General features: G+C 43.5%; 44 protein-coding genes and 1 tRNA gene (2 of these 45 only partly in view). 27 read left to right on the plus strand and 18 right to left on the minus strand.

What is annotated here, in order from left to right; genetic code table 11:
* Positions 1 to 103 carry the beginning of a nitronate monooxygenase gene (locus ABMY45_RS03290; RefSeq protein ID WP_349288400.1) on the minus strand. 944 nt of this gene lie to the left of the window's left edge, so only the first 103 of its 1,047 coding nucleotides appear in the window; its start codon is at positions 101 to 103; its stop codon lies beyond the left edge, outside the window.
* Positions 104 to 194: 91 nt separating this feature from the next.
* Here ABMY45_RS03290 and ABMY45_RS03295 point away from each other — a divergent pair, with 91 nt between their 5' ends.
* Positions 195 to 374 (plus strand): hypothetical protein, encoded by a 180-nt coding sequence (locus ABMY45_RS03295; RefSeq protein ID WP_010370747.1) that lies wholly within the window; start codon positions 195 to 197, stop codon positions 372 to 374.
* Between the two features lie 11 nt (positions 375 to 385).
* Here ABMY45_RS03295 and pgsB read toward each other — a convergent pair whose 3' ends face one another.
* From pgsB to ABMY45_RS03330, 7 genes are read right to left on the minus strand one after another with little or no spacing between them, the layout of a single operon-like run.
* The gene (pgsB, locus tag ABMY45_RS03300) at positions 386 to 4,453 is read right to left on the minus strand and encodes a poly-gamma-glutamate synthase PgsB (RefSeq protein WP_349288385.1); all 4,068 of its coding nucleotides are present in this window, start codon (positions 4,451 to 4,453) and stop codon (positions 386 to 388) included.
* Positions 4,443 to 8,666 (minus strand): hypothetical protein, encoded by a 4,224-nt coding sequence (locus tag ABMY45_RS03305; protein WP_349288386.1) that lies wholly within the window; start codon positions 8,664 to 8,666, stop codon positions 4,443 to 4,445. Before ABMY45_RS03305 ends, pgsB begins: the two co-directional genes overlap by 11 nt.
* Entirely contained in the window at positions 8,645 to 9,397 is a 753-nt protein-coding gene (locus tag ABMY45_RS03310) for a hypothetical protein (RefSeq protein WP_349288387.1), read from the minus strand. Before ABMY45_RS03310 ends, ABMY45_RS03305 begins: the two co-directional genes overlap by 22 nt.
* Positions 9,384 to 11,636 (minus strand): hypothetical protein, encoded by a 2,253-nt coding sequence (locus ABMY45_RS03315; RefSeq protein ID WP_349288388.1) that lies wholly within the window; start codon positions 11,634 to 11,636, stop codon positions 9,384 to 9,386. The genes ABMY45_RS03310 and ABMY45_RS03315 overlap by 14 nt, the downstream gene beginning before the upstream one ends.
* Positions 11,623 to 14,727, minus strand: coding sequence for a poly-gamma-glutamate biosynthesis protein PgsC/CapC (locus tag ABMY45_RS03320; protein WP_227387315.1), 3,105 nt, complete (start codon positions 14,725 to 14,727; stop codon positions 11,623 to 11,625). Before ABMY45_RS03320 ends, ABMY45_RS03315 begins: the two co-directional genes overlap by 14 nt.
* On the minus strand, positions 14,728 to 16,701 hold the full coding sequence (locus ABMY45_RS03325) for a hypothetical protein (RefSeq protein WP_206472616.1): 1,974 nt from the start codon (positions 16,699 to 16,701) through the stop codon (positions 14,728 to 14,730).
* 14 nt (positions 16,702 to 16,715) lie between these two features.
* Positions 16,716 to 18,920: a CapA family protein gene (locus tag ABMY45_RS03330; RefSeq protein ID WP_349288389.1), complete on the minus strand. Its 2,205-nt coding sequence runs from the start codon at positions 18,918 to 18,920 to the stop codon at positions 16,716 to 16,718.
* A gap of 290 nt (positions 18,921 to 19,210) precedes the next feature.
* Here ABMY45_RS03330 and tyrR point away from each other — a divergent pair, with 290 nt between their 5' ends.
* Positions 19,211 to 20,767, plus strand: coding sequence for a transcriptional regulator TyrR (gene tyrR, locus ABMY45_RS03335; protein WP_010607852.1), 1,557 nt, complete (start codon positions 19,211 to 19,213; stop codon positions 20,765 to 20,767).
* A 29-nt stretch (positions 20,768 to 20,796) separates the two neighbouring features.
* On the opposite strand, the gene ABMY45_RS03340 is transcribed toward tyrR, so the two are convergent.
* A complete protein-coding gene (locus ABMY45_RS03340) occupies positions 20,797 to 21,363 on the minus strand; it encodes a hypothetical protein (RefSeq protein ID WP_039841562.1) in 567 nt (188 codons plus the stop codon).
* Positions 21,364 to 21,562: 199 nt separating this feature from the next.
* Between ABMY45_RS03340 and ABMY45_RS03345 the strand changes: the two genes are divergently transcribed.
* Positions 21,563 to 22,096 (plus strand): acyl-CoA thioesterase, encoded by a 534-nt coding sequence (locus ABMY45_RS03345; protein ID WP_174170749.1) that lies wholly within the window; start codon positions 21,563 to 21,565, stop codon positions 22,094 to 22,096.
* Between the two features lie 74 nt (positions 22,097 to 22,170).
* On the opposite strand, the gene ABMY45_RS03350 is transcribed toward ABMY45_RS03345, so the two are convergent.
* A complete protein-coding gene (locus ABMY45_RS03350) occupies positions 22,171 to 22,821 on the minus strand; it encodes an OmpW family outer membrane protein (protein ID WP_010607855.1) in 651 nt (216 codons plus the stop codon).
* 259 nt (positions 22,822 to 23,080) lie between these two features.
* Between ABMY45_RS03350 and dapE the strand changes: the two genes are divergently transcribed.
* The 4 genes from dapE (at position 23,081) to ABMY45_RS03370 (ending at position 26,121) form a co-directional block, all read left to right on the plus strand.
* A complete protein-coding gene (gene dapE / locus ABMY45_RS03355; RefSeq protein ID WP_349288390.1) occupies positions 23,081 to 24,262 on the plus strand; it encodes a succinyl-diaminopimelate desuccinylase in 1,182 nt (393 codons plus the stop codon).
* A gap of 156 nt (positions 24,263 to 24,418) precedes the next feature.
* Positions 24,419 to 24,865 (plus strand): Hsp20 family protein, encoded by a 447-nt coding sequence (locus ABMY45_RS03360; protein WP_010607857.1) that lies wholly within the window; start codon positions 24,419 to 24,421, stop codon positions 24,863 to 24,865.
* 263 nt (positions 24,866 to 25,128) lie between these two features.
* Complete coding sequence (locus tag ABMY45_RS03365; protein ID WP_349288391.1) at positions 25,129 to 25,425, plus strand: acyltransferase; 297 nt, start codon at positions 25,129 to 25,131, stop codon at positions 25,423 to 25,425.
* A 27-nt stretch (positions 25,426 to 25,452) separates the two neighbouring features.
* Positions 25,453 to 26,121, plus strand: a complete 669-nt coding sequence (locus ABMY45_RS03370; protein ID WP_349288392.1) for a hypothetical protein — start codon at positions 25,453 to 25,455, stop codon at positions 26,119 to 26,121.
* Between the two features lie 56 nt (positions 26,122 to 26,177).
* Here ABMY45_RS03370 and ABMY45_RS03375 read toward each other — a convergent pair whose 3' ends face one another.
* Genes ABMY45_RS03375 through ABMY45_RS03385 form a run of 3 tightly spaced genes read right to left on the minus strand, consistent with a single transcriptional unit; the run spans position 26,178 to position 28,884 of the window.
* Complete coding sequence (locus ABMY45_RS03375) at positions 26,178 to 26,699, minus strand: hypothetical protein (protein WP_349288393.1); 522 nt, start codon at positions 26,697 to 26,699, stop codon at positions 26,178 to 26,180.
* Positions 26,696 to 27,874: a peptidylprolyl isomerase gene (locus tag ABMY45_RS03380; RefSeq protein WP_227387310.1), complete on the minus strand. Its 1,179-nt coding sequence runs from the start codon at positions 27,872 to 27,874 to the stop codon at positions 26,696 to 26,698. The genes ABMY45_RS03375 and ABMY45_RS03380 overlap by 4 nt, the downstream gene beginning before the upstream one ends.
* Positions 27,874 to 28,884 (minus strand): phospholipase, encoded by a 1,011-nt coding sequence (locus tag ABMY45_RS03385; protein ID WP_102056357.1) that lies wholly within the window; start codon positions 28,882 to 28,884, stop codon positions 27,874 to 27,876. The genes ABMY45_RS03380 and ABMY45_RS03385 overlap by 1 nt, the downstream gene beginning before the upstream one ends.
* Before the next feature lie 212 nt (positions 28,885 to 29,096).
* On the opposite strand from ABMY45_RS03385, the gene ABMY45_RS03390 reads away from it, so the two are divergent.
* Both ABMY45_RS03390 and ABMY45_RS03395 read left to right on the plus strand, forming a co-directional pair.
* Positions 29,097 to 29,912: a MipA/OmpV family protein gene (locus ABMY45_RS03390; protein ID WP_174170746.1), complete on the plus strand. Its 816-nt coding sequence runs from the start codon at positions 29,097 to 29,099 to the stop codon at positions 29,910 to 29,912.
* Positions 29,902 to 30,300, plus strand: coding sequence for a DUF3019 domain-containing protein (locus ABMY45_RS03395; RefSeq protein WP_010607864.1), 399 nt, complete (start codon positions 29,902 to 29,904; stop codon positions 30,298 to 30,300). Before ABMY45_RS03390 ends, ABMY45_RS03395 begins: the two co-directional genes overlap by 11 nt.
* 21 nt (positions 30,301 to 30,321) lie before the next feature.
* On the opposite strand, the gene ABMY45_RS03400 is transcribed toward ABMY45_RS03395, so the two are convergent.
* The 5 genes from ABMY45_RS03400 to ABMY45_RS03420 all read right to left on the minus strand — a co-directional run bounded on the left by ABMY45_RS03400 (position 30,322) and on the right by ABMY45_RS03420 (position 35,365).
* Positions 30,322 to 31,881, minus strand: a complete 1,560-nt coding sequence (locus ABMY45_RS03400) for a cryptochrome/photolyase family protein (RefSeq protein WP_349288394.1) — start codon at positions 31,879 to 31,881, stop codon at positions 30,322 to 30,324.
* Positions 31,881 to 33,185 carry a DASH family cryptochrome gene (locus ABMY45_RS03405; protein ID WP_349288395.1) on the minus strand — a complete coding sequence of 435 codons (1,305 nt, stop codon included), beginning with the start codon at positions 33,183 to 33,185 and terminating at the stop codon, positions 31,881 to 31,883. Before ABMY45_RS03405 ends, ABMY45_RS03400 begins: the two co-directional genes overlap by 1 nt.
* A 59-nt stretch (positions 33,186 to 33,244) precedes the next feature.
* Entirely contained in the window at positions 33,245 to 33,757 is a 513-nt protein-coding gene (locus tag ABMY45_RS03410; RefSeq protein ID WP_010607867.1) for a hypothetical protein, read from the minus strand.
* 148 nt (positions 33,758 to 33,905) lie between these two features.
* On the minus strand, positions 33,906 to 34,376 hold the full coding sequence (locus ABMY45_RS03415; RefSeq protein ID WP_017217789.1) for a hypothetical protein: 471 nt from the start codon (positions 34,374 to 34,376) through the stop codon (positions 33,906 to 33,908).
* 209 nt (positions 34,377 to 34,585) lie between these two features.
* Complete coding sequence (locus tag ABMY45_RS03420) at positions 34,586 to 35,365, minus strand: delta-class carbonic anhydrase (protein ID WP_227387308.1); 780 nt, start codon at positions 35,363 to 35,365, stop codon at positions 34,586 to 34,588.
* Between the two features lie 610 nt (positions 35,366 to 35,975).
* Here ABMY45_RS03420 and ABMY45_RS03425 point away from each other — a divergent pair.
* From ABMY45_RS03425 to ABMY45_RS03510, 18 genes are all read left to right on the plus strand, one after another.
* Positions 35,976 to 36,052, plus strand: a tRNA-Met gene (locus ABMY45_RS03425).
* Positions 36,053 to 36,322: 270 nt separating this feature from the next.
* The gene (rimP, locus tag ABMY45_RS03430) at positions 36,323 to 36,778 is read left to right on the plus strand and encodes a ribosome maturation factor RimP (protein WP_138582542.1); all 456 of its coding nucleotides are present in this window, start codon (positions 36,323 to 36,325) and stop codon (positions 36,776 to 36,778) included.
* A 39-nt stretch (positions 36,779 to 36,817) separates the two neighbouring features.
* Positions 36,818 to 38,317 carry a transcription termination factor NusA gene (gene nusA, locus ABMY45_RS03435; protein WP_010607870.1) on the plus strand — a complete coding sequence of 500 codons (1,500 nt, stop codon included), beginning with the start codon at positions 36,818 to 36,820 and terminating at the stop codon, positions 38,315 to 38,317.
* A gap of 25 nt (positions 38,318 to 38,342) precedes the next feature.
* On the plus strand, positions 38,343 to 41,030 hold the full coding sequence (infB, locus tag ABMY45_RS03440) for a translation initiation factor IF-2 (RefSeq protein ID WP_010607871.1): 2,688 nt from the start codon (positions 38,343 to 38,345) through the stop codon (positions 41,028 to 41,030).
* Between the two features lie 82 nt (positions 41,031 to 41,112).
* The gene (gene rbfA, locus ABMY45_RS03445; protein ID WP_010370823.1) at positions 41,113 to 41,517 is read left to right on the plus strand and encodes a 30S ribosome-binding factor RbfA; all 405 of its coding nucleotides are present in this window, start codon (positions 41,113 to 41,115) and stop codon (positions 41,515 to 41,517) included.
* A complete protein-coding gene (gene truB, locus ABMY45_RS03450) occupies positions 41,517 to 42,464 on the plus strand; it encodes a tRNA pseudouridine(55) synthase TruB (RefSeq protein WP_045989551.1) in 948 nt (315 codons plus the stop codon). The genes rbfA and truB overlap by 1 nt, the downstream gene beginning before the upstream one ends.
* A 105-nt stretch (positions 42,465 to 42,569) precedes the next feature.
* Positions 42,570 to 42,839, plus strand: coding sequence for a 30S ribosomal protein S15 (rpsO, locus tag ABMY45_RS03455; RefSeq protein ID WP_010370825.1), 270 nt, complete (start codon positions 42,570 to 42,572; stop codon positions 42,837 to 42,839).
* Positions 42,840 to 43,063: 224 nt separating this feature from the next.
* Positions 43,064 to 45,190 (plus strand): polyribonucleotide nucleotidyltransferase, encoded by a 2,127-nt coding sequence (gene pnp, locus ABMY45_RS03460; protein WP_010370826.1) that lies wholly within the window; start codon positions 43,064 to 43,066, stop codon positions 45,188 to 45,190.
* A 409-nt stretch (positions 45,191 to 45,599) separates the two neighbouring features.
* On the plus strand, positions 45,600 to 46,487 hold the full coding sequence (nlpI, locus tag ABMY45_RS03465) for a lipoprotein NlpI (RefSeq protein ID WP_206473405.1): 888 nt from the start codon (positions 45,600 to 45,602) through the stop codon (positions 46,485 to 46,487).
* Positions 46,465 to 47,592 carry a hypothetical protein gene (locus ABMY45_RS03470; protein ID WP_206473406.1) on the plus strand — a complete coding sequence of 376 codons (1,128 nt, stop codon included), beginning with the start codon at positions 46,465 to 46,467 and terminating at the stop codon, positions 47,590 to 47,592. The genes nlpI and ABMY45_RS03470 overlap by 23 nt, the downstream gene beginning before the upstream one ends.
* 203 nt (positions 47,593 to 47,795) lie before the next feature.
* Entirely contained in the window at positions 47,796 to 50,588 is a 2,793-nt protein-coding gene (locus tag ABMY45_RS03475; protein ID WP_130164624.1) for a monovalent cation/H+ antiporter subunit A, read from the plus strand.
* Positions 50,588 to 50,929 carry a Na+/H+ antiporter subunit C gene (locus ABMY45_RS03480; protein WP_010370832.1) on the plus strand — a complete coding sequence of 114 codons (342 nt, stop codon included), beginning with the start codon at positions 50,588 to 50,590 and terminating at the stop codon, positions 50,927 to 50,929. Before ABMY45_RS03475 ends, ABMY45_RS03480 begins: the two co-directional genes overlap by 1 nt.
* Entirely contained in the window at positions 50,926 to 52,440 is a 1,515-nt protein-coding gene (locus ABMY45_RS03485) for a monovalent cation/H+ antiporter subunit D (protein ID WP_010370834.1), read from the plus strand. The genes ABMY45_RS03480 and ABMY45_RS03485 overlap by 4 nt, the downstream gene beginning before the upstream one ends.
* Positions 52,441 to 52,977 carry a Na+/H+ antiporter subunit E gene (locus ABMY45_RS03490; protein WP_102056363.1) on the plus strand — a complete coding sequence of 179 codons (537 nt, stop codon included), beginning with the start codon at positions 52,441 to 52,443 and terminating at the stop codon, positions 52,975 to 52,977.
* Entirely contained in the window at positions 52,971 to 53,240 is a 270-nt protein-coding gene (locus ABMY45_RS03495) for a K+/H+ antiporter subunit F (protein WP_010370838.1), read from the plus strand. The genes ABMY45_RS03490 and ABMY45_RS03495 overlap by 7 nt, the downstream gene beginning before the upstream one ends.
* 9 nt (positions 53,241 to 53,249) lie before the next feature.
* Positions 53,250 to 53,576, plus strand: a complete 327-nt coding sequence (locus tag ABMY45_RS03500) for a Na+/H+ antiporter subunit G (protein WP_010370840.1) — start codon at positions 53,250 to 53,252, stop codon at positions 53,574 to 53,576.
* Between the two features lie 217 nt (positions 53,577 to 53,793).
* Positions 53,794 to 55,908 carry a methyl-accepting chemotaxis protein gene (locus ABMY45_RS03505; protein WP_010607878.1) on the plus strand — a complete coding sequence of 705 codons (2,115 nt, stop codon included), beginning with the start codon at positions 53,794 to 53,796 and terminating at the stop codon, positions 55,906 to 55,908.
* A gap of 103 nt (positions 55,909 to 56,011) precedes the next feature.
* A protein-coding gene (locus ABMY45_RS03510; protein WP_010607879.1) for a DNA topoisomerase III crosses the window boundary here: on the plus strand, positions 56,012 to 57,671 show its 5' portion. The gene runs 263 nt beyond the window's last position; 1,660 of the gene's 1,923 nt are visible here — the first part of the coding sequence; its start codon is at positions 56,012 to 56,014; the stop codon falls past the right edge of the window.

Genomic DNA, 57,671 nt, shown 5'->3' on the forward strand with positions numbered 1-57,671 from the left:
CTGCCGCAACAAGCTCAGGGACAGAAATCCAGCTCATGCCGGGTAATATAATGGGTTTTTCGATGCCAAATAATTCGGTGATAGCAGTTTTCATCATTGTTATTCTACTGGTCAGATGTGTTTATGAGCATAGCTGGAATTTTGCGTGAAGTGAATACTGGTTGTAAGATACCTGTTTAGAAAGAGGAGCTAAGATGAACGTAGTTATATTATTAGTGAGTTTAGTCATCGCATTGGTTGTCTTGATACCGCTGTTGGAAAAGTATCAGCAGCGCTTAGGGCTAGATAAAATGCAAAAGTATGCCAAATATGTACTGCCTTTATTAATGGTGACGCTGATCATTAAACTTATCTACGTTTTGGTAGTCGGGTAACAAGCGCCGAGCTATTTTTTGCGGCGCTTACCATTTTGTAACTTCAACCATCCTGGTTTTTGCGAACGATTTAATTCACTTAAAATAAGGGTTGCCTTTTCTATTGTGATCCTAAAGTCGGCGATATCTTTGTATACCTGAACTGCTATTTTCTTTCTTTTTACCGCCGCGCCGGCATCTAAAAATGACTCGACCAATTTATTCAAAAAGCGTGTTAGCGGCGAGCGAGCTCGGGTATTATCTTTACTTCCTAAGCGTTGTATTTGTTGCTCTAGTTTGCGCTTTATTTGCGTTAATTCGGCTTGGCTAAATTCGCTTTGGGCATTGGGCAACGCTTCGAACAAGTCGAGCTTGTCAGCTAAGTATTGGCATTCAATCGCGCTGAGTTCCTCTTGTTGTAAAATTCTACTTAAGCCATTTCTAAACTCAGTTTGTGTCACGCTGCGGTGGCTCAGACGCTCGCAATGCTGATTAAACAACTGCCACTTTTGCCACATGTAAACATAGCCCAGTCCCGCGCCTTTGATATTTTGCATGCCGACGATAATTTGGTGTTCATTTGGCAGTGCTTGTTTTGCGATGATTTGGTTTAAAGCATCAGGCTTGATGTCGCTATCATGCACTAACGTACATTTGAGAGAGGCAAGTTGCTCTGCAAGCGCTGCGGTTTGCGAAAGCCTAGTGCTCAGGTCTTCAACTTCCAAAAGCGACTGGGCAATTGTCCACGCTTCAAAACGCTTTAGAGTAGGGTGATGTGTGTCGTCCTCATTATTAAGTTGCGACTGCAGCGAGTCGAGGCTTGAAAACGCAGACTCAGGTAGCTTGTCTGTCGTAGTATTTAATGATGCGATCAGCGCATCTCGCGATAATGTGAGCCTAAGGCGCCTGAGTAAATCGCGCAGTGCGTTGTGGTCGTTATTGCTGAAAATACTGTGTAAGAGATTTTCCAGTGCAACCATAAAGTACTTAAAGAAGCCATCGATATTGGTGCCGATCACCACAATGGCATCAAAATGCAGATCATTGGCCAGAATGTTCGCAAATACTTGCGAGCGCGCTACACGGTCGTTACGATTATTAATTAATGCAACAATTTGCGCCTGCTTTCCCTGTTCGACGATGTTTAAGCGTTTCCAATTTTCTATCGTTGCTAGGCGTTCGTTGGCAGACATGCTGTTGATAAAGCTTTGACTGATTGCACCAATCTTTGCAGTCGTAAACTGCTGAAGCACGCCAACATCGGGAATAACCCTAGAAGCCGTTTCTTTGAACACATAGTCTTTATTGATGCCAATATATTGCGCCATTTTGCAGACTAAGGCGATGTTATCCGGATGCTCAACATAGGGATATTTTGCGAGAATGTCAGGCGTTATTTGATACCCATCACCCCAATGAATCTGAATGAGTGACGTGTTTTTTTGCTCCGCTGCCAAGTTGAGTACTGAAGCCATATTCTGCTCGGCGGTGAACACTTGGGTGTTGTAACCCAAAAAGGCAGACATCTCTTTTGCTACATCCAAGCCTGTTGGGCCTAAAATATCTTCATGATCTGGGTAGGCATTAGTAATGGTGGCGAAGTTATCTTTCATCCAGCGCACTAGAATTTTTACATATCTCGGAGTCAGGCCCATACATTCCCACAGGAAAACGTCCGCTTTTACCTGCTTTGCAAAATGTAGCACATCAGCTTGCTCCCAAATACTCGCTTTGTCGAAAGGCCGAAATAGTGGGATCTCATATTGCTCACCAGAAATTTTTGAATAGATAAGCATTGCTTCACAGCCCGTGGTCTTGCTCACGACTCTCAGCGCCAAACTGCTAAATAAGGCCGACTTCAGCCTCTCGGTTCCTGATTTTCCTCGTGTTCCCCAGCCGCCAATGGACACCGGAATGTGTTTTCGATTTTGTTTTATTCTTTTACTGACATAAATATGCCGAGTCCAAAAGTAGCTAATAAATGCAAGCACAAAGAAAACCAGCTGCGAAATACTATTTTGATAAATGGCATCGACGTATTCTTTAAAACTGCTCCAAATGGTGAGTAGCGCAGAGGTGACACCAGAGCGAGTATAAAGTTGCTGAATGTCTTTTGCGACAGGAAATGGCGTTTTTGCGATGTCGCCATAGGCACTAAAGTGTAGAGAAAACCCCAGCGTGTTAAGTACATCCAAATACTTACCTTGCTCAAGTTCGTTGCCCTTTCGTAAGCGGTCTAGCTCTGCAAACTGCCATGTTATGGTCCAGTACGCCTTAAGGCGTCGCCACAAAGTCGATGGCGGAGTAACGGCTAAAATACCATCCGGCGTATAGGTTTTGGCGTCTTCTTTACTGTGGTCATTGGTCAGTACACTTAGCAAAAAGTCGAGTAATGGTAGATGTGGTCGACTCGTTTGTTCGGCGATATTAAAGAGCAATTCCCCTGGCACTTTTGTTTCGCTAATTTCAGCGGTAGTGCAGCTAGGGACGTGGATCGATACGCTGGGCTTTTTCGCTTTGGTATGGGAATAGCTTTGACGTTTATCGGTACTTGGTTGTCTTATTTCGTGTATTACTCGCCATAATCTTCTTGCTTGACGATATCCTTGTTGGATACGCCAGCCAGCTTTTGTTTTTGAGGCATTAAGACTTTGACCGCGCTGTGCAATATAAGAAAGTGAGCGGCCCAGTTCATCACGAGACCAAGTTGCCAATGCGTCACTTTGTTCGTTGGCTTCAAGAGAAGCATTGAGCTGCGCGATGATGGCTTGATGATAGAAGCTACCTAGCTGTTCCCTGGCTCTGGTGATATAACGGCAAACGGCGATGTTTGTTTCGTTCGATAAGCAGTCATTTAAGGTATCAATAAACCGTTTGAAGCAGAGTTCGGCTTGATTTGATTCAAGTTGCATATTCAGCATAATACGTGCGCTTTGCTCAAGCGCTAAGCGCTTGAGCTGCATACTAAAGTCGCCTGTTAGCACACGTTGCCACAGTAAAAATGCAAAGTCCTGCTGGCAAAAGCGGTCTGCGGATAACTGTTTTATCAAGGTGAAAAGTACGGCATTTTCACTTTCTTGCTCAAACCGTTTGGCGATTAACTCTTGTGCAAAGGATGTGGGATAAAACTCGACAAACTCTAGCGTAACTTGGCGCACTCTGGGCAAGGTGTGCTCGCTGAGTGCACAAAGCATATTGAGATCTTTTTCTGTAAGCTGTGGCTGGCTGACAATAATTTTAGGAAAGATACTCAAAATATAGAGTACTTCGGCATCAACTTGCTGACTATTTTCAATGTCGTTCGCTTCTTCAAGCAAAGCCCACATGTAGGCACGAATAAAGGTGGGGCGTTGATGTATTAAGATCTCTAGAATATCGACGGTGGCTTGATAGGGCATATTGTCAGACTCAAGCAACTCGATAAGTTTGGCGATAAGCTCTGCGTCTAATTCCGAGTCGACTTCATAGTTGTTTAAGGTTGCGACCATATTGACTAGTGCACGGATCAAGCCATGACGAATATGTTGATTTTGGCTATGGGCGAGTAAATTTAAGCAAAATGGCTGCAAATCCAAACGTTGCCAAGCATTTTCTAGAGTATCGTGATGAGCACGTAAATATCGGTTAGTTAGGGCGCCAAGTTTGGCAATTAAAAACTTAATTTGCTGTTCTATCGTGGCAACTTGATGTTGATATCGAGCAACTACAGCGCCTTCGTCAAACCATCGCGAAAATGCTTTTTTATCTTGTTCTAACGCGACTTTAGTGGTGCCAAGTTCTTGAGCATAGGCGATAATATGTAGCTCTTTTTCGCTGGCAAATTCAGACTTAGCGATACGCTGTACAAATCCGGTGTGGGATACCTCGAGCAGCAAAATTTGCTCATGTAGGGTCTCAATTTTATGCCGCAAAAAGGCGATAGATTGAAGTACCAGCCAGTCGGTTTCATCCTCGTTTTCAGGGCGATTGTAAATGAGTTCCCATGCGCACAATTCGTCGATCAACGCACTGTATTTATGTTGATACAAGTTCAGCCAAAACTTTTCAGTTTCGGCAAAAAATAGGGCTTCTAATTGACTCTTTAAGGCTTCAACGCTCATGTAAATCTTGCTCTAATAAATGACTTAGCTGTAACGATTCAAAAATAATTTCATCGTGAGCATAGGGGGCAAAAGCGGTTTGCTGTAAATTGCCTAAACGTACTTGTAGCCCAACCTGATGGGTATTGTTAAACCAGTCTTGAGTCCAAGTTACACCTAACCAACCCGCGGTGTTATGACTAAAGTCAAAACCCGTTTGCCAACCCAATTGAGTTAAGTATTGCCATGTTGGATTAGGACGGTTCTGATCGGCAAATACATAGCTTGATGTTAATCCGGCGTGGAAAATATGGCCTTGATAAAATTGATACCAATCAAATGAAAACAGTGCATTGTCGAGCGTTTGCCAATCTTGATTTGACGTCAGTGTAACGCCGGAGCTGAAGTAACTATCAACCCAAGGCTGATAGCGCAGCCCAGCATGCGCTTGCCAGCCGTGCTTATGATTATTACGGTAAAAGGTGTACATATCAGGGCCAATTTGCTCATCTGCAATAAATTCGTCCTTGCTGATACTGGTGTAAGTGTAAAAAGGCTGCCACCACCAAATGCTTCTAAAACCGCTGTTATAACGGTGAATTTGGCCAAACTTTGCCGAAATACTAGAGCTTAAATGGGTTTCACTGATAGCCGTTGCATCCTGCCAACGATTACGCACCCTCGCTTCTGCAAACCAGTTCGACTGCTGAGAGAGCCAATCGTATTGACCATTGATAGAGAAGGTGTCTTGGTGATGATTATCCATCGTGTAGAAAGTATCGATGCGGTACCAGTTATTCTCATCCTTCACTCTCAACGATAAACCTAAATCGAGTGTAGTACGGCTAGGGCTAGGCTCCGTTGTTTGCACAATGTCGTCGCTATCAATATTCAAAAATCCTTCGACGCCAGTGCGACTTTCATCAGTTTCAATACGAGCTTGCTGAAATTTGGGCTCAGCATTTGTTGGTGTTAACTGTTGTTTGGCTTTTAAGAACATTGGCACTTCAGGTACTAGGTTAACGCGATGCAAAGTTGGACTTAACGTCCAGATAGACATGCGTGCTAACGTTTGCTGTTGTTGGCCAGTTAGTGAGACTTGTCCTGCCGGGTGAAAATAGGTGGCTTCATTTCTAATACCATCGGCAAAGGTTTCAATTTTAATCAGACTATCTCTAGTTAATTTCGCCGTGATTGGGGTTGTTTCATCAGAGCGATAAAAAATCTGTCTAGTATCCAATGGGATATCATGCCATTGACCTTGGCCAAAGTATTGCGGACGTACGCTAACGCTTTGCCCCGATAAAGGGTTGAGCCAACGCAATTGCAATAGTCCTTGTCGCGTCTCAACTTGTTTAATGCCGTAATAGAGCGGTTGCCTTGGCTGCAGCGAGATCACATCACCTTGACTTGGCCCCACCAGCTCTACATTAGCAGGCGGTGCCACGATTTGCTTGGCAGCAGAGTAGGCAAACTTTACTCTTACTTGAACTTGTTGATACTCAGAAAAATCAATAGTCAGTATTTCGTTTGCTCTGAGTGGCAGGCCTGACGGCTGATTTTCTGTGAGGTGTGCGGTGATCTGGTCACCAACGCTTTGCGCCGCAAGCGTATCAACTTTTACCTTTTGTGTGCCCACATAACTCGTGTATTGTTCCGCAGCAAGCCATTGACCATAGCGCATCAAGCGGGCATATAAATCGGTTAAAACGGCATCATCCGATAAACTGGGGTGCAGACGTTGAAGGACCCTGTTGTAGCTTTCGTTAGACAATGTTTGCTGACTCAATTGATACAAGGCATTTATCGCAATTTCTTTAGCACTGAGCTCATCTGCTATGTTCGCATCAGTGCTACTAACCAAGTGCGCAGACTTATCTGCAAAAGCCGGAGTGTTAGCGGTTTCTGGTTGCACCCGGATCTCTACAAACAACTCATTACTACTGAAAAGTGTGAGGCTTTCATTTGCCGCTAATTGAATATATTGCTGCGATGCAACAGATAATCGAGTCGCTTGTGGCTGCAATTGCAAGTTTGCTGCAATATCACTAAATATGGGTAAAATCCGGGTTTTGGCGTTGTGTTCATATAGCAGCCATTGAGTATTTTTGTATTCTTGTCCTTGGTACGCAGCACGTGCACTTAGCTTGACCGTCAAAGGCGTTTTAGCAACCAGTTTGATGGGTTTACCTGAACCTAGCGGGTACAGCTCAGTTTGATTATCCAGTGACTCCACGGCTTGTAGGTCATAGTGATTAAGGCTGTATTGAGGCTGGGTCAGTTCGTTTGTTTGAATTGCCGCGACTTGTTCGGCCTGTTTTGGTGTTAATGCCATTTGCTGGCTTGTCCACAGCGCTTCTTGCTGAAGCCCAGAGTCAAGCAGGTACGTCAACAGGATATCATCGCATTGATATTGCGTGATATCAGTTTCGTGGGCAGCGCATAATAGGCTAGCTTGGATATATTCATTCTGTGCTAAATATCTCGTGAGTAGTTCATTGGCAGCGTACTCTCTTAAAGATTGAGCGGTGCTTTTTAGCAGTGATTTTAGTAATACCTCGGCGTTTCCACTGCGTTCTAGCTGAGTCAAAATAGTAATATTCAGTTGCCAAGCCATTAACGCAACTTGCTCACTATGCCCACTCAAATACGGCTTCAGTTTCGCAAGTGCCATGAGTGGTTTGGTCTTTGCTACGATTTGCAGCTCCGCAAGCACTTTGGTGGCGGTAAACTGGCCGTGGCTGTCTGTCTTAACACTTAGTTCCGGTGCACTCAGCCCGCTAAGAGATAAATAGTAAGTGTCCGCTCGATTTTGTTTGCTTCTTGCCAGCAGACCTTGAACCAATGACCCTTGGCCTAGCGCTTCTTGCGTCATGGTTAAGAAGTCGGGAAATGGTTGTAAGCGGTTTATTGCTACAGCGATATCAAGCGCTTGCTTAGCCCCTTCAATCATCACAACTTTGGATGCTGGATTCATGTGTAGGGTAAGTCTTTGAAAATGACTGCTAGGCGCAACAAGCAGCGTATGTTGGCCATGCTCGCTGGTGATGGTTAAGCGTTCTGGCGTTCTTGCTCGAACATACAAGGTAATTGCATTATCAATTCTCAGTATGTTCTCAAGATGATACTTCAGTGGCTGAGGCGATGTAATGTAATTGACTCGCTGAGCGCTTGAAGTGAGCAGCACTTGCCCAGCGGCGCTGCGGCTGCCCAGTGTTACTCCACTTATCGCAACATGATGAGTGAGCGGTTGAGGGGAGCTTGGCGTTAAAAAATACACCGTAGAGGCAATATCGTTAAGCATTTGCTTACGTTTGACCGCCAGCGCCGTGTCAGAAGCGTTAAAAGTGAGTGGAGAAGTATCACCATTCATGTAAAGGGCGCTGAGCTGCTCGTTCAGCTGTTTATTCCAATACGGACTAAATAGCGACTCTTGCTGCTTTATTCCTGCATTATCGTCGTAAATACCACGGTGCATTTGTAGTAAGTTAAGGTAGGCAGGTACCGATGTTGTGATAGTGAGATAACTACCTTGCGGGACAGCAATATAATCTTGGTTAGACAAGCCGACTTTAGGCTCAAGGTACTCATCCGCTTGGATGTCTGATATTGCAATGGTGCTTATAACCTCACCGTTGACTTTAATTGTGACAGTACCATTTTGCGCAATCGCGTGTAGATCTTTTCGAACTTCTAGTTTGAGCTTTTTGGCGTGCTCAAAGAACAAGCTTGTCATTTGTGTAGGTTGTAGGTGAAACCAGCGCTCTGTATCTTGCGCTAATTGCAGTGTTTGGTCGTCAAGCCCTGGCAGTCTAAGTGCTCTTCGATACGGATCTCTGTGGCTATGCATGCTGCCTTGCCAAAGCGCGAGAGATTGAGCGTTATCACCGGTGTAAGCAACCTGAATTAAGCGGTTTTGTGCTATTGCACTCAGTTGGCAGCGGGATTGAATACATAACCAATCGGATGTTGGAATGGCACGTCGTAGCTCTGGGGTTTGCCCCGCAAAAAATTCGAATGTGTCGAGGGCACTTGGCGTTGTGACTAACCACGCGTGACTTGGCAAAAACAGCCACGCTTTTTGCTGCGGTGCAAAGTGCTTGTTAGCATTGGCTTGGATAAATTGCATACGTGACAGATCAATCCATTGGGCAGCCGTCTGTATCCCTACCTCATTGGCTCGGGATATCGTTGCAAACAGCAGTAGTGTCATTATAAAAGTGATTGCACGCATTTAGTAAACTGCTCTAGTTGTTGATTGTTATTAATTAATTGCTTTCTTGTTTGATAGCTTAGCTCAATATGGATAAAGCTATATTCAGGAAGCGCAAGCTGATGCATGATATTTTGCGTCCCGCCAAGTTCTTGCACTTCTTGAGGGTAAATCAGCGCCCGATAACCTTGCTTAACAAGACAAGACTTCAACTTCCATAGTGTGTCGTCATTTGTTTTGCCTTGGCTTAAAATTATTTCGCTTAGTTTACCGCCGTCGGTTTTTCGCTTCTTCTGACTAAACCCATGTATTTGGAACACTTTTGCTATTGGGTGTAAAGATGTAAAAGCTATGATAGCTGACGCGTGAATATTGTGAGGTTGCTTGGCGTAATCATAGGTTTTACCAGTGTCATTGTTATCGTATCTGTGTTTTGTGTTGTTCAGTAACACTTGGCAACTGTGCTGGAAAATGTGCTCACCAATGGTCAGCGTATGTTTATCATGAAAGCGATGTGGAACAGATACCACGCAAGGCCGATGCGTTGGCGCATACGTGACTTCGCCGTGCGCGTCACTTTGAGGCTTTGGCGTCAGTGTAAATTGCTCTGCTTGGTGCGTAAATTGCCAGCCATCGAGCGCTACAGGTTGGTTAAACCATTGCGCCATTTTGCTGCTGTCGGGAATCGCAGCGTTAACATTCAATGACAGGCACAATGTAATGTAAAGTGCGTAGCGACTAAGGTGTCTCATCTTGCCACCAGTTTAATGTTGCATCAGGCTGTTCATTTTCCTCTAGTACACTTATCCAAACATCATGTGAAAAGTTAAGCGTCATGGTTTTAGGCGATGTTAAGTCTTGAAACAGCGGCAAAGTAATACTTGGGTACTCGTACAGCTCCGCGTGATTAGGGTTAAAAAACATCCTCGTTTGTGCTGGGTTTAGATGTAGTACAAAGTGTTTAGCTAAAATGGTGTATTCATCGCTTGGGGTGATTACCTTAGTGCTATCCAGAGCGGTTGCTACCGTAATTTCATCTTGAGGGTCGGCACTAAACACTTTGACGACCAAAGCGATAGGTTGCAAGTTATCCTCTCTAACAGCAACAGTGAGTGGCGTTGCTTTCGCTACTTTGTACAGGCGGATCTTCCGCACGGTTCTTGGGATCCCTTGATTGATGAAAAGTGCTTGGGTATTAGCTAACTCCTCTATTTGTAAGCTGTTTAGCGGAACTTCAAATAGTGTTGGTTTACGCTTTTGCTTCACAATCACACTGCTTGGGTAGCTTGTTGCTTCACCGAGCTTAAAGAGCGCAGATTTGGCTACCTGACGATATTCAAACTCCATTTGCGGTACTGAGTTATCAAAGTAAGCTTGCTCAATGGGCACCAACGCGATATCCGATACAGCTAAAAGCTGATCTAAGTCTTTGGAGCGGTATTGAGGCAGCAACTCAGGTACTTCTGGTGGCGCTTCAAATAAGCGCACCGATGCTATCTGCTTTTGTGTGTGAAAGAGGTAATGGTTGTCGGCCTTTTGGCTAAACCATGCGTCAATACCTTGATAAATTGGACTTTCAGGGTCACACACTGGGTAGCAACGATGGCTCAGGTAATTAAATGTTGGGCTGCGGGCTTGCAGCTTCACCATCGCATCTTCGGCTTCAATTTTGATTTGATTAACGTTATCTGGTATTGCCAAATAACGCTTCTCTGCGGTTGGTAAGGTTTGTCGCTCCGTGGTTTCAGTTATCAGTCTATCGAACAAAGCTTGCTCCGCCGTTGCGGTAAAAACGTAGTCCTTGATCCGCTCATTGTTGTTATAGAGGCTCACAGAGAGAGTGCTGCCCATGGGCGCGCGCCACTCTAAAGCGATATCGCTTTTAGGAGAGACTTGATAGTAAACCGGCGTTTGCGCGTTGAGCATATAATAATAACTATGCAGCGGGACTATAGGGTCGACGCCATTGCTAAATACCCGAATGCTGGTGGGGGCGTTTGCGCTAATGGTAACAAGGCCTGTAGGTAAGTTGCTCAGTCTAGATTGGGTAGTGGCTAGCATCTCAGGAGTTAGTCGCTTTGGCGCGTTGAGTTGGCGTAAATCATGCCAAACAAAAGTAAGATTTGCATTTTCGGGATGGCTTAATAAATATTCAGTGTGTTCATAGACACGAAAACTGGCGCTTAGCTGCTCCGAAATCAACAAACTGTCTAAGTCTAGCTGGGTCGAAAAATCATGATTAAGCACATTGTAGGGGAGTGACTCATATAACAAGTCAGCACGAAAGTCGATGTTAGGCACGCCCTGTGGCGCTAGCTTTTGCCAATCTAACATGACCGAATTGTATTTTTCTTCGTTGGTTAAGGCGTTTTCACCTATGGTGTGGTAATTCGTCATGCGTTCACGCCACTCAGTTGGCCTTTTCAGCCATGCTTTGGCAGGGTCGATAATACTGTTACTGGTTTGGGCATGGACGCGTACTACCACGCCTTTAAGCTGAGCATTTTCTGGTATTAGCTTTAACGTGATGGTTGCAGCCTGTTGTAACTCTTCACGATTTAAATAAAAGGATTGCCCAGACGCCACGGCCAACGCTTCACGGTTTTCAATGATCTGTTTTACTTGTTGCTGAAAGTCGTTCGAGGCGGCTTTAGCTGCATGGTGATAAGTACCGCGATAAATAATCGCTCCTTTTGCATCAAGTAACTGATATTCAATAGCATAGTTGACAGGCTGATCATCCAGTGGTTGCGATTCGAATATCCCATTGGACAACACCCGAACAGACATGGTCCGAGACGGAGAAAAGGAAAACTTCAGTGCACTGTCGGTTTTTAGCCAATGAACATTGGAGCGAATATTAAACAAGGTCGAGGTATTTGAAGGCTCCGCCGATTTTACCCACACAAATAAAGTGACGGCGAACCAAACAAAAAGTAGCAGCAAAGCTGTAAAAATAGCAAATCGTAATATCTGTTTAATCCAGTACATAACGCCCCTCATGAACTGCTTTTGCATAAGTGGCTAAATCAATAACGCGATTTCTTCTTGGTAAGTATAGCGCGAGCAGTGCGTTATCTCGGGTAAACATTAATCCCAGCTCACCATTTCTATGCGTGCTAAAGGCGCTTATTTTACACTGGCTTTCAAACTGACAAAGTGCTTGGAGCACAGGTAAATGTTGGGTGGTGGCATAGCGCCCTGTGGCCACTTTAAGTGCGTCAATAAATTGCGCACTGGCTTCATGCCAATCATTTGGAGAGAGAGTAAGCAAATCGATTACTTTGAGCCTAGGTGTGTGTGCAACGGCTAAAAGGCGTTGCAATAAAGCATCGTTGGTAATGGCAAAGTGCGATTTAAAATCCGATGCCAACCACAGTGCCGCTAACTCACTTTTTGGTGCGAACAGCTGATATCCCGACTGTGGTGTGGTACCGAGTTCTAAGCCTCTGGTTGCTTGTTGTCCTGAAACGGTTTGAGTATTAACACCAAGATCAGCTAGCACCCTTTGTAGTGTAGCAATGGTGTCATTATGAATAGGGTTAGGCGTTGTAAATTGGTACGCAAGCGCTGAAGGTCTGATGCTTGCAGGCGCGCTATGACTGCGGATCTGTAAATTAAGTAAGGGGTTGTCATAAAAGTAGCGCTGTGCACTTTGATACACCACATTAAATAATGACCGCACGTTGTCGGCTGCCATTACATTTGCATCTATGCTGGTATACGGATGAGCACCAGCGATTGCCAGTAACTTTGCATGGGTGGCCGTAAACAACTGCCCAGAGAACTCCAGCGTGTTACTTTCAAAGAGTGGTCTAGGCACCGCAATGGTGAGGGATGGTTTGGCCAGCAAGGCAATAAAGTACACCCCTTGACCCAAATCATAGGCAGATTTGGTATCTAAAGGAGAAAGCGCAACGAATTGCCCTTGATTATTTTCAACTAAAGTTAATTGGTACTGTAATAGGTTTGCTACGCGATTTATCTGACTCAGCCTTACCTCAAGCGTTTCTGGCGTTGTTACTATCTCAAGGTTTTGGGTGATAGCAAATAACGGCCTTAACACTTCATATTCCCACAGTGCAGCACTGGTATCGCTCAGTGCACTAAATGCACCGCTGCCTTTGGCGCTAATGTGACTAGAAAATGCTTCAATAAGTGCCTGTATGCTCTCATCGCTTGTGCTTATTTTATCCATGTCTTTGTCGATGCGTTGCAGGCCATATGCGCTTAGCAACGACGAATAGCTATCCGAGCTTAAATACGCCTCAATCATCTGTCCATGGAATTGGCTGTAAGGTAAAGGCGCATTTGCCGCGAGACCAAAGTGTGCATCGTTGATGTTAAACAAGGTAGCAAGTTCAGATTGTTGCACTGAGCTTGGCACACTGTTAAATATCCACATCTGTGCGTCTTCTTTTAAACTGTGTTGGTGCATCAATTGGCTTACTTGCCGATTAATTTCTCTGAGTTGGACGACCTCTGGAATATCCATCGCCATAAAAAAGTCACTGTAGAACTCGCTTTGTTTACCGTTCTTATCGCCACTTTGGTTAGGTCGCGCATTGCCAAACGCCATTGCCTGGCTTTGCCAGTAGGAAAACAATATCCCACCAGCCTCACTGGCAAGCCGCTCTGCAGTGGGGTAAGGCACACTGATGATATGGGCTTTTTGAGCAGCTAAATTAATGATAAACAGACCGCGTTTATGATCTTGTTGATTGTCTTTTATTACTAAAAATTGTGTTGTACGTTGCAAAGAAAAGTCGGCTTGACGCAGTAAGGTGGCGGCCTCGGCATAGTGTGACTCACTATCCTGCTTAAGCAACCTAATTGCTTGTTTAAAGTGGCTACGTTGCTGCTCGGTCACATATTGGCTGACATTAACGTTAGCCGCATTTTGAGTATACAGCTGGCTCTTGTAATTACTGATCACTTGGCCGAGCGTTAAATCGCTGGCTGTTTCATTTATCGCTAATGTATTACTTTGTACGAATAGGCTTGGAATAACCATAATTGCAAAACCGATACAGATGGCGATAAAGCCACCAACAATTGAAGTTTGAAAAGTTGCACGGATCACAAGGCCTAGCGCATTTTTTTGGTAAATTTTAAGGGCGAGTAAGGTCGATAGCATGTAGCCAAAAGCAAAGGTATCGGTCACTTTTAAGGTTGGGAAGTAACCGACGACAACGTAGTTTAAAATCAGTTTGTAGACAAAGCCGATATTAAAAAACAGCAGCATGAGTCGCGCGCCTTCGATATTGGCGTGTTTTAAACGAGTAAAGTTTAAGACTACATATCCAAAGACTAAAATAATCGCTGTTTCTACGAATGATGTGAGCAGCTTTGTGGGTTGCATCAGTTGCAGAGCTAGCAGCGCTGGCAGCATAATGCCATTAAATTCCCAGCCGTACTTTAAATTAGCCCTTGATGCGATAAAAGCAGTGATCACCAAGATAATATAAGCTTTAGGGGCTGCAATAATGGAGGCCGCAACAGCTTCGTACATGACGGCAAGATTGGCAATGCTAAAGTTGGTAAACGTCATTAATCCAAAACGAATGATGATATAGGTAACAACCAACTGAATAGCGGTGACTTTTATGCCATATTTAAAGCCGCCATTCCACATCACATTGGCGGTCAATGCGATGATAATCAGCCCGAGGCTATACAGCTGTGCGGCGTAATCAAAAGTGATGTCCCATTGTGTTAAGTACGCGGCGACCAGCGGCCAAAACAGCACATCCATGGTAACTCGAACAATAATGCTTAACAAAACGATGGCAAAAAATCGGTCACGGCCAAACATTTCTGCATAGCCCAGTCGCTCAACAAGTGTTTTGGCGAAAAACCGCATTAAGCCATAAACAACAATGGCCTCAACAATGATCACCCAAGCCGATGTTGGGCTCACGATAAATAAAGGGACTAGGTAACCTGGAACCACTAAACCAGTTAACGGGAAGCCAAACCTAAGATTGAAAAATGCAACAACCGCGATGCCTATCCAAACACACGTGATAACGGATTGCCCAAGTCCGCCCGCACTTGGGAATAGCATTAGCGTCCAGTCCATTTATTCGTCATCCCACTTTTCAGGCAAAAGTTGCTCGTTAACCGCAAGCTGCTCTGACAAGTGTGTTAAAAAAGCTTCTTTATCATCTAGTTGAGATAATTGCTCGCCAAGGTCGATAAATTCAAACAACACCCCGCTGGTTTCAAATGGGGTACTGGTGTTAAGGCTGGTTGATTGTTTGAGTAAGGCGCGAATGCTTAGTAAATAAGTTCGATTGTCTAAATACACAGGTAATACGATTTTGCCACGTTTTAGGGTTAAATAGCGCAACTTTCCTTTAGCTTGTTCACTATCCATCTCGGTACAGCGGCAAAGTAAGTCTAAGGCGGACATGTCGAAAATAGACAGCTTATGTTCTCTAGCAAAGCGTTCAAGAGATTCATTTACCTGCACAATTTGGCCAAATAAGTTATATAAAATACTGGCACTGTGAAGCTGGTTGAAGACATGCTCCAGTGAGGTGAGTTTTTGATCCATCTCACTAATTGCATTTTTGATTTTATGACTTAGTGGCTCCTTTAGAGAAAAAGTCAGCGCCCGAATCAGTGTGCTTTTGAGGTTTTTTTGCTCAGCAGCAAACACCTTATAGTGGAATAATAATTCACCAATTTGATGCGCAAAGAGATTTACATTTTTAATAAATGCTTGCTCATCAAAGTTGTCTTGAGGAGTGACGGTTAGCGCCCAAAAACCCCGAACATCTCCTGCGTACATTAAGGGGGCGATGTACTGCTGCTCATCTTCCGCTAGATGTTGGAAGAAAGGGCGGGTAATTTTGATGGCACCAAACGCTTTGATTGCATCTGAATAGGGTACTCGCTCGTAGTCTCTCCGCATCTCTAAGATATCGCTGAGCTGACAGTGTATTGCACGTATTTCAGTTACTCTGTGGTCCCCCTCTAAGCGGGTGAGAAAGATACTTCTTTTCAGGTTGAGCTGTTGATTTACAAGTTGGATGATTGCATCCCAAGGTTCATTATGCTCAAGAAAATGTCGTGGTAAGTATCGACCCATCATACGTTGCTGGATTAGGGCTATCAGTGATTTTAAGTTTTCCTCTTCTGACCACTTCAGTGAAATAAACACCCAAATTAGCGATAGCCATATCAAGGAAAACAACTCACCAAGCGGCAATAACACGGAATACCAATGATGCGCAGCAATGCCACACATAATAAGTAACATGCTGGTGAATACTGCAATGACTACATTGGTTTTTGTCGCATTTCTTTGGTAGCCCACTAAGAAAAATATTGATGCCAGTACCATCACTGCGATTATTGTCACTTTATTTAAAGGTTGGATAAAACTGTCGGATGCAAAGCTATTGGCAATAAATGCTTGTAGGTAAACAGGCGGAAGTTCTTGCGCACCAAAATAAGCATTACTATTCAAGCGTGAAAATTTTGAGTGCTGAGCAACTAAGATGACCTTTTCGCTAAGTTGTGCGGTGAATAAGTCACCATCAAGCACTCTCTGCGCACTAAATTTTGGTAGTGAATAATAAGGCAGCGAGTAGTCTATGATTTTGTTGAGGTATTCACCATGCTGCGGAAATATTTTATCCCACAATATGTCACACGCACCTGCAGGTGGTGCAAGGCTGATTGCGCTGCCGTACCAATTTTCTGTCTCCAATAAACAAACCGATTGCGTATTGAATGGATAGTAAATTGAGTCATTGTTTTGTTGTGGCGAAAGTTCGGTATTTGCAAAGAACACAACGGCTTTTGGTTGATAGCCAGAGAGTATTTTTGCTAACTGCTGATGTTGTTGCTGTAAGTTTTCCGCTTCAATCACGACTACTTGCGTTGCTTGCGTGGTGTTGAGCTTGGAAAACCATTGTAACCCAATTAGGTTTACCTGTTTATATAAGCCTGATGCTGACGCGATCAACAAAATAGCGAATAAACTCATAAATAGCCAAAACTCACGTTGGCGTTTTATAAAGTTTAATTGACTAAAAATCGACATGCTTTTTCACTCTCTTATTGCTGGCTGAAAGTGAGAGTCAGCTCAGTCGTCTTCGTTGTTTTTACTTTAATAAATTCTAAGCCATGAATTTGCTCGCTTTGCCACTGAGCGCTCTGAAGTTGCACTGGACGCTGCCACGAAATCATCGCAATATCATCTAAAAATAAGGCACTTTCACCGCTACTTGGTGGCGCCATGGAGAGGCCAAACTGGACGCCACGAGCGGGCAATCCTTCTTCGCCAAGCACAACGGAATCGTCAGGTAAGGTAATATCTTGTCTAAATGTTTGCCACTCATAACTACCTGCAGGTTTTAATTGGGGCGTTGACTCAGAAAAGATAAGGCTATCTTCTGATGTTAAGATACGAATATCAGCCTTAAACTCACCAGCGTTCTCTCCTTTGGCATAACCAAAGAGCGAGAGCTCATGGTAAGCCTGTGCCGTGCTCGGCGCTGGCGTAATCGGCATGGTACGAATTGTATGTTTGAACGGCACACGCGTTGGCGTTTCGTTAAATTGTGTTCGTTGTAGACAAAGCCCTTGTACGCCACGATATTTGCCGACTAAGCAGGGCGCGATATCGTCGGCCTCAATTAACCAACGAGAGACTTCCCCCTGTTCGTTATCGCTGTCCCAGTCTTCAAAATCCCCAAAGAACAATAAGTCCCGTCCAAGCACAATCTCTGCTTGAGCATCACTAGCCGTGAGTTTGCTAAGGAACTCAGCACTGCTTGAATATTGGCGTAAATCGACAATATGCTCACCAGCTTCCAAGGTAATGACTTTTTGCTCGGTTGCTTTTGCTTGAACCGGTTTATCAAAGGTGACTTCTGCAAATCCCGAGCGCAATGAGATACCAACTTCGGGTGAAGAAAATTCAGCGATGCGTTTTAGTAGGGCATTGGCAAGATCGCCACTTACAAACTTAGGAACATAGTCTTCTAGATAAACAGGATAGGCTTTTAATGCACTGATTTTAGGTGTGCCTGCGGTTTCTAACTCTACCACAGCTATCAGTCCTAAAAAGGTTTCAAGACGATTTTGTTCAAACACAAAATTGCCTAGCCCAAGTATGCTTGGTACGCCATTGTATAAGCCAAACCCTTGCGCAACGTGAGGATGATGCGCAATCATCAAGTTAGCACCATTTTTGGAAAGTAAATCAAAGCGATTTGAAATATACGCCGTTGGTGCGTATGAATACTCATCGCCACCGTGGAGCTGAGCCACAACAAAGCGGCCGTTGGTACTGGCTTGCATCACCGTTTCTTTCATGCCATTGGTATCTGTTAGATCGGCAGCTCCCCCTTTAGCGTCTGATGCCACATAAGTGACGGTATGTTGATCGCCTGTAATAGAAGTCGCAGACACAAAGTCTATCGTTGTTTCACCAAGGCTTAGGCTGTAGGGCTTAAATGCCTCTGCCGCACTTGTGCCTGCGCCACTGTGTTTAAGTCCCGCTTGCTCGACATACTTCAAGGTATCGTTCAGTCCAGGTGCTCGATAGTCATAGACGTGGTTATTGCCAAGTGCTACATAGTCAATACCCAAATCATTGAGGGCAATTAATGACTCCGGCAGACTAAAAAATGCGAACTCTTTGCTTGGGTGGACCGTGGTTGGGTTTTTTAGGATTGGAGATTCCAAGTTAACCGAAGCGAAATCGACATGTTTAAATAAAGGATGCATAAACTGCACTAGAGCTTGGGCATCAGGCCCTGCGCTTTGGGGCTGGATAAGTCCGTCAGGGGTGCTGGGCAATGAATTCCCCATGGTAATGAGGTCAGGGTTGAAATAACGACGCCCAAACATGGTATCACCGGCAAAAAGTAAGGTTTTTAGCGTGCTCGACTTAGCTTTTAGTTCAAGCGTGAGCTGCTGCTCATTGTTATTTTGATTCGCTAAGGTAAAAACCAAGGGCAAATAATCTGGGTGGGATATTTCTGCGACATAAGCGCCGTATGCTAAAGCCGACAGGTCAAAGATACCATTGTTATTTGAGGTAAATAACTGATCATTTATCGTGAGGCTAGCATTGGCAATGGGGGTTGCATTTGCGTCGTGCAAAAGTATGCTTAAATTGGGCGTCTCGCTATCCCTATCTTGTTGGCTTTTATCTTCATCCTTATCTATTTGTGAAGGACCTGTTTCATTTGGGTCCTCGACTGAGCAGGCTGTGAGTGCAAATAGCAATACTACATTTAAGATTTTTTTCATTGTGGCCAGCCTGCTTTCAAAAAAGATACATTATTTAATTCTTTAGTATTATATCTGTAACTCTTTATGTGTTGCAATCCTTTGAAATGGAATGTAAGTTTCCAAATCAAAAACTTAACAAGCGCTGAAAAATGCCTTGAAAAACAACTTTTTTCAGTTCTTCATTAGTATAGGACAAGAATTTACGAAGATAGCTAAAATTCTGTTCAATATTCTTTACGTTTTTCTAGTCGGACAGCTATTCTTAGAGTATGATCTCGTCAATTGTGAAAACCCGCTTTGAGGAACAAATGCGTCTAGAGATACATTGCGCTGACCGTATTGGTATTGCCCAAGAAATTCTCAATATCTTGGTGAGTTACCGTGTCGACTTGAAAGGTATAGAAGTCGATTCAGTAAATTGTCGAATGTACGTGAGCTTTCCACCCATCGAATTTGAACAGTTTCAGAAAATTATGCCTGAGATCCGCTTAATCGATGGCGTTGAAGATGTTCGTACTACAGCGTTTTTACCGTCAGAACGTGAACATAATGAGCTGAATACTTTGCTCAGTGCGTTGCCTGATGGTGTAATTTCTATCGACGCTAAAGGCTGGGTACGTCATTGCAATGACGCAGCTTGTCGCGACCTTAACATGGTTGAAAAGGAAGTGATCGGTGCCAACATTAACAACCTTTTGAAAGGGTTTAACTTTACTCGTTGGTTAGAAGGTAAAGAGGTGTTAGGCCAGACAACCCGTGTCGAAGTGGGCGGGGAAGATTTTATTGCTGATATTTTGCCAATTTCGGTGCCCCAAGGGATTGAAGGCGATGTATTAGCCGGTGCGGTGATTAACATTAAATCGCAGTCGCGATTAGGACAGCAAGTCAGCGCATTTCGTCGTTATGGACAAGAAAGTTTTGCGACCATCCATAATCACAGCACTGCCATGCGTAGAGTCGTGCGTGAAGCCAGAAAAATGGCGCAGTTAGAAGCGCCAATTCTGATCACAGGTGAAACAGGTACTGGTAAGGAACTGCTTGCCAGAGCATGTCATTATGCTTCCAACCGGTCATTAAAGCCTTTTATCGCACTTTCTTGTGCTTCGCTGCCTGATGACGTTGCTGAGTCCGAGTTGTTTGGGTATGCAGGATATGAAGAAAATGCAGCGCCAAAACGCGGTGTATTAGAGCAAGCGGATGGCGGCACGGTATTCCTCGACGAAGTGGGTGAAATGTCAACCCAGTTACAGACTAAGTTACTGCGTTTCTTACAAGACGGTACTTTCCGAAAAGTCGGTGATGAGAATGAAGTTAAGGTCAATGTTCGCATCATAGCTGCAACGCAAAAAGACTTGCCAGCAATGGTTCAAGAAGGTGTATTTAGAGAAGATCTCTACTATCGTATTAACGTGCTAACGCTCGAAATTTCACCGCTGAGAGATAGAAAAGCGGATATCGGTCCTTTGGCTGAACACTTTGTGCAAAAATATGCCCAGCAAAATGGTCATCCAGCGCCAACATTTGCCAGAGAATGCATTGAATTTTTAGAGAATTACCCGTGGCCTGGTAATGTGAGGCAGTTAGAAAACGCTATTTATCGTGCGGTTTCGTTGCTTGATGATAAAGAGCTTCGTACTGAGCATCTAAACCTACCGACCTTTACCCATGACTTAGGTTATTTGGAGTCTGATTTTGAAGGGACGTTAGATCAAGCCGTGAAGAGATTTGAAGCAACCTTGTTGCGCAAGCTTTACCCCGCTTATCCAAGCTCAAGGCAACTGGCTAAACGTTTGGGATTAAGCCACACAGCCGTTGCCAACAAGCTGCGTGAGTATGGGATAAATAGAAAAACAGTCAAAGTATGATATATAAGGCTACGCAATGAGTGTGGCCTTTATGATTTAGTTCCCATGTCTTTTGTCACGCCATCTACCTTAATATTCTTAACGCCATCTTCTTCAAAAGAGAGTGTGATGCTCACGTTATCTCGCGCAAAGAAGTAATCTATCCCATTTACCGTCAAGACGTAATTACCCTTTACAGAGTCGCTAAACTCTTTTTTCACAAGAGAGATTTGATGATCTGCAATTTGCCACTTAAATTCAGAAATAAAACCTTGATTGAATTCTTGGATCCACACGCGGGTATCGTCTTTACTCAGTGTAATGGCAACTGAGTAAGACTCTGGTAGTTCAGACATATCATAATGATTTGCACCGATGCGAAACTGTTCAGTCTGTTTGTTCCAAGCAAAACCAAACTCAAACGCTTTCTCTACACCGGTTGGGTAGGTTAGTGTGCCTTCCCCTTTAAAGTCAAAGTCTGCGTAGCACATACTGGAAAAGGCAAATAAGGTGGAACAGGTAACAAGGGATAATTTTTTCATCGACTTCACTTCAGTTATTTTACTTAATTTGAGGTTCGCGTATGTAGTAACCGAACTCATTGTTTTTAAGCTCATTTTATAGGCCTTTTTGGTCATGCTAGAAAGGCGTTCATTTTTTGAAGCTCAGGTTATTAATCTAGTTTACCGACTGCATTACTGCAACTAAGGGCAAAGTAATGTATCAGTTATAGACGTAAGCGTAGCAAAATAATCACTTTAGAATATGAATTGCTATGCTAGAATCGAAAAATTATTAACTGGTAAGACCATTGTTATGAATTTATATTTTCGTTTACTGCTGTTGTTTTGGAGAATAAGACAGAATAAACAAACAGCAGATTCCATTTTGTCTCCGATAGATATTGAGTATCGCGCCCTGCCAAGCGATTGCGATATTAATATGCACTTGACCAACTCACGATATCTCGCATTTATGGATTTAGCGCGTACTTGGATGACAGAGCGAGTTGGGTTATTTGCAGCTGTGATGAAACGCCGCTGGTTCCCAATTGTTAACGCTACAGCGATTACCTATATTCGCGATATCAAGCCGCTGCAAAAATTTACCATTACCACTAAGGTGGTGGGATGGGATCATAAATACTTTTACATTGAACAGCGTTTTCATTCAGAGCGTGGGCTGCATGCAATTGCTTATGTGCGTGGGGTATTCAAGCGTAAGGGTGGGGTGGTTGCGGTCGAAGAAATGCTCGAAGTAGCTGGGTTTAACGGTGAAGCACCTATTTTATCTCCTGAGATTATGCATTGGAAAGCCATGTTAGAGGCAAAGAAAAACAGTAATCTATAAACTATAAAGGCCACATCTGTGGCCTTGGGGATTGAGAAAGTAACAGTAAATCTGTGATTTAAACCATTTAGGTATTAGAACTTATATTTCACACCGAACATGGCCACAATTGGGTCAAGCTCTACGTCTGAAGTTAATGCTTTTACGCCGTTTGCGTACACTGTTGCATCGGTATTGATATCCATTTTAGAGATCATACCATGTAGACCCCATTTTTCATTTAAGTCGTAGTTAAAGCCGACTTGTAGTGCGATACCAAAAGAACTATCCAAATCAACTTCTACATCGTTAGTCTTTAGTGTTGCTTTTAGTGCAGCACTTGGCTCTTCATCGAAGAATACTGTGTAGTTTAGACCCGCGCCGATAAATGGACGGAACTTAGCGCTTGCATCAAAGAAGTGATACTGTGCAAGTAGCGTTGGTGGCAAGTGTTTAATGTCTGCGATTTCCGCTCCTGCTAGGCCACCAGCACCGTCAACTGTGTGAGAAAATGGTGTTGCCGCAACTAGTTCAAATACGATGTTATCGCTGTAGTGGTAGTCAAGCGTGATACCTAGCTGAGTATTTGAGTCAGCAACCAAACCAAGAGAGTTATCTTGGTCAATGGCAGAAGCCGTGTTGTCAGGGTTTACGTTAATAGCACCAACATTAACACTGAAATTTGCGTGTGCGAATGGAGCAGCAACTAGCAGAGTAGATAAAAGTGCAGCGCTTAAAGTTTTCATTTTCTTCTCCTAACCCTATGTGAGGACATTTTTAAACTGTGAAACAGTGTGTGTTTTCAATGAAGCCATCTTAAAAGGGTTCAAAAAATGAAAAACTGTTCTAGATCAATTTTTAAATTGTAAGATTTCAGAAATTTTTGAAAGTTTGATTTAGATTAAGTTTTCTCGATGTCATTAATTTGCATTAAAACTGCAATGCTGTGGTCAAAGTTTCATCTTTAAATAATTGCTAGATTTCACCTACAAGTCATTCTCAGTTATGTCATTAGCAACACAGAATCAAAATCTTAGCGCGTCTCACGCAACCGAGATATTAACGCATTTGATCCAAGCGCCTTCGGTTACACCGTGTGATGCAGGCACTATCGCTTTTATGTCAGAGCAACTCGCCGCGCTGGGTTTTACTATTGAGCAGTTTGAGGTGCAGGGAGTAAAAAACTTGATTGCAAGTTATCGTTTCTCTTTGGGACCAACTTTTGCTTTTTCTGGTCATGTGGATGTCGTGCCTGCAAATAATAAAGGCTGGATTGTGCCGCCATTTAGTGCGCAGATTATTGATGGCGTGATGTATGGACGTGGTGCTGCTGATATGAAAGGTGGCGTTGCGGCAATGCTTGCTGCAACCAAAACATTACTACAGCATCGTGAAAAATTACGAGGAAGCTTTTACTGGTTACTCACTTCTGACGAGGAAGGTGAAGCGGAGTTTGGTTCCAAATTGATTGCAGAGCGATTAGCTGAAAATGGCATCGAGCTAGATGCTTGTTTGGTAGGTGAACCGACTTCACATCAAGTAGTGGGAGATACGGTTAAAAATGGTCGTCGCGGTGCGATTTCTGGGCGTATTCAGGTTAAAGGAAAAACGGGGCATGTGGCTTATCCAGAACAAACGGTTAATGCAGCTCACATCGCAGGCCAGTTGGTTAGTCAACTCGCGCTTTTACCTTGGTGGAAAGATGAAGCGGGATCGCAAACCACGCTGCAAGTTACTGGGATCACAGTTCCAAATATCGTGGATAATTTAGTACCAGCAGAGTGTGAAATCACCTTTAATATTCGTTACAGCCATGCCTATAAGAGCCAAGAAGTTGTGCACTATATTCAAGAGTCGCTGGCTAAATCCGGTGCTATGTTAGCGATCAGTTGGGAGCGGCCTTGTGAGTCGTTTTATACCGGCGCGAGGCAAGAAAACTGTTTCTTAACGCTGGTAGAGCAAGCAATCCAGGAAACAACGGGGCAGTATCCGAGCTTAAGTACTGCAGGCGGCACCTCCGATGGTCGCTTCTTTGCGACCGGAAAAACGCAAGTGATCGAATGTGGGGTAAAGAATGATTCAATTCATCAAGTGAATGAACATCTATCCCTCAGCGATCTACATGCGATAGAAAAAATATACTTATCTGTTTTAAATAGGTTTTTTAAAAAAGTTGAAAATTTTTAAAAGAATTTTCTTGAAAATAAATTTGCTGACCATAAATAGCTTTATGAGGACGCCGACAGGGCCTTATGAATTAAATAACTATTTGTTTTAAAAGTGCTTATTGGTTCTTTTTTGAAGAGTGAGCACCTATGTATAGCTTTAAGAGGATACAAAATTATGCGTACAGTAGATTTATCACCATTATATCGTTCATTTATCGGTTTTGATCATTTAGCTTCTATGATGGATGCTGCTGCAAGAACAGATAAACAACCTAGCTATCCACCATACAACATCGAAGCGCTAGGTAAAGACAAGTACCAAATTACCATGGCTGTTGCAGGGTTTACCGAGCAAGAGCTAACGCTGGAATCAGAAAACAATACGTTGACCGTAAAGGGACAAAAGCAAGCAACTGAAGAAGCCAACGAGCGTAAATTTATTCATCAAGGGATCGCCGAGCGCGGGTTCGAGCGCAAATTCCAACTTGGCGATCACGTCAAAGTATTAGGTGCAGACTTAGCGCACGGCTTACTGGTTATTGACCTTGAACGCGAGATCCCAGAAGCACTGAAGCCAAGAAAAATAGAAATTGGCTCGGGCAACTTGCTTGAAAGCAAGTAATATCAATCTAATTTATTGATTTCCAACCCGCCGCCGTCAGGCGGCTTTTTTTTGCCTAAATACAAAGCATTTGTTATTAGTAAAGTTATGCTTCAGTCGTTATCCCCCAGAAAATGAAACTTGGACTAAGACAATACGTAAAAAGACGAAATGGTGTACCACTGGGTCATAGTCAGTCACTAGGAAACATGTTTCGGCGGGCTTTCGGCGCTCGGTCTTTCGATGGTTTCTGGGTGTATTGGAATCCTATCTGGAGTTATTACTTGGCGCGCTTCGTATTTCGTCCATGCGCAGCGAAAGTGGGGGAAAAACTTGGCTATTGGTTTACTTTCATAGTGAGTGGCGCATTGCATGACGTCATTGTTGGATTAGTGGTGGGAGAAGCGATTTTTACATTTAGCCCATTCTTTGCTGTACTTGGGGCTACTGCGCTTGGATTTAAAGTGACGGGCTATCGTTATTCGAGTCAGCACTTTCTCATTGCACCTTTGTTTAACGGTTCGATCATTGTGTTTAGTTTTTATCTAAGTAGTGTTTTTAGCGAGTTACTTGTATGGTAGAAGAAAAATATTGCGTTGAGATGAAGAATGGAATTAAAAGATAAGCTGATATTGTTGTTGAAATCAGGTGGGTTATCGTTACTCATCGCGGGTGGATTTTATACTTTGTTGTTTTACATGTCTGCACAATTTCATCACCAAGTGCAATTTTCGCCCTTCTCGCAGGATATTGGCGTAAACGCGATGCTAATTTATAGCTTCTTGGTTTTTCTATTTAGTGCCATTTTTAGCTATTTCTTTTTGAAAATGCATGCTGCCCGTCATGATATGCATGTCGATGGCTTAGTTCTGAGCATAAAATATACACACTTAGTACTTTGGGGAGGTGTTGTCAGCATTGCGATTTATATCTTATTACACATGAATCAACATGTTTTGGTGTTAAAACAAGCCAAAGACAGCCACACTTCAGCTCAGCAACTTGAAGCGTTGGTTTCTTATCTGCCTGAAAGTGGTGATGTGATAGATCTTGCTGTTGCACAAAATCCCGCGACGGCATCAAACACGCTAACTTACTTGAGTCTAAAACGAGACTTTGCTACGCACTTAGCACTTGCCATGAATCCAAGTACTCCCAAAAAAGTGCTAGAAGAAATTATTAGCTATTATCACGGAGGACAACAAGATGTAGTCCTCAATGCGGTGATGAAAAACCCTAATGTGGCTAGCGGCAAGGTTCAGCTGCAGGTACGTTAATCGTTTTGTTCTATGACTGAGCGTATGGGAGACGCGAGAGGAGCCACTGCCTAACTTTATTTGTTATCACGTTCGCTCAATTCAGTACGTAGTTTACTTTGCATGTCTTTAAGTGCTGTGATTTTATCTCTTGCTTCTTGTAACTGTTGCTGTGGTAATCCCTCTTTAATCCCACGTGCTAGCAGCGTTTCTATTTGTTCTACTTTGCCATCAACAGCCGCAATATACTGTTGTTTTAGCTTGGTGTCTTTTTGATCCAAATATGCTTGGTAAGCTTCGGTATCCGACAAATCGCCATGAAAATCATCTATTTGCTTTTCGGCTTGGCTTATTGGCGGCAGATATTCAGGTTTCGTGATTGGCTTAACGGCTTTGCGTGAGGTCTCGGCATTTGGTTTGATAGCAGTATAAGTATTGATAGGGGGACTTAATGCTACAACTTTTTCCTCTTGCTCAGGCTCAGCCTGCGAGGGGGCGTTATATGTGGGGTTTTGCCAATCTATGTTGGCAAAACGCAGTGTGAATACCGCGATCACTGCTCCAAGGAGTATGACAATCAATGCTTGCCAGTACTTCATATCACCGCTCCGTTGTTTGCCGCTTTCCAAGCCATATAATCTCGCTCGAATTTGTGCTGAGCAAACTCTTGGGTCAGTGCTCGCAGCGCTTGATAGCGTACTGTCTCACTTTTCACATCGTAGTAATCATATACCGGTGACTGGCTATACAATACTAGCCACTCGCCATTTGGCGTGCGAATACTAGGCGTGATCTTGCCCTGTTTACTACTAAATGCCAGTTGTGTTTCCCATTTCGGCGTGCTTTGGCGTGTCAGCGGAATTAATTCAGTCTGCCATATTAATGTAGGAGTATATTTAGCGACGGCTTGTTGCCATGAGTGTGCATTTGCATATTCGTTAAATTGCTGTGCGGTTTTTTGTTCGGGAAATTTCGCTGCGCTCGCACTCACTTGCTTGACGTATTTAAACCTCTTCTTATGACGCTCATAATACTTCGCGATGGCACTATCAGGAATTTCACTTTTTAGGGTATCGATATACTGGCTCGTTGCACCATGCATCTCTTCCTTAACACCAAGAAATGCCAGCATGCTCGGCCTCAATAGTTCTGCGGTTACCACTTGTCGTAACTGTTCTATTGTCAGACCTTGCTTTGCCACATAAGGTTTTGCGGCAATAAATAGCGCCTGTTGATTGAGATGTTGATTGACAATAGCTTGCAATAACGAGAGTTCTCCTTGGTGAAGTTTAAAGCGGTTTTGCATTGATTGGCTATGTAATACTTGAGCAAGTGTCAGTGGCGCTGATTTTGTTAGTTGCAGCTGTTGCCATTTGAGTAATTGCTCAGCAGTGTATTGCCCGTCAGCGGGGTACTGTCCTAGTAAAGACAGCATCTGATCCTTATCAAATACCAAAGGGTAGTGCTTCTTTTCAAGCCGAGTAAGTGCAGGAAACCAATGAAGGAGTGAGCTGGCGAGAAACTTATCGACATGATATTGGGTGCTGAAACCGACTCTGGATTGGCGCTCTAAAACACTTGGATTAAGTTGCTTTGCTTGGAATAGCAAGAATTGATTTTCAAGCAATTGCGCAGTAGTTTGCTTTTTTGATAACTCTCGGCCTTGCTCAAGATAGAGTTGATGAACTAAATGCGTCAGAGATTTAGGTATGCTCGGTGAGGCAAAACTTGGTAAGCAAAAGCTACTTACCAAGAAAAATAGAACTAGACGCATTACCTAACGTCCATCGCATGATTTATCAAATGAACGACCATGGCTATTGCGTGAGGGATCACTTGCTTACCTGTATTTACACGATCGTAATGATCCTCTGAATTTAACACGATACCACCTTGTGAATAAGAGAAAGAACCGCCTTGTGTTAGTAATGGGCGAATATCTGTTGAGTTGCTATCAACAGCGCTGAAACTATTCATCGCTTGCTTTACTAAGGTAAAATCGTTCAATGATTCTTGGTCATAGTAGTCTTTCACCCAAGACTCCCAACCTGCATGATTCAAATCTGATGTTGTCCAAGTATGATGCGGTTGAAGTAAATCTGTAGTGTGAAAAACAAAGCCTAGTACCTGTGGGTTACCGCTCTGTACATAGCTTTGATACCAGTACTGGCCTAAGTTATCAATTGGCTGAAAAGGCATTTCTTCAAAATCATCGTACATGCTATACGTTGAGTGGCTATCGATACGATAGTGTTTTTCTGTGATCCCATAACTATCATATTCAGTATCATCAGCGCTAAACCAACCTGTTTCGCCGCCATGACCATCGTCTAAATAATCGCCTTTCAGCCAAGTGGCAGCCATTGAATCAACAGAGCCTGATACGGTAAGTTTCTGATAATTATAACCACCGAAGTCATTGCCGTGAGTATCAGCACCTTGAGTATGGTTTTGGAAGTGCCAGTAACTGGTGTATTTCACGATGCTTTCAGCTGCACCCCAAAGCGGTGCTTGTACACAGTCACCCGTAATGGCGCCGCAGAAGAATGTATCCTCAAAATCATCAACATCATACGCAGCTTGGCCCAGTAAATTGGCTAGTTGAGAAACTGACATGCCGTTAGCTTGAGCATATGCTTGTAACTTTGCGTACTGTGTTGTAGTTGGATTCTGTGCCATGTAATTTACGGCGTCGATGACGATGCGCTTATGTGTCTCTTGACTAAACGCGTGGCTTTGCCCTGCTGCGACTAAAAGGGCTATAGGAAGTAAATAATTTTTCATGAGTTGCCTCTATAAATTTTAATTTGTGTGAACGCAATTTTTCTACTTAAAAAACGAAGTGCGATATTTAAAATAATTTATGTGAATTTTTGATTAAAATAAAGTTAAATTTTGATTGTGTTAAAATTCAAAGAAGATGCTTGTTGGTCACAAATGGGTCAGGTATGATCTCGGGGAGAATTTAGGCACACCTGCGCTAAACGAATGGAACTATGAAAAAACTACTTATAATAATCAGTTTATTGTTACCGTTTTATGGAATTTGCGAAGAACAAAGTGACGAACTTGATGACGAGTTTGCTTGGCAGCTGAGTGTCGGTGCCTTTTACGTTGATATGACAATGCCTGCTTTAATTGGCACGGACTCGACATTCAAACATGGCACTTTTTTAGTCGATGCAAAGGTAGAGTATAAAAGCTTTTACTTGAATACCCATTCAGGTGATTTTTTTGGTGGCTCGGATATAGGTTACCAAATTATCAATAATGGAGAATGGGGTATAGATGCTATCTATGGCAGTTATATGTTGCCTTTTTCTGAACGTGGTTACTATGACACTGATGATGTCGTGCCTGAACTGAGAGGAATACGTAAACGCGATCAAGATAATTCATTGGGCTTTTCCTATTACCGTCATGTTGGTGAATTTCTTGCTGTTGCTGAGATTGTTTACGATGTCTTTGGGGAAACAAACGGTTGGGTTTTTCACCTCGAAGCGACACGTAATTTTGAACTGAGAAACTGGGATTTATGGCTTAATTTTGGCGCTAACTATTATTCTAGTAATTTTCATAATTACTTTTATGGTGTTTTAGAATCCGAAGTCAATGATTATTTAACCCCCTATAAACCTGGTGCTTCAGCTTCTGCGTTTATGCAAATGCAACTTAATTACCCAATTGCAGAGGATTGGGTGTTTAGCGCAGGTGCATCGTGGTTAGTTGGTTCTCAAGATACGTTAGATAGCCCCTTAGTTCGCTCTCGTCACGCCAGAGTATTCTTTACTGGGGTGAAATATGTTTTCTAAATTAATCACATGGACAGTGCTGTTTTGGAGTATTTCACTGAGCCAACAACTCCGTGCTGCTGAAACTAATCCAGTGGGAATACTTCATGCCGTGCCGAGCAAGTGTGTAGCCCTGAACCAAGGGCGAACTTGCTATGCGGATGTCAAAGTAACGGTGAATGCGCCTTCTGAAGGGGATTACTGCATTCGAGAAAGTTTATCGAAGAAGATCCTGCAGTGTTGGGCCAAAGCGGATACCTTTAAATATGAGCTAGACTTTAGTTCGGATGAAAGTTTGAGCTATGAGCTTATCTCAAAGCAGTCTCGAGATGTGCTAGCTGTGACCACTATTGAGGTGAATTGGGTTCACAAAGTAAAAACAAAAAAAAGGCGTTGGCGCCTCTTTTGATCCGAAGGCTGCGTGCGTAGCCTAAAGTTGCTCGATGTTATCTAAACACCACTGAGCCCTTGCAAGCACCTCTTGCCGTGTTTTCTCATCTTGTTTTTGCCAATTTCGATAGATCATACCAATACGGTGGTTATTGGTAAACTTACCCTCATGGCGGTGCATAAAATGCCAATATAGGCTGTTAAGAGGACATGCATCATTGCTTGATTTTTGCTTGACGTCGTAGTGGCAGTGCTGACAATAATCACTCATTTTTTGTATGTAGTTACCACTTGCGGAGTAGGGTTTGGTTGCCACTATGCCGTGGTCTGCAAATTGTGTCATGCCTCTGGTGTTTGGCATTTCGACCCATTCAATGGCGTCGATGTATATACCTAAATACCATTCATCCACTTGATCAGGGTGTATTCCGGTTAGCAGACAAAAGTTTCCCGTGACCATTAATCTTTGAATGTGGTGAGCGTAGGCATAATCAAGGCTTTGATTGATAGCTTCACTTAAACAGCGCATCTTCGTTTTTCCATGCCAAAAATAGCCTGGCAAATTGCGCTGAGCAAGCAAGTAATTTTTATGACGGTAGTCCGGCATATTGAGCCAATAGACGGCTCGGATATACTCTCGCCAGCCCAATATTTGCCTAACAAATCCCTCAATCTGTGCAATATCAATTTGTGAGTTGTCTTGGTAAGCCGCTATCGCGCTATCGATAACGTGTTTGGGGTGAAGCATTTTTGTATTCAACGCAAAAGAGAGTCGTGAGTGATACAGTGTCCATTTATCGTCACTTTTACAGGTCATTGCATCTTGAAATTGACCGAATAAAGGCAATAGGTGTTCACAGAAAAAGGCCAAAAGATCGTGAGCTTGCGCACGGTTAGCCGGCCACAGCAATGATTCTTCGCTGTTACCAATGGTCTCCACTTTATGCCGTTTTATCCGCTTTAAAATGTCACTAACATCGTTGGCAAAACAAAGCGGCTGTGGGATAGCGTCGATGTCTTTTGACTTGAGCTTATTACGGTTTTTACTGTCGAAATTCCATTGCTTGCCAAGCGGTTCACCGTCGTCCATTAATACATTAAAACGGCGCCTGAGCTTGCGATAAAAAAACTCCATTGTGGTGTGTTTTCCTGGCGTTAAATAATCATCCAACTCTTCGTAAGGGACTAGAAAATGCTCAGTGTCATAGCAACGAACCTGTAACTGGTCGAGTGTTAATTCCATCATTTGCTTCAGTAAGCGATATTCATCAGGTCGTTGATAGTCAAAGCTCGACACTTGATATTTATCACATAAATGAGCAATTAAAGCGGGGAGATCAGAATAGTCCTGAGTCTCATCGAGGGTGAGATGTAGCACATGAAAGCCTACCTTATTCAGTGCGATGGCGAAATTTTCCATGGCTTTGAAGAATGCGCATACTTTTTGTATATGATGTTTGGTGTAGTCGGCCTCTTGTTTGAGTTCTGCAATCAGATAAAGGTACTCAGCTTTATCGTCAGCAAACCAACTATGCTTGGCGTTGAGTTGGTCGCCAAGAATTAATCTGAGGCCTTTATATTGAGGCTTTTGTTGTGTCATTAGTTATCCTCCAAAGGCCAACCAACATGATCTTGGCTGTCGAGTTGTAGAGTGGCTTCTCCTTGCCATAATTTTATATATTCACCATCTGGGTCAAATAGTGCTTGTTGCTTTGTGATATTGAAATGGCGACCGCCACGAGGATCTGCTCCAACACCAGCGATATACTGCCAATTACCCCAGTTCGCTGCGACGTCGTAATCGATAAGATGTTGCTCGAAAAAAGCGGCGCCGTAGCGCCAATCTAGCTGTAGCTCATTAACACAGTAGCTCGCAGCTATTTGTCTCGCTCTGTTGGAAATCCAGCCGGTTTTAGTCAATTCGTGCATAATGGCATTGACTAGCGCGCTGGGCGTTCGGCCTTGGCACCACTTTAAAAAGCGCTCTGGATAGAAACTGGTTTTTGGTGTTTTGGCTTTGACGCCTGAAAAGCAAAATAGCGTGTGTTGATGTTTGAGCGCATACCAATAAAAATACTCACGCCACAACAGTTCAAACCAAATCCAATAGGTTGATTCATTTGCGCCTCTTTGCTCCTCAAATTGAGTAAGTGATTGCTTGATCTGTCTAGGACTGATAGCGCCAGAGGCTAGTATTGGACTAAACCGAGTGGAAAAATGATCACCGAACAAGGCGTTTCGAGTTTCTTTGTATGTGAAAGCCGCATCCGTTTGGAAGTATTGTTGTAGCTGTTGCTGGGCTTGCGCTTCGCCTGCGGCTACTTTGATATTGTATGAAGAGTTTACTTTAAATTCAGCTAAATCTAAAACCCGATTCGGTCTTGGTGGAAGCGTAGCGGTTGCAATAGGTGATTTAGGTTCAATTTCCTCTACAGCTTTGCGAAATGGCGTAAAGCTCGGTGGCAGCTCACTGATTTTGAGTGGTAGTGTATCTGGTTCAAACAGCGTACTAGAATAAGCGCTAACGTATTGAATGTAAGGAAAGTTATCTTGTAATTTTAACCAAAGCTTTTGTTCATCGAATCCTGGATGAGCTGCGCGGCCAATATGAGTTACCTGCTGTGTATGAATAATCTCAGTCAGTGCTTTGAGCTGAGCTGTGTTACGTAGCATATACAGCTTCTGTTGTTGTGACGTTAGTGATTGATGCAAGGCGTTGAGCGTCTGATTGCGATAACATTCGACAGCAAAAGAAGTTGAGCACTGCGCTTTGCGAGCCGTCCAAAGGTTTACAGTGGGTAGATAAATGCAGATAAGTGTATCAACTAGAGACGCCAGCTTTGTAAGTGCGGGGTTATCACTAAGGCGGCAGTCGTTTTCAAATAAATAGAGTCCTACTTTCACGTTTATTCTTAACAGTCATGAACGAATAAGACTCTATACGTAACGATCAACTAAATTGCTCAGTTAGTTTGGCAAGATTCTATAAGTGTACGCAAGTGAGCACCAACGTCTTGTGTTTTGGTTTGGCCTTGCTCAAGTAAGTGGCTCGCTTGCTGTTTTAGTTCCGCCAAATCATACTGCTCGAGCAAAGTTCTTAAATATCTAACTGTATCAGCACCTTGCTGAAGCAAATCAGGAAATTGTTCGATGGAAATTTCCTGTTGGCTTAGGCGAGAAATAGAGTTGAGTAGGTCGCTTAAATTTGCACTGTCTTGCAATGCGCCTTCAACCGCAATAAGCGCGCCCATCGGATCGGCATCTAGATTATTTGCAACGCAAGCTGCAACACTGCCAGCCTCTGCTGATGCTTGCACTGACTCAATTCCTTTATCACGGATCTGCTCAACCACTTGTTGTAGTTCTTGATGTTCAGATAAATATTGTGCCTCGATTTGGGCTTTAGAGTCTTCCAGCATATCGCATGCGGTAAGTGAAACGACCATAGTAGACGCAAAGGCAATCGCTCTTAGCATTTTATCACTTCCTATATAAAGATTTTGTGAAAGTCTAAAGAGCTGAGAGCCAGAAGTCACGCAGAGTTTGGTTTTGTAAGCTCTGCATGACTTTGATCTTAGAGTAATGTTTAGTGGCTACCGTTGTCTCTTCGTTTAGCAGCTCAAGTTAGTTTGCTTGTTGCTGCGCTCTTTTGAACTCTTGTAGACCAACAATATTGGTTTTTTTGAATAATTCAAAGCGCAGCATATTTTCGATGAGTAACAGTGCTTTGTTCCAAGCGTTTTTTGCTGCTGTGGTAAAATGCCTGCCAAGATGACTTTTCAGCGTTGCTGTAAAGGTAAACAACAAGACACTGATATCTTTTTCTGACGTTCCCATAAATAACAGCGTACCGCGTTGTTTTTGCAGATAATGTAATAAGTTTGACTGCTGTGGGATACGCATCACACAATTTTGAACAAAATCAAATATTTGATGCTCCCAGATTATGAGTTGTCCCACATTTGTTGGAATTTGCATGCGCAAATCGTAATGTTGAATTTGGTTGTACCAAGAAGTGCAAAAGCCATGGAAATTCGGACGAATACTCGCAAGCGTTTGAGTTAAAAGTTGATATTGATAGGGAGTAATGCTCATAGACGCCTCTTCAAACTGATGAAGAGCGGATCCTTTGCTCAAAAACAAATAGCCTAAGTCTGAGTATAGCTGTTTTTTTAAAATGCGAGACTTTTTAATATTTTTTTGTGAGCTTTTTCTTACGTTGCAATAATCAATTGAATTTCAATATGCTGGACCTAGCTATAGTAGGCCGAGATTGAGTAACGGCCCACATTGATTTAAAAATATTAGTGCTTAATTGGTGAAAGCAACTGTGGATCTGTCACGAGTTTACGAATGCCATGCGCATGGTCCTCTTCAAAAGCATTGTCTTTACACCAACGCGCGAGACTATTTATATCAACTTTGGCACAGCTTGGGCGTACACTCCAACTTACCTGTAAAGGTGAGCACTGTTGGTTGTTATAGCTAGGTCCAGTCGTCGAACCTAAAAACTCAACTGGTGTGCCTGTATTACTTGGTAAAACACCTGCTTGATGGTAACCGCCAACTTGGCCTTGATAATCAAGCTCAGTGAAGTCTTGCGCATTTTCATCATTAACCACTAAAAACACCTGAGTTTCGACGCGTAGATTGGGGTTGGCGCAGCTGTCATTTAAGCAAGCACCGAGGGTCGGGCCTGGTTTTACATCACAAGAGCTATGAACCCAGTGTACTTCAATCGTATCGCCGGGCTTTACGTTGTTACATACTTTATCTTCTACAGGATCAAGCTCTGCTGGGGTGAGGCTTGCAGTTGCATTACATTGGAATCCGCCGTACTTTGGGTCATTGGAAACGACAGAGAAGTCTTTGGCTTTATGTTCTGCATTTTTATGAAAATGGATGTTACATAGGTTGAGTTTTTCTTTTGGTGGAGCCATAGCAAAAACCCGTTTGTTGTGACCCTGCAAACTATCAATATCTCTCGGTGTTTGTGGTCCTGCCGATTCGCATTGCGCTGCAAATGCTTCAAAGCTAAATATAGACAGCGCTGTCAATTTACTTGGTTTTATAACCGTTCTCATTTGGTTTTCCTTTCTTTCGTGATTTTCTTGTCCCCAATTATGGATTAAATATTTCTTTTTTGTTACAAAAAATGAAAGGAGACGAAACTGGACCGATGAGTTGGGCATCACGGTGTTGTATGTGAAAAGTAAAATACCTGATTACATCTCAGCAACGAGCTGAAACGTCAGAAGATAGTTCTAAATCAAGGTTGCTATCTAGGCATACTGTCTTTATAATACGTAGCATATTTAGTCAATCGGACTGAAACTTTCGTTTTTCAGTATAATTGGCTTTAAGTATGGGCAATACATCGCCCATTAAAATGGCATTTTTTAGATGCCACTTCTTTTGAAAAGTAGAAGTAAAACAATTTTATGTTTCGGTGTAGAATGAAGTTGCTTGATAGATGGTCGGGCGCTTGATTTGGTAAAGTGCCGAAGGTCGTCGGTTCAAATCCGATTACCACTTCTTTGAAAAGTAGAAGTAAAACAATTTTATGTTTCGGTGTAGAATGGAGTTGCTCGATAGATGGTCGGGCGCTTGATTTGGTAAAGTGCCGAAGGTCGTCGGTTCAAATCCGATTGCCACTTCTTTGAAAAGTAGAAGTAAAACAATTTTATGTGTTGGCGCGGGATGGAGCAGCCTGGTAGCTCGTCGGGCTCATAACCCGAAGGTCGTCGGTTCAAATCCGGCTCCCGCAACCAAGTTAAAGATTGAGTTCTTTGATTTCGCGCATTCCTTGTAATGCGCGTTTTGCGTTTAAGCATCGGCTTTTTTGTTTAAGTTGATGATTAATTTGGCTGAGATAGCTCGCAAACCAAGCACGGCCTTTGGCCACACAGTTTGTTATTCGTGTGACGCCCCGCTTGGTTCGGGGCGTTGTTGTATCTGGCGCAAGGTGTATTCTGAGCCCAAGATCAAGCAGCTATGATTTGGGGCTTTAGGCCCTTTTTTTGTTTGTATGGAGGAGTTCTGTGTCAAAACTCGAGCAAGATTTGACTGAAATGTTGGAGCCTGCAGTTGCTGCGTGTGGCTTTGAATTACTCGGTCTTGAGTTTGTGCAAGCTGGTCGTCATTCTACACTTCGTGTATATATCGATCATGAAAACGGCATTAATGTAGATGACTGTGCGGAAGTGAGTCGTCAAGTTAGTGCAATTTTAGATGTCGAAGACCCGATTACGAACGAATATAGTTTGGAAGTATCTTCTCCTGGTGTTGACAGACCATTATTCAAACAAGCTCACTATGAAGCAGCAGTGGGAGAGGAAGTACGTTTGCGTACTAAACTTCCGCAAGAAGGTCGCCGTAATTTTAAAGGCGACTTAGTAGCAGTTAATGGCGATATGATCACGTTAAAAGTTGACGCTCAGGAATTTATCCTGATGTTAAGCAACATTGAGCGTGCCAATATCATCGCAAAATTCTAACTTTGAGTGCGAAGGACAAGGGCAAGCGAGGCATTACCTATGGCAAAAGAAATATTGTTGGTGGCAGAAGCTGTTTCCAATGAAAAAGCGGTCCCAAGAGAAAAGATTTTTGAAGCATTAGAGTTCGCACTAGCGACAGCAACAAAAAAGAAGCACGGCGGTGAGATCGAAGTACGCGTTACTATCGACCGTAAAACGGGCGAGTACGATACTTTTCGTCGTTGGAAAGCGGTTGAACCACAAGAAGACGGTTCACTAGAAAATCCATATGCGGAAATCACTATTGAAGCGGCGCAAGTTGATGAGCCTGACGTTCAATTAGGTGATTACGTTGAAGAGCAGATCGAATCAATTAAATTTGACCGTATCACCACACAGATGGCGAAACAGGTAATCGTACAAAAAGTACGTGAAGCTGAGCGCGCATTAGTTGTTGATGCATATAAAGATCAAAAAGGCGAGCTAGTGACAGGTGTTGTTAAAAAAGCAACGCGTGACGCTATCGTTATCGACCTTGGTAACAATGCTGAAGCGGTAATTTACCGTGAAGACATGCTACCACGTGAAAGCTTCCGTCCGGGTGACCGTGTGCGTGGTCTACTTTACGAAGTGAAGCCTGAAGCGCGTGGTGCTCAGCTATTTGTTACGCGTTCTAAGCCTGAAATGTTGATGGAACTATTCCGTATTGAAGTTCCGGAAATCGGCGAAGAAATGATTGAACTTAGAGGTGCTGCACGCGACCCTGGTTCTCGTGCTAAAATCGCTGTAAAATCAAACGACAAGCGTATCGACCCTGTAGGTGCATGTGTTGGTATGCGTGGCGCACGTGTACAAGCTGTGTCTTCAGAACTTGGCGGTGAGCGTGTTGACATTGTACTTTACGATGATAATCCAGCACAGTTCGTAATCAACGCAATGGCACCGGCTGAAGTAGCTTCAATCGTAATGGATGAAGATACGCGCACGATGGAAATTGCAGTTGAAGCTGACAACCTAGCGCAAGCGATTGGTCGTAATGGTCAAAACGTACGTTTAGCTAGCCAACTTACTGGTTGGGAACTAAATGTAATGACAGTGGAAGAGATGGAGCGTAAGAGCTCGGAAGAATCAGATAAATTGGTTAATCTATTCACTGAAAATCTAGACATCGACGATGATTTTGCAACACTACTGATTAACGAAGGTTTCTCTTCACTTGAAGAGGTGGCTTATGTACCAGTAGCTGAATTTTTAGAAATCGACGGTCTAGACGAAGAAACCGTTGAAGAGCTACGTAACCGTGCGAAAGATGCACTGACTACGAAAGCACTTCGCGATGAAGAAAGTCTTGAAAATGCAGAACCTGCAGAAGACCTACTAGCACTTGAAGGACTTGAGCGTCATACCGCTTTTGTTTTTGCTAGCAAAGGTATCGTTACACTTGAAGACCTTGCAGAGCAAGGTATTGATGACTTAGTTGAAATTTCTGAGTTATCAGAAGAGCAAGCTGGTGAGTTAATCATGGCTGCACGTAACATTTGCTGGTTCAGCGAAGAGTAATTTATTAACGGAGGTAACATCACATATGGCAGAAGTGAGCATTAACAAACTAGCCGAGAGTATTGGTACAACTGTTGATAAATTACTACAACAGTTAAAAGATGCAGGGATCACCAAAGCCGAGGGCGACCAAGTTACTGAATCCGAAAAGGCGACGTTGCTTGATCACCTAAGCAAGCAACACGGTGGCACTGGTTCAACCGGCCCTGAGCGTATGACTCTACAGCGTAAGAGTAAAAGCACGTTAAGTGTTAACTCATCTGGTAAAGCAAAGTCTGTATCTGTAGAAGTCCGTAAGAAGCGCACTTACGTTAAAAAGAGCGCAATCGAGCAGCAGAGAGAGGAAGAACGCTTAGCTGCAGAGGAAGCTGCGCGCAAAGAAGCAGAGTTAATGGCTCAGCAACAAGCAGAGCAACAGGCCAAAGTAGAAGCTGAGCGCAATGCGCGCGAAGAAGCGGAACGCAAGGCCGATGAGGAAGCCGAGCGCAAAGCTAAAGAAGAGGCGAAGCGACAAGCGGATGCTGAACGTCAAGCCAAAGATAAGCAGAGTAAAGAAGTGGATAGCGCGCAACAAATTAAAGAACGTCAAGAAGCTGAGCGTCTGCGTCAAGAAGCAGAAGCAGCAGCCCTGAAAAAGGCAGAAGAAGAAGCGAAACGTCAAGCGGAAGAAGCTCGCCGTCTAGCGGAAGAAAACGAAGCACGTTGGAAGGCGGAAGAAGAAGAGCGTCTTCGTCGAGAAGAAAGTGCTGATCACCACCTAACAACTTCTACTTACGCTCGTGAAGCGGAAGATGAGTCTGACGCACGTGAAGAGAAAAGCGCACGTCGTAAGAAGAAGAAAAAGCCAAGTGCGAAAGAAGAAGCAGCAGAAGCGAATGCGAAGAGGCTGAAAGGCAAAAAAGGTCGCTTAAAAGCGCCAACTTCATTACAGCATGGTTTCCAAAAGCCAGCGGCAGAAGTGAAACAAGAAGTACGTATCAGTGAAACTATCACTGTTGCAGAACTTGCTTCTCGTATGGCAGTTAAAGGCGCTGAAGTTGTTAAGACAATGATGAAGATGGGTGACATGGTTACCATTAACCAAGTTATCGATCAAGAAACTGCGCAGCTAGTGGCAGAAGAAATGGGTCACAAAGTTATTCTAGTGAAAGAAAACGAGCTGGAAGAAAAAGTACTAAGTGACCGCAGTGAAGAAGGTTCTCTTGAGCCACGAGCGCCGGTAGTAACGGTAATGGGTCACGTTGACCACGGTAAAACGTCAACGCTTGACTACATTCGTAAAGCAAAAGTTGCTGACGGCGAGGCCGGTGGTATTACTCAGCATATCGGTGCTTACCATGTTGAGACGGACAGTGGCATGGTCACTTTCCTAGATACTCCTGGACACGCGGCGTTTACGTCGATGCGTGCTCGTGGTGCGAAAGCAACCGACATCGTTGTACTTGTTGTTGCAGCGGACGATGGTGTAATGCCTCAGACGAAAGAAGCGGTACAACACGCGAAAGCGGCCGAAGTACCACTTATCGTTGCTGTGAACAAAATGGATAAAGAGGGTATTGACCCTGACCGCGTTAAGAATGAGCTTGCTCAACTAGATGTAATCCCAGAAGACTGGGGTGGTGAAACGCAGTTTGTTCATATCTCAGCGAAGACTGGTCTTGGTATTGATGAGCTACTAGAAGCTATCTTAATGCAATCTGAGCTATTAGAATTACAAGCTTCTAAAGAAGGCATGGCGTCTGGTGTGGTAATCGAATCTCGCCTTGATAAAGGTCGTGGTCCAATCGCTTCTGTACTTGTTCAATCAGGTACCCTAAACCAAGGTGATATCGTACTTTGCGGTCTTGAATATGGTCGTGTTCGCGCGATGAAAGACGAAAACGGTAAAGACATTAAATCAGCGGGTCCTTCAATTCCAGTAGAGATCTTAGGTCTTTCTGGCGTACCAGCTGCTGGTGACGAAGCGACAGTAGTTCGTGATGAGCGTAAAGCACGTGAAGTGGCACTATACCGTCAAGGTAAGTTCCGCGAAGTGAAGCTTGCTCGTCAGCAGAAAGCGAAGCTTGAGAACATGTTCTCTAACATGACTGAAGGCGACGTATCTGAAGTGAACATCGTACTGAAAGCAGACGTTCAAGGTTCTATCGAAGCAATCGCTGATTCATTGACTAAACTGTCTACAGATGAAGTTAAAGTGAAGATCGTAGGCTCTGGTGTTGGTGGTATTACTGAAACGGATGCAACACTTGCAGCGGCTTCTAACGCTATTATGGTTGGCTTTAACGTACGTGCGGACGCTTCGGCACGTAAAGTTATTGATACTGAGAACCTAGACTTACGTTACTACAGCGTTATCTACAACCTAATCGAAGAAGTAAAACAAGCAATGACAGGTATGCTTGCACCAGAATTTAAGCAAGAGATCATTGGTCTTGCTGAAGTTCGTGACGTGTTCAAGTCGCCTAAGATCGGTGCTGTTGCAGGTTGTATGGTAACTGAAGGTGTGGTTAAACGTAGTGCGCCAATCCGTGTACTTCGTGATAATGTTGTTATTTACGAAGGTGAGCTTGAGTCACTACGTCGCTTTAAAGATGACGTTGCTGAAGTTCGTAGCGGTATGGAATGTGGTATCGGCGTTAAGAACTACAACGACGTTAAAGTCGGTGACCAAATCGAAGTATTTGAAACTGTACAGGTAGAGCGTACGCTTTAATTGTAAGTTATTAAAATACTTGAGATGGGGGCACTAGCCCCCATTTGTGATCTCATAGATTTTGAAATTTTAAGTGGTGAAAATGAGAGAATTTTCTCGTACAGATCGCGTAGCACAGCAAATTCAAAAAGAAATTGCGGTGATCCTACAGCGCGAAATTAAAGATCCAAGATTGGGTATGGTAACAGTGTCAGCTGTTGAGGTATCACGCGATCTTTCTTATGCAAAAGTATTCATTACTGTGTTGAATACGAGTGATGAAGACAAAACTAAGCAAAGTGCGGCTATTCTGAATGAAGCAACCGGTTATATCCGCTCGCTTCTTGGCAAGCGTATCCGTGCGCGTATCATGCCTGAGCTTAAATTTGTTATTGATAACTCCCTAATGGAAGGTATGCGTATTTCTAACTTGGTTGACTCTGTGATCAGAGAAGACAACGCAAAGCGTGGTCCTGAGTCTGGAGATAAAGACCAAGAGGAAGAGTAATGGCGCGTCGCACCAAAGGCCGTGCGATCGACGGCATTCTGTTATTAAATAAACCGCAAGGTATTTCTTCTAACAAAGCACTACAGCAAGCAAAGGGCATTTATTTCGCTCAAAAAGCGGGCCACACCGGTGCTTTGGATCCGCTGGCAACAGGTATGTTGCCAATTTGCTTTGGAGAAGCAACTAAGTTTACCCAGTTTTTGCTTGATACTGACAAAACCTACGTGGTGAGAGCGCAGCTGGGTGAGCGCACGACGACATCAGATTCTGATGGTGAAATTGTTGAAACGCGACCAGTAAATGTAACACTTGAGCAGCTAGAGCAAGAAATTGCCAGCTTCTTGGGGGAATCTGATCAGTACCCTTCGATGTATTCGGCGCTCAAATATCAGGGCCAACCGCTATACAAATATGCCCGCGAAGGCATCGAAGTACCGCGAAAATGTCGCAAGATTAATGTTTATCGTATTACGTTAGATGAATATGACGAGCAAACTCAACAAATTCAAATGACGGTGCATGTGTCTAAGGGCACTTATATTCGTACGATAGTCGATGATTTGGGGGAAAAGCTTGGCTGTGGTGCGCATGTCATTATGTTACACCGTAGTGAAGTTGGTCATTACCCTAGCGACAAAATGATTACCTTAGTCGAGTTAGAAGCGTTACTTGAGAAAGCAAAAGCGGAAGAAGTTGCGCCTTCGACTTATCTCGATGAATTATTGTTGCCGATGGATACCGCTTTGGTCGATTTGAGCGTTGTTGATATTAGTGCTGAGCAAGGCGTTGCTTTTGGTCATGGGCAAACCGTTGCTGTCGAAAATTTACCAGACGGTATTGTTAAAGTGGTTGCCGATGGTAAGTTTGTTGGGATTGGCGAGCGTAATCCACAAGGATTATTGAAAGCAAAACGCGCGCTATCTTCCGCTCAGCCGGAATCACAATAAAATCTTCCTATGCAAGGGGAGTTTATGCTGGTATAATCCGCCAGCTTCCGCTTTGGCTGAATTAGTGATCGGCTGAAGCATTACTAAACTTATTTTGGAGTTATTATGTCACTAAGCAATCAAGAAAAAGCAGAAATCGTAGCAAAGTTCGCACGCGCAGAAGGTGATACAGGTTCACCAGAAGTACAAGTTGCACTTCTAACTGCTGACATCAACAAGCTACAAGGTCACTTCGCTAACCACAAGCAAGATTTCCACTCACGTCGTGGTCTTCTACGTAAAGTTAGCCAACGTCGTAACCTTCTTGACTACCTAAAAGGCAAGAGCGTTGACCGTTATGCTGCACTAATCAAAGAGCTTGGCCTACGTCGCTAATATTTTTGATTTCTTGTTGGAAATTTATCCAACAGTAAAAAAGGGGCTAATTAGCCCCTTTTTTTGTGGCTGTTCTATCAGTATACTTACAGCCGTTTAAAAATACTTTTAAACAAGCGTCAATCGGATTTCCAATTGTAGTGCTTAAGTAAATTATGGTGAGTTTATTTAAGACTGTGATTGGTCCCCGTTGACGTTGAAAACAATTTAGTAAGGAAAATATTGTGCAAGCAATTATTAAAGAATTTCAACTAGGTCAACACACGGTGACTCTAGAGACAGGTGCTATCGCACGTCAAGCTGACGGCGCAGTACTTGCAAGCATTGGTGATACTTCGGTACTTGTTACTGTTGTAGGAAGAAGAGAAGCGGCTCCTGGCCAAGACTTTTTCCCACTAACGGTTAACTACCAAGAAAAAATGTACGCTGCGGGTCGTATCCCTGGTGGTTTCTTGAAGCGTGAAGGTCGTCCTTCAGACGGTGAAACACTAACCGCTCGTCTAATCGACCGTCCAATTCGTCCTCTATTCCCAGACGGCTTTGTAAACGAAGTTCAGGTTATCGCGACAGTGGTTTCTGTAAACCCTGAGATCCAACCAGATATCGTTGCTTTGATTGGTACTTCAGCAGCACTAGCTATCTCTGGCATTCCATTCAATGGCCCGCTAGGTGCCGCGCGCGTTGGTTTCATCGATGGTCAATACGTACTTAACCCTACGTTAAAAGAGCTAGAGACAAGTAAGCTTGACCTAGTTGTTGCTGGTACTGAAAACGCAGTACTAATGGTTGAATCAGAAGCTGAAGTGTTAACTGAAGAAGAAATGCTTGGCGCTGTTGTATATGGTCACGAGCAATCACAAGCTATCATCAAAGCAATCGAAGAATTCCGCGCTGAAGCTGGTAAAGCGGCATGGGATTGGACTGCACCTGAAAAAGATTTAACACTAGCTGAAAAAGTCGCTGCAATTGCAGAGCAAAAAGTAGGTGATGCTTACCGTATTACTGACAAAGTTGCACGTAAAGAAGCACTTTCTGAAGCAAAAGCGGAAGTCATTGAAAAGCTAGGCGCTGAAGTTGCTGAAGGCGAGTCACTAGACGAGCAAGTGGTAGGTAAAACATTCAGCTCACTTGAGAAGAAAATTGTACGTAGCCGTATCATTGCTGGCGAAAAACGTATCGACGGTCGTGAACCAGATATGGTTCGTGCGCTAGACGTGATGACGGGTGTACTGCCACGTACTCACGGTTCTGCAATCTTTACTCGTGGTGAAACTCAGGCACTTGTAACAGCAACCCTTGGTACTGAGCGTGACGCGCAGATGCTAGACGACCTAACTGGTACTCACAAGCATCACTTTATGCTTCACTATAACTTCCCTCCATTCTGTGTAGGTGAAACGGGTTTTGTAGGGTCTCCTAAGCGTCGTGAAATCGGCCATGGTAACTTAGCTAAGCGTGGTATTGCGGCAGTAATGCCAACACTGGCTGAGTTCCCATATTCAGTACGTGTAGTATCTGAAATCACTGAATCAAACGGTTCATCTTCAATGGCATCAGTATGTGGTACTTCACTTGCGCTAATGAACGCTGGTGTTCCAGTTAAAGCGTCAGTTGCTGGTATCGCGATGGGTCTAGTGAAAGAAGGCGAAGATTTCGTTGTACTTTCTGACATTCTTGGTGATGAAGATCACTTAGGTGATATGGACTTTAAAGTAGCGGGTACAGCAAACGGTGTAACTGCACTACAGATGGATATCAAGATTGAAGGTATCACCAAAGAAATCATGCAGATCGCGCTTCGCCAAGCGAAAGCTGCGCGTCTACACATCCTAGGTGTGATGGACCAAGCGATTTCTGCACCTTCTGAAGAGCTATCTGAGTTTGCTCCACGTATCTACACTATGAAGATCCCTGCGAAGAAGATTGCTGAAGTTATTGGTAAAGGTGGTGCAACAATTCGCCAGCTTACTGAAGAAACAGATACAACGATTGAAATCGAAGACGACGGTACTATCAAGATCGCTGCAACGAATGGTAATAGTGCACAAGCTGCTATTTCACGTATCGAAGCGCTTACAGCAGAGCTTGAAGTTGGTACGCTTTACACTGGTAAAGTTATCCGTATCGTAGACTTCGGCGCGTTTGTAAACGTACTTCCTGGTAAAGATGGCCTAGTGCACATCTCACAAATCAGTGAAGAGCGCGTAAATAACGTTTCAGATCACTTAACTGTTGGTCAAGAAGTGAAAGTTAAAGTACTTGAAGTTGACCGCCAAGGCCGTGTTCGCTTAAGTATCAAAGAAGCACAAGAGAAAAAAGCTGAGCAGCCTAAAGAAGAAGGCGCTGAGTAATCTTTGCAATGCTTTGCATAGAATAGAAGTGTAAAGGGGCTGAATAGCCCCTTTTTTTATGCTTTAATGCTGTTTGACTCAAAATGATGAAACAAAACTGAGTTTATCTGGTCAATAGAGAACTAGGCAAAGTTATAGTACATAACCTGAGCTGCGGATAATTAATGCCTTTCTAGCAGAAAGTTTTAGCGCTAACTGCGTTGAATTCACTTCCAATAGCCAGCTATTGGTGCGTAAATTCGCCTTGTTTTCCCTAAAACTCTCTGGCTAGACAAGGAGAAAACTAAGTTGTGCTTTAGCAACAATGAGTTGGAACATTCCTTATCCAAACCTCAGGTTACATAATCAGATTGTTGGTATACCTGTGCAAAGACTCTAAACGGGCAAATGCCATTGAATGAGGAAGGAAATGAAGTTAGCGAAAATAGTTGTGCCATTAGTGCTAATGGGGCTGGTAGGATGTAAAAGCACGCAGCCAGAGGCCACTAAAAACATTGTAAATGTTCCGCTTGCAGTACCACTTCAAGCTAATTTCCGTAATGAAATTGCCATTGCTCGATTTAACGAGTTACTCTTGCAGCCGGATATGGCAAATGAGCAACGCGCGCAGCTACTATATAATCGCGGTATGCTGTACGATAGCATTGGTTTGCAAACCCTTGCTCGTATTGACTTCAATCGCGCCGTAAAAATTAAGCCAGATCTCGCTGAAGTATATAACTTCCTAGGTATTCACCAAACGCTAGAGCAAAATTATGGCCGGGCATATGAAATGTTTGATGCTGTGCTAGAGCTCGACGAGCAACATGAATATGCCTATTTAAATCGTGGTATCGCATTGTATTACGGTGAAAGAGCCGATTTAGCTGTAAAAGATTTTGAAGCCTTTTTGGCGCGTGCTCCAAAAGATGCGTACCGTGCTATGTGGCTGTATATTGCTCAGCAGCAAGTAGACGATGCGCTTGCTAAGCAGACATTGGCGGCAAATAGCCAAGCATTAGACCCTGACGAGTGGTCGTCTCAGTTAGTTGCATTGTATTTGGGGACTTTATCTGAAGAAGCATTTCTTGCGCAGATCTCTGAGGGCGTGAGCACCCAAGAAGAGTATGCGCAGCGTCTCTGTGAGGCCTATTTTTATCTGGCTAAGCAATATCAGACGCAAGGGGACTTAGCCTCTGCGATTAGCTATTTTAAGCTCGCATTGGCAACCAATGTATATGAGTTTGTAGAACATAAATACGCCCGTCTTGAGCTTGATTTACTTGCCCAGTTGAATGTCGAACAAGACGCGAGCTAAACACCTTTTTATTTTTATGCTTATAGGGCTGCTGTTTTCAAGCAGCCCTAATTATGCACACCTCTCTATCGCGCAAAAATCAGCACTTGTCGTCGCCAATCCAAATAGCTATTTTGCCATTGCACCGGCGCTTGAGGTGCTACCCTCACAAGCAAGTGCACAATTAGTAAAAGCCATTGCAGGCCTAAAGCAACCAAGTTGGGAGTTTGAACGGTTACAGCGCGATTTGAGTGCTCAACAGAAAAATAGCACTAAGCTGCTTTTACTTGATACTTGGTCTCGTTTAAATCGTCAGCAGCGTCAGCAAGTGTCCGAGCAGTTAGTATCACTTGGCCGATATCACTTGCTTTATGCGCTTTCAAAACGCTACGCGTTAAACCCAGAACTCACTTCGTTGCTCGCGGTGTGGCAAGGAAAGCCTGTTACGACATTTTTGAATAATCCCTACTTAAGACTGTTTCAGACTCTCTCAGAGCGTCAGCATTCAAGTGCGTCTTGTCAGTTTAATCTCGCATTAATCGCCAGTAATTTAGATGGTTTGCAGCGTTTACAAGTGCTTAAACATGCTTATGAGCAACAACCAGAGCCAGCCAAAGGCGTATATTGTTTATCTAAACCGATATATGCGGCGAATAAGCTCAGTTGTAAGAGGCAAAGGGGATTTGCAATGTGCGACTTACGATACGAGCAGGGCTTGTCAAAATACGATCACTTGGTGTTTATGGCAACGGAGGGGCTTGCTAATGTCAGCGGTAAGCACATGACTTTGAGCGGCGCCAGCACTTACAACACGCTGGTACACGAGCTTATGCACTTTAGTGGTTTTGAAGATGAATACCCAGTACCAGCTAAAAAAGCAAAATGGCTTTGCGCGACTTCAGGGCAAAAGGCACCAAATCTTTACGTTGGTGACCATGCACCGAACAATTGGGTGCCAAGTCGCACCTGCGAGTTAGGTAAATTTTCCTCATATAAACCCTCGAATAGTCACTCTTTGCTCGAATATCAATCAATTAAGTTAGATGCAAATTACCGTCAAAGGTGGTTAGCAGTACTGAATTCAATACGTTTAGAGGATAAAATAGCGGTTAATTCGGCTGAATAGTTTTGAACTTATTCTGAATAGTTTGTTAAGGTTGGCTAAAATAGCATCAGCTAGAAAGTGAAACTCTAGACAACTCAAACACTAATCAAGTATAACAGGGTTCATGTACGTGTGGTTGATGTGTACCGATCGCTCCAACTTGGAAGGGGGAATGTCACATTAATCTAAACGAGCCATAACGACGCAAATAAAAGGTTTCATCTATGACTTTATTTTGGATACCCTTGCTATCCTTAATTGGCAGTTTTATCTCTGCATTTACGGGAAAGCTTTCTCGTAATCAGTCGACTGCTATAACCTTAGTAGCGCCAGCAGTGGCAATTTTACTTGCTGTTGATCTCGCTCCTGCCGTTTTCGCAGGAGAGACTATTCGGTACACATTTGAATGGGTTCCGCTTCTAGATATTAACATCGCGTTTAGACTGGATGGTCTTGCGTTGCTGTTCGTTTTCATGATCTTGGGCATCGGTATGCTGGTTATCTTCTATGCCAGATACTACCTGAGCCCCAATGATTCCATGCCTAAACTTTATGCTTACTTAATGCTCTTTATGACCGCCATGCTTGGTATCGTTATGTCTAATAACGTATTACAGCTTTGGTTATTCTGGGAGCTTACCAGTATTAGTTCATTTTTACTTATTAGCTATTGGTGGCATAAGTCAGAGGCCCGCAAAGGGGCGAAAATGGCACTTGCGATCACTGGCGGTGGCGGTTTAGCACTGCTTGCCGGCTTGATGTTGATAGGAGATATTGTAGGTAGTTATAACCTGGATGTGATTTTATCTAGTCGTGAGCTTATTCAATCCCATGCATTATATGAAGTGGCGTTAATCCTTGTGCTACTGGGCGCATTTACCAAGTCCGCGCAATTTCCATTCCATTTCTGGCTACCGCACGCGATGGCTGCACCAACACCTGTAAGTGCGTACTTACACTCTGCGACTATGGTGAAAGCTGGGATATTCTTACTGGCGCGCTTTTATCCTGCGCTGGCGGGTACAGAGCTGTGGTTTATTCTCGTTGGCCTAACTGGCTTAGCGACGCTGCTCGTTGGCGCCTATATCGCGTTATTTAAACATGATCTAAAAGGTCTTTTGGCGTTTTCGACGATCAGTCATTTAGGCCTTATTACTTTATTACTTGGTCTGGATACTGAGCTTGCGACTGTTGCGGCGGTTTTCCATATTATTAACCACGCAACGTTTAAGGCCTCTTTATTCATGGCGACGGGGATCATCGACCATGAAACGGGCACTCGTGATATGCGTAAACTCAACGGTATGTGGCGATTTATGCCCTATACCGCAACGCTTGCGATGGTTGCCGCTTCTGCGATGGCTGGGGTGCCGCTACTTAATGGTTTCTTGTCAAAAGAAATGTTCTTTGCCGAGACGCTACACCAGCAACTTCTGGGCTCTATGTCGTGGTTGATTCCAATTTTGGCGACAATCGCCGGTGCATTCTCTGTTGCGTATTCGGCGCGATTTATTCATGACGTATTCTTCAACGGAGATCCAATTGATTTACCCAAGGAGCCGCATGAAGCGCCACGCTATATGCGTTTTCCAATCGAAATCTTGGTCGCTTTATGTTTGATAGTCGGCATGTTCCCTAACTTTATCGTTGATGGCATGTTAAAGACAGCATCAAGTGCGGTATTAGGGGAGGCTGCGCCAACCTTTGAGGTTGCTATTTGGCATGGCTTTAACTTACCACTGCTCATGAGTGGCCTTGCGGTATGTGGTGGCTTATTAATTTATACTCAGCGCAAATATCTATTCCAATTCCAAGCTTCATTACCGCCGATGAACGCTAAGAAAACGTTTGAACGCACTATGTACAACATAGTGTCTTGGAGTCGCGCGCGTGTAAACGCAATAGAAAATGGTTCGTTACAGCGTTATCTGATGCTGATGTTTATCGTTGTGCTGGTGAGTGCAGGCTGGCCATTGTTTGAAATGTCACAGTTAGTGGGTAATTTAGAGCCGACGCCAATTGACGTACATAACGGTATTGGTGCTGGTTTATTAATGATTGGAGCGATTGGCACGGTTATCTGGCATCGTACTCGTATGGTTGCACTGCTAATGATTTCGGTTGTTGGTCTCATGGTGTCGGTTGCCTTTACGCGCTTCTCAGCACCGGATCTGGCGCTTACTCAGTTAACGGTAGAAGTAGTGACCATTATTCTGTTGATGCTTGCGTTATTCTTCTTACCGCAAAGAACGCCGAAGGAGTCTAGTTCTATTCGCGTACTCCGTGATATGGGTATTGCTTCAGCAATTGGTGTGATCATCGGAAGTATCAGTTACGCCTTGATCACAAGGCCATTGGATAGTATTTCTGAGTTCTTTATTGCAAACGCCAAAGTTGGCGGTGGCGGGACGAATGTCGTTAACGTTATCTTAGTGGATTTCCGTGGTTTTGATACGCTAGGTGAAATTACTGTACTGGGTATTGCGGCACTGGGGATTTATAAGTTACTGATTAATTTACCATTATTCATGCCTGGCAGTGACAGTGAAGGCAGACCTTGGGCGAAAGAAAGATATCCGCTACTGCTGGCAAGTATTTCACAAAGCTTATTGCCTTTGGCATTGCTGGTCTCGGTTTATATTTTCTTGCGCGGCCACAATCTACCGGGTGGTGGATTTATCGCGGGCCTAATCACGGCGATAGCCTTTATTTTACAATACATTGCTCATGGTTCGAATTGGATTGCAGAGCGCTTTGATGTCAATTACCGCAAGATTATTGCAACGGGTATCGCTATTTCTCTAGCAACCGGTGTGGGAAGTTGGTTCTTTGGCAAACCATTCTTAACCTCATGGTTTGATTATTTTGATATCCCATTGGTAGGTAAAACTGAGCTGGCAAGTGCCATCGCATTCGACCTTGGTGTTTATATCACCGTGGTAGGTGCAACGCTGATGATTTTGGCGAGCCTAGGTAAAGTAACGGCAAATGCGCCCAAAGAAGAGGTGAATATTTAATGGAATTGCTTTATGCATCGTGCGTGGGCTTGCTAGTAGCCTGTGGCGTATTTTTGATTCTACGAGCAAGAACATTCCCTGTTGTTCTTGGTTTAACTATGTTGTCTTATGCGGTCAACTTGTTTTTGTTCGCATCGGGTAGATTGACCTTAAACAAAGCTGCAGTGCTTGGTTATAGCAGTGAGTATGCAGATCCACTGCCGCAAGCCTTGGTATTGACGGCAATTGTTATCGGGTTCGCGATGACGGCATTTGTCGTGATCTTAGCTATTCGCGGTCGTTCTGATTTGGGTAATGACCATGTAAATGGCATTGTTCCTGACAAAAAGGGTAAAGCATGATCCAACATTTGACTTCTTTACCTATTTTATTACCTATGTTGGCAGGGGTGATCCTGCTGATGCCACCGTGTGGTAAGAACTTAGCGATTAGGCGTAAAGTTTCAGTACTTATGTCGCTAATTACGTTTGCAGTTTGTGCCTCACTTTTACTACATGTTCAGCAGTCTGGCATTCAGGTTTATGCGATTGGTAACTGGCAAGCACCGTTTGGTATTGTGTTAGTTGCTGATCAACTTTCGACTCTGTTAGTCAGCTTAACCGCTTTGTTGTGTTTTGTGTGTTCGCTGTATAGCTGTGCCGGAGACGACGAACGAGGAAGTTTCTTCCATCCGTTACTGCACTTTTTGGTGATGGGGGTAAATGGCGCCTTCTTAACTGGTGACGCGTTCAACTTATTTGTATTCTTTGAGATTTTGTTGATAGCGTCTTATGCGCTGTTAATGCATGGTGGTGATAAGCACAATACCCGTGCTTCACTGCAATACGTGATCCTAAATCTAGTAGGTTCGTCGGTATTTTTGATTGCATTAGGTATCTTGTACGGTGTGCTTGGTACCCTAAACATGGCGGATATGGCATATAAGATCACCTTCTTACAAGGAGATGATGTTTATCTTGCTAAAATTGGCGGCTTGTTATTATTGGTTGTATTTGCGCTAAAAGGCGCCTTGCTACCGCTTCATCTATGGCTGCCAAACACCTATGCAACCGCGTTACCTGTTGTAGCTGCTTTATTTGCAATCATGACTAAAGTGGGTGTGTATTCTATGATGCGTGTGTATACACTGATTTTTGGCGATCAAGCTGGTGAATTAAGTCATATGGCACAAGAGTGGCTATGGTGGCTCGCTCTGGCGACTATCGTCATGGGTGGGATTGGCGTACTTGCTAGTCAAGATTTGCGTAAGCTGTCTGCAAATTTAGTGGTGGTGTCAGTTGGTACCCTAGTGGCATTAGTCGCCGTACAAACGGTAAATAGCAGCGCTGCAGCCATTTACTATTTAGTGCACTCGACATTAGTGTCTGCTGCTTTGTTCTTACTTGCTGATTTAGTGGGGAAACAAAGGGGTAAAGTTGCTGACAGGATCACCGCGGGTCGCCCAGTAGTTCAACCTATGTTACTTGGCATCATGTTTGCGATTGCGGCAATCACTGTGATTGGTATGCCGCCGTTATCAGGCTTTATTGGCAAAGTATGGATCTTAAAGTCGACCATCGAGTCGAGTCACACGTATTGGTTTTGGGCGGTGTATTTGTTAGTAAGCTTAGCGGTATTAGTAAGTGTCTCAAAAGCTGGTAGCACAGTGTTTTGGCATCATACAGGTAAGGTTGATACACAATCGGCAGAAAAAGCGCACCCAGCCCAAATTATCGCAATTCTTACCTTGATAACTTGTGCGCCGTTAATGGTGATTTTTGCCGGTCCATTGACTGATTACGCATTGTCGGCAGCCGACTCTTTACACGACTTTTCTAGCATGACGAATGCTGTGTTAAAAGGAGCGAAATAGATGCGTTTAGAAGCAAGGTTTAAATGGCTACCAACTCCATTTCGCAGCTTACTGCTATTTACTGTGTGGTTATTGATGAATAATAGTGTGTCAGCTGGGCATATTATTCTCGCGACTATTCTAGCGATTGTGATCCCGCTTATTACCTATCGGTTTAGAACTAAGCAGCCACTGATCATTAAGCCATGGCGTGCGTTTACTCATTTGCTTTTGGTACTTTACGATATCATTACCGCCAACGTTGAGGTTGCGATAAAGATCTTAGGACCAACGAAGAAATTGCGCCCCGGTTTCGTGTTGGTGCCGCTCGATATAGATCAAGCTATGCCAATCACTATTTTAGCCAGCACGGTATCTTTAACTCCTGGCACCGTAAGTGCTGAGGTATACCCTTGGCCTGAGTCTGAAAAAAGCGGCGAAAAACCAGAACGTAAATACTTATTGATCCACGTGTTAGATCTTACGGATGAGCAAGCGTTGATTGATACTATTAAATCTCGTTATGAAGCGCCATTGAAGGAGATTTTTGAATGCTAGAAACTGTAATTCTTATTGTCTTTGCGATGATAGGTGTATCACTTTTGCTAAATCTTTGGCGTTTGGTTGTTGGACCTTCAATTCCAGATAGAATTTTAGCGCTCGATACCATGTACATAAATACCATTGCGCTTATTATTCTTTACGGAATGAGTATGGGAACTGCATTGTACTTTGAAGCCGCATTATTAATAGCAATGCTTGGTTTTGTAAGTACGGTTGCGGTATGTAAGTATTTGCTACGCGGCGACATCATAGAATAGGAGAGCGATATGTCGGAATGGATAATTTCCATTTTATTACTGTTAGGTGGTGCGTTTGTATTGATAGGCTCTATTGGTCTTGTGAAAATGCCTGACTTTTTTATGCGTCTCCACGGTCCTACAAAGGCCACAACGCTTGGAATGGCGTGCTTATTGACCTCGGCAATGGTGTATTTTAGTACAACGACTGATGGTGTGAGTGTAAAGGAAATCTTGATTTCAATATTTTTGCTGCTCACTGCCCCTATTTCTGGATATATGCTGATTAAGTCAGCAATACATCACCGCTTGCCGAGTAATGAAAAGACGACAGGCAAAGACAAGATAAAAAAATAGTGCTTCGGCGCTATTTTTTTTACCCATCACTTTATAATTTATTCCCTAAATAATCCCACTCAAGCATCATAAATTTCAGTACGTTATTAAATTTTTTGCTACAGTTAAAAAAGACTTCATAGTCGCCGATAAAAATAGGGGTCACTCGTTTTATCAAGTTGATGATGAACGTGCAGTGCAATTTGTTTGCATACTAAGTCTAAAAACTGGGAATGTTATGAAACAAGCTTCGATTAAAAACAAACTCTTATTCTTTGTAACAGCATTAGTAACGAGTTTGGTTGTTATATTAGTGACAACAATGTGGTTTCACCTTGCAGCAGAAAATACCAAGCAAAGTGAAGGGGTCCAACAAGCGATTTATGATGAAATATCCCAAGGTCTTATCGCTAAAGGCAATCAATATGGGCAACGTGTGGCTGGCTTTATCAATGAAGCCTATCGTGTTCCTTATACTTTGGCGGGTGTACTATCTCATACCGCCGAGCAGGATCCTCTGAGCCGTGAACAAGTGCAAGAAATTGTCAATGGTGCGCTAAAGCAAAATCGCTTTGTGTCTTCTATGTATGCACAGTTTGAACCGAATGGTTACGATGGCAATGATGCCAGTAATCAAGGTGGTTCGAGTCACTCTGTGCCGGGCGCTGGTACCTTAGAGCTCTACTTTACTCAAGAAGCCAATGGTCCGATGCAACAAAAAGTTGAGTCGGCAGAAGAAAAATATGCCGATGCAATCAATGAGTTTGGCCTACGAGAAGCCGAGTGGTATCTGTGCGCAAAAGATAAAGTGGCGCCGTGTATCATGGAGCCCTATTTATATGAAATTTCTCCGGGCAACAAAATGCTGATGACCTCATTGACCACACCAGTCGTGGTCAATCGTCAATTTAGAGGCCTAGTGGGCGTGGATGTAAATTTGCCGATTTTCCAAACCATGGTCGACGAGCTCTCAAACTCGCTTTACTCAGGAGCCGCTAAGGTAACCTTGTTAAGTGAGTTGGGTCTTGTTGTGGGTTCTAGTCACTACAAGAATTTAGCCCGCCCACTTGCTGAGTCGACAAAGTCAGATAGGGCTGAGGTGTTAAAATCGCTGCACACAGGTTCTGGGATTAAAGAGCTTGGTGAAGACTTAGTCGTAGCGGTACCGATTAAAATTGCGTTACCAAACACCACTTGGTCTCTAGTAATCGAACTACCTAAGGCAATTGCACTTAGTTCTGCTACAACGCTGCAAAGTCAGCTGGAGGAGTCGACAAACTCCGTTGGTCGCTGGATGCTCATTATCGGTATTGTTATTGCTGTTATTGGCATTGCCATTGCGGTGGTATTAGTGAACACAATTATCGGCCCGCTTACGCATATTCAGGAGCGGGTAGAGAACTTAGCTTCTAGCGAAGGCGATTTAACGCATGAACTAGAAGTGAGTCATCATGCTGAGTTGATTGCCTTGGCACATGGCTTTAACCGCTTTACTGACAAACTACGAAAGATGATTGATGACCTCAAAGGTCTTGCTGAATCTTCCTACGAGCAGTCGCATCGAACAACAGAAGCCGCGATAAACATCAAAAACAAAGTCGCTAATCAGCACTTAGAAATAGATAGCGTAGTTACTGCAATTAACGAACTCAGTGCAACTGCTTCAGAGGTGGCTCGGGCATCGGAAAAAGCGGCTGCAAGTACGAATCAGGCCGCAGATCAAGTTCAGCAAAGCGAACAAAGCATCATTAAAACGACCGAAACGGTGCAATCAATGGCGGATCAAGTCATTGATGCAAAACAAGCGGTCGTGAAGGTATCTGAGCGCAGTGATGATATTTCTAAAATACTAGAAGTGATCAGAGCTATTGCAGAGCAAACTAATTTACTGGCCTTAAACGCGGCAATTGAAGCGGCAAGGGCAGGGGAGCAAGGGCGTGGTTTTGCGGTTGTTGCAGATGAAGTTCGAGCTTTGGCGTCAAAAACACAAGCATCGACGGACGACATTAGTAAACTAATAGATAACCTACAGAGTGAAGTCGCGAACTCAGGCCGGATCATTGAGAGTTCTGTGCAGCTAGGTGAAGACGCAGTGAGTTATTGCCAAGAATCGGCTAGGTTAATGAGTACGCTAGTTGCTGAGCTGACAAGCATTTCTAACGAAGTAACACAAATTGCTACGGCTGCGGAAGAGCAAAGTATGGTTACCGAAGAAATTAATACGAATACGACGGGCATTTCAGATGCCGCTGCTGAGCTTTCGAAGTTTGCAGATGAAGTAGAGCAAGCGGCCAGTTCAATGACGCTGATAGTCGAACAAAAACATAAGCAACTTAATTTATTAAGAACGTAAGTTTGTTGGTTTGCAAAGAGACTGGAGACAGTCTCTTTGCAGCTATGGTGTTTTTCGTCAAAATTCACTATGATAACTGTATCTATATACAGTTAAGCTAATCATGAAACTCTATATCGCAGAAAAACCCTCTTTAGGCCGAGCAATCGCCGATGTCTTACCAAAACCACATAAAAAACAAGATGGTTATATAGAAGTCGCGAATGGTGATGTGGTTTCTTGGTGTATAGGTCACCTGTTGGAACAAGCAGAACCTGAAGACTACGACGTCAAATACAAAAAATGGCAGTTTCATGATCTACCAATCGTGCCGACTCAATGGCAGTTCAAAGCAAAGCCAAAAACAAAAAAGCAGCTTAGCACTTTAAAAAAGTTACTCACAAAAGCCGATGAAATCTACCATGCTGGAGATCCTGATCGAGAAGGGCAATTGCTCGTGGACGAAGTATTTCAATTTGTAAACTTGCCTGAACGGAAAAGAGCAACGATCCGACGCTTGTTGATCAGTGATTTAAACCCACAAGCTGTGAAAAAGGCATTGGCTTCGACACGTTCTAATCAAGAATTTGTTCCTTTAAGTGTATCTGCACTTGCAAGAGCTAGAGCGGATTGGCTATTTGGGATGAATTTAACCAGAGCATTTACGTTGGCCGGGCAAAAAGCGGGAGTGAATACTGTTTTGTCGGTTGGCAGAGTGCAAACTCCGGTACTTGGTTTGGTTGTTAGAAGAGATCTAGAAATAGAGAACTTTGTATCTAAACCATTTTATGAGGTGATTGCACACATCAATAAACCAAATTGGGGTGTTTTTGAAGCTAAGTGGGTACCAAGTGAAGCATGTAAGCCCTATATGGACGAAGATGGGCGTGTTCTGGTTAAGGCCTTAGCCGAAAACGTTGCGGATCGGATCAGTCAAAAGCAAGCAACAATAAATAAGGTTGAAACAAAACCAAAAAAGATAAACCCGCCGTTACCCTATAACCTTTCTTCTTTGCAGATTGACGCAAATAAGCGCTACGGTTTATCGGCTCAGCAAGTGTTGGATATTTGTCAGGCACTTTATGAGAAACATAAATTGATCACTTACCCTAGATCAGATAACCGTTATCTACCACAAGAACATTTTGTTGAAAGAGAGCAAGTCATTGCGGCTGCCGAGCACAATCAGGGAATAGAAAGTAAGTTTATTAAGTTAGCTGACATGAATCTAAAAGGAGCGTGTTGGAATGATAAAAAGGTAGAAGCGCATCACGCTATCATTCCAACCACTAAAAAGCTCCGCAGTGCTCAGCTTGGGCATAGAGAGTTACAGGTCTATCAACTCATCTCTGTACAGTATCTTGCGCAATTCTTTCACCCCTACCGCTACAACGAAACTAAAGTGGAGTTGGAGATTAGTGGTGGTCAATTCAAAGCACAAGCGAAGCAAATAACAGATCAAGGATTCAAGATACTGTTTAAAGGTCATGAGGTCGAGAAAGAAAGCCTATTGCCGGAGTTACAGGTGGGAGAGCAACTTTTATGCGAGAAAGGTGAAGTTAAAGAAAAACAAACTCAGCCGCCAAAGCATTACACTGAAGCTACCTTATTAGGTGCGATGACAGGTATTGCACGGTTTGTTTCCGATCAATCTATCAAAAAGGTATTGAAAGACACTGATGGGCTTGGCACTGAGGCGACGCGGGCCGGAATTATTGAGCTTTTGTTTAGACGGCAGTTTCTTAGACGAGAAGGTAAGACGATATATTCTACGGCGCTGGGAA

Origin of the sequence: Pseudoalteromonas sp. XMcav11-Q (assembly GCF_040104525.1) — a bacterium.
In the GTDB taxonomy this organism is placed as follows: Bacteria; Pseudomonadota; Gammaproteobacteria; order Enterobacterales; family Alteromonadaceae; genus Pseudoalteromonas.

Excerpts from the sequence above, each read along its gene's own strand:
- ABMY45_RS03295 (WP_010370747.1), top strand. The coding sequence starts at position 195 with ATGAACGTAGTTATATTATTAGTGAGTTTAGTCATCGCATTGGTTGTC.
- ABMY45_RS03410 (WP_010607867.1), bottom strand. The coding sequence starts at position 33,757 with ATGCTAAGAGCGATTGCCTTTGCGTCTACTATGGTCGTTTCACTTACC.
- ABMY45_RS03420 (WP_227387308.1), bottom strand. The coding sequence starts at position 35,365 with ATGAGAACGGTTATAAAACCAAGTAAATTGACAGCGCTGTCTATATTT.
- rbfA (WP_010370823.1), top strand. The coding sequence starts at position 41,113 with ATGAGAGAATTTTCTCGTACAGATCGCGTAGCACAGCAAATTCAAAAA.
- dapE (WP_349288390.1), top strand. The coding sequence starts at position 23,081 with ATGTCATTAGCAACACAGAATCAAAATCTTAGCGCGTCTCACGCAACC.
- ABMY45_RS03390 (WP_174170746.1), top strand. The coding sequence starts at position 29,097 with ATGAAAAAACTACTTATAATAATCAGTTTATTGTTACCGTTTTATGGA.
- ABMY45_RS03350 (WP_010607855.1), bottom strand. The coding sequence starts at position 22,821 with ATGAAAACTTTAAGCGCTGCACTTTTATCTACTCTGCTAGTTGCTGCT.
- ABMY45_RS03370 (WP_349288392.1), top strand. The coding sequence starts at position 25,453 with ATGGAATTAAAAGATAAGCTGATATTGTTGTTGAAATCAGGTGGGTTA.
- ABMY45_RS03480 (WP_010370832.1), top strand. The coding sequence starts at position 50,588 with ATGGAATTGCTTTATGCATCGTGCGTGGGCTTGCTAGTAGCCTGTGGC.
- ABMY45_RS03320 (WP_227387315.1), bottom strand. The coding sequence starts at position 14,727 with ATGGACTGGACGCTAATGCTATTCCCAAGTGCGGGCGGACTTGGGCAA.
- truB (WP_045989551.1), top strand. The coding sequence starts at position 41,517 with ATGGCGCGTCGCACCAAAGGCCGTGCGATCGACGGCATTCTGTTATTA.
- ABMY45_RS03360 (WP_010607857.1), top strand. The coding sequence starts at position 24,419 with ATGCGTACAGTAGATTTATCACCATTATATCGTTCATTTATCGGTTTT.
- ABMY45_RS03310 (WP_349288387.1), bottom strand. The coding sequence starts at position 9,397 with ATGAGACACCTTAGTCGCTACGCACTTTACATTACATTGTGCCTGTCA.
- tyrR (WP_010607852.1), top strand. The coding sequence starts at position 19,211 with ATGCGTCTAGAGATACATTGCGCTGACCGTATTGGTATTGCCCAAGAA.
- pgsB (WP_349288385.1), bottom strand. The coding sequence starts at position 4,453 with ATGAGCGTTGAAGCCTTAAAGAGTCAATTAGAAGCCCTATTTTTTGCC.
- ABMY45_RS03340 (WP_039841562.1), bottom strand. The coding sequence starts at position 21,363 with ATGAGCTTAAAAACAATGAGTTCGGTTACTACATACGCGAACCTCAAA.
- ABMY45_RS03395 (WP_010607864.1), top strand. The coding sequence starts at position 29,902 with ATGTTTTCTAAATTAATCACATGGACAGTGCTGTTTTGGAGTATTTCA.
- ABMY45_RS03495 (WP_010370838.1), top strand. The coding sequence starts at position 52,971 with ATGCTAGAAACTGTAATTCTTATTGTCTTTGCGATGATAGGTGTATCA.
- ABMY45_RS03500 (WP_010370840.1), top strand. The coding sequence starts at position 53,250 with ATGTCGGAATGGATAATTTCCATTTTATTACTGTTAGGTGGTGCGTTT.
- ABMY45_RS03400 (WP_349288394.1), bottom strand. The coding sequence starts at position 31,881 with ATGACACAACAAAAGCCTCAATATAAAGGCCTCAGATTAATTCTTGGC.
- ABMY45_RS03485 (WP_010370834.1), top strand. The coding sequence starts at position 50,926 with ATGATCCAACATTTGACTTCTTTACCTATTTTATTACCTATGTTGGCA.
- ABMY45_RS03375 (WP_349288393.1), bottom strand. The coding sequence starts at position 26,699 with ATGAAGTACTGGCAAGCATTGATTGTCATACTCCTTGGAGCAGTGATC.
- rpsO (WP_010370825.1), top strand. The coding sequence starts at position 42,570 with ATGTCACTAAGCAATCAAGAAAAAGCAGAAATCGTAGCAAAGTTCGCA.
- ABMY45_RS03380 (WP_227387310.1), bottom strand. The coding sequence starts at position 27,874 with ATGCGTCTAGTTCTATTTTTCTTGGTAAGTAGCTTTTGCTTACCAAGT.
- nusA (WP_010607870.1), top strand. The coding sequence starts at position 36,818 with ATGGCAAAAGAAATATTGTTGGTGGCAGAAGCTGTTTCCAATGAAAAA.
- infB (WP_010607871.1), top strand. The coding sequence starts at position 38,343 with ATGGCAGAAGTGAGCATTAACAAACTAGCCGAGAGTATTGGTACAACT.
- ABMY45_RS03305 (WP_349288386.1), bottom strand. The coding sequence starts at position 8,666 with ATGCGTGCAATCACTTTTATAATGACACTACTGCTGTTTGCAACGATA.
- ABMY45_RS03470 (WP_206473406.1), top strand. The coding sequence starts at position 46,465 with ATGTCGAACAAGACGCGAGCTAAACACCTTTTTATTTTTATGCTTATA.
- ABMY45_RS03385 (WP_102056357.1), bottom strand. The coding sequence starts at position 28,884 with ATGAAAAATTATTTACTTCCTATAGCCCTTTTAGTCGCAGCAGGGCAA.
- ABMY45_RS03330 (WP_349288389.1), bottom strand. The coding sequence starts at position 18,920 with ATGAAAAAAATCTTAAATGTAGTATTGCTATTTGCACTCACAGCCTGC.
- nlpI (WP_206473405.1), top strand. The coding sequence starts at position 45,600 with ATGAAGTTAGCGAAAATAGTTGTGCCATTAGTGCTAATGGGGCTGGTA.
- ABMY45_RS03345 (WP_174170749.1), top strand. The coding sequence starts at position 21,563 with ATGAATTTATATTTTCGTTTACTGCTGTTGTTTTGGAGAATAAGACAG.
- ABMY45_RS03490 (WP_102056363.1), top strand. The coding sequence starts at position 52,441 with ATGCGTTTAGAAGCAAGGTTTAAATGGCTACCAACTCCATTTCGCAGC.
- ABMY45_RS03325 (WP_206472616.1), bottom strand. The coding sequence starts at position 16,701 with ATGTCGATTTTTAGTCAATTAAACTTTATAAAACGCCAACGTGAGTTT.
- ABMY45_RS03505 (WP_010607878.1), top strand. The coding sequence starts at position 53,794 with ATGAAACAAGCTTCGATTAAAAACAAACTCTTATTCTTTGTAACAGCA.
- ABMY45_RS03475 (WP_130164624.1), top strand. The coding sequence starts at position 47,796 with ATGACTTTATTTTGGATACCCTTGCTATCCTTAATTGGCAGTTTTATC.
- ABMY45_RS03415 (WP_017217789.1), bottom strand. The coding sequence starts at position 34,376 with ATGAGCATTACTCCCTATCAATATCAACTTTTAACTCAAACGCTTGCG.
- ABMY45_RS03315 (WP_349288388.1), bottom strand. The coding sequence starts at position 11,636 with ATGTACTGGATTAAACAGATATTACGATTTGCTATTTTTACAGCTTTG.